Origin of the sequence: Paenibacillus sp. OAS669 (assembly GCF_014873645.1) — a bacterium.
GTDB lineage: Bacteria > Bacillota > Bacilli > Paenibacillales > NBRC-103111 > Paenibacillus_S > Paenibacillus_S vulneris.
In genome coordinates this window covers 1,237,633-1,293,810 of record NZ_JADBDR010000001.1, presented here as the reverse complement: position 1 = coordinate 1,293,810, position 56,178 = coordinate 1,237,633, and the positions used below count along the sequence as shown (strand labels likewise).

Sequence of the window (56,178 nt, the reverse complement as noted above, 5' to 3'; positions counted from 1 at the left end):
GGCGTACATGGCAACGGCTATAGTAACGAGGAGCAGGGCGAAGACCGGCGTTCTGGTAAGCACATTTTCCGCCAGAAAATTCACGAATTCCCGAATAATGATTAGGGCCGTGATAAAGTAATAGTAGCCCAATAGGAAGCCGGTTCCGGTCCCCGCCCAGGTGCCAAGGCGAAGGGAAAGCCAGTCTACGAACGACACGGACGAGGACGGGGTTTGTCTGCAAATCTGACCGGTCATATAGGCAACACCTATTCCAATAGCGGTGGCCAAGGCGATTGAGATCCACGCATCCTGGCCGGATGCTTGAACGACGATGCTCGGAACCGTCAATATGGCTGTAGGGATAATAGAGCTCATAACCAGCAGGATGGCTTGAAAGGATGATATTTTTTGAATCATGAGTCCTCCTCCCACTTCCTTTATGGTTTAGACGTTGGCTTGGGCGGCGCCGGTTTTTGATCGTTTCCTTCCCGGACAGCGTCTGCAGAGATGAATCCCGGCCGAGTGTTCATTTTCCACCATGGCATACGAATGAATACATCCTTTAAATTTCGCTTTACCAGCGGAGCAATAGGCATCAAGTACGGAACCCCGAAGGAGCGTATGCTTGCCGTGTGAATAAGCAGCACCATCAGGCCGGACATAATGCCGAACAATCCGAGGGTTGCCCCGAGGAGCATGAGCGAGAAGCGGATCAGCCGCGCGGCTATAGCCATGTTAATAGCCGGGATGACAAAGTTGGAAATAGCCGTAAAGGACACGACAATGACCATCGCGCCGGAGACGAGTCCGGCTTGTACGGCAGCCTGTCCCAGAACCAGCGCCCCTACGATCGATATGGCCGGGCCGATGACACGCGGCATTCGGACGCCTGCCTCGCGGAGCACTTCGAAGGTCAGCTCCATAAGCAGCGCCTCTACCAGTGCAGGGAACGGCACGCCCTCCCGTTGGGCGGCAAGGCCTATCAGCAGCGTGGTCGGCAGCATTTCCTGATGAAAGGTCGTGATTGCTATGTAGAGCGACGGAAGCAGCATGGAAATGAGAAACGAACCGAAGCGGATCAGTCTTAAGAACGAAGCGATATCGTATCTTTGGTAATAATCCTCGCTGGATTGAAAGAACTTAAAGAAGGTCACCGGGGCGAGCAGGACGAAGGGCGTCCCTTCAACAACAATGATGACTTGCCCTTCCAATATCCCTGCTGCGGCCGCATCGGGACGCTCGGTGTTCATAACCGTCGGAAACGTCGAGAAAGGGGAATCCTCTATAAATTCCTCAATATATCCGCTTTCCAGTATGCTGTCGGTATGGATGGCATCCAATCGACGGTGGACTTCCGCAACGACCCGGTGATCCGCCACACCCTTCAAATAAATGACGGCTACATTCGTCTGAGTCCTCGTTCCTATGACCTTTAGCTCGATACGAAGATCGGGCGACTTGATTTTGCGCCTTATCAGAGAGGTGTTGATCCGCAAATTTTCCGTGAAGCCTTCCTTCGGCCCGCGAATCACGGTCTGAGAGCTGGGCTCCTCTACGCCGCGCATATTGCCGCCCACGGTGTCTGCAGTCAGGGCCATGCTGCAGCCGTTCAATAAAATAATGGTCATGCCGTTGAATAGCGCCTGATAAAGTTCTTCCAGCTTATAGGCTTCCTTCACCCCTCCGACGGAAATGGCCTGCCGCTGGAGAAAGGAGTAGAACCCGTTGGTGTCGTCGGGAGTGGTTGTAAGCTCGGACAGCTTGGAAATTTCGGCAATCAGCTGATTGACGGTTGGCGTGTCCACCAGGCCGTCGACATAAATAAGAGCATACCGATGCTGATCCTGATTCGAGAGCTGGCGAATGATGATGTCGGAGCTTGCCCCGAGCCGGGAACGGATCGCCTGAAGATTAACCTCCAGCTGAGGGGAGAGCAAGGAGGCGTCCTGCCCCTGTTCGCTGCTTTGCTCATTTCCCGCTGCGTTTGGCTTGCGATGCCGCCAAAGGGACATCCACTTTTTGAGCATTCCCATAGGTACCTCTTTTATAAAAAGATGTATGCTTACTATTTCCCGAATTTCCAATTTGATGCATGCTTTTGGCAGACATGGCGAACCGAAGAACGCAAAAAAGCCTGATAAAGCACGGGCTTTATCAGGCAGGGAGTGTGATGTATAGTTGAAGCATCAGCTGCTGGCATCAACGGAGCTGCGTTTTCTTTTCCCCCAGGGAAGCTCCTTTTTCACGGCAGCTATTTCTATAAGCTGTGTGAGGGAGAGCAGCAGCAGCAAGCCGCTCAAGGAAACCAGCACGGCAAGAGGCAGCGTCCACAGGTGGTCCGGCTGGGCAAAATAGGGGACAAGCGCGATGGCCAGCACCGGCGGTGCATTGAGCTTGAACTTCTGGATCAAGATAATCGTCAGCAGCGTAGCCGCCAAAAAGGAAATCATGCCTGTGTGCGACAGGTAGAGGGCGGAGCTGACCAAAGATGCTGTACAGGCCCCGGCAATCATTTTGCCGAAATCCTTGAACGAGAAGGCCCGGGTAATAAACAAATAAGAGAAGGCGCCCAGCGTAGGATAAAAAATCATTTTGATGCTCGGGATTTGTTGGGAAAGCCAGTAAATCAGCATTAAATAAAAGCAAATAGCGATAATTTTCAGATTCAATGTAAGCAGCGTCCTTTTGTGAAAATATAGAGTAATGGCATCGGAATAAATTGTCTCGGACCATCTTACTATGCAGCGTAAATCTCGTCAATAGGGAAGTCCAATTGATGGCTATGGGAGACTTTCTGACCCGATTACCCTTGTTTGCGGTACCGTCCCGGCGGGACACCGACGATCCGCTTGAACATGCGAATAAAATTGGAATAGTCATTAAATCCTGACAGTTGGCAGGCGTCGGTCACATTATGTCCCTCATTCAGCAGCTTCTTGGCCTGTGCGATCCGCTTCAGCAAAATATACTCATGGATGGTGCTTCCGATACTACGGCGAAATAACCGGCTCAAATAATAGCGGTTCATGAAGAATTGCTGTTCGAGTGCCTCCAACGATAGATCGTGATCCAGATGATGATCGATATAATCAAGCACAGGAGCCAGCTTCTCCGGAACGATGGACGACGGGATCGGAGACAGATTGTGCATAAAGGCGCGGTTAAGCAGCACGAGCAGCTCTATCGTATAAGCGGAGAGCAGGATATCCGATCCGTCGGACGGGTCGCCGGACAAGGAATCGATCTTTTGATACAAAGCGACCAGCTCCTCCAATTGATGAGGGAGCAGCTGGATTTTATTTTGTTCTCCCAGGGGACGGTTCGTAAAGCAGTTCAGCAGATCCAGGGAAAACGATGAATTGAGCTGCCGAACGGTTTCGGGATCGAAATGAATGACAATATTCTCGTAGGGGGCATCCGACTGAAATGTCGCTTTATGCAGCTCCCGGTTGTTCATGACCAACAGATCGCCGTAGGCTAACGGATACACCTTTTTCTCGATAAAATAATGGACATCGCCGCGGATAAAGAAGTAAATTTCAAAGCGGTCGTGAAGATGGAAATCCATTTTCAGGGGGTGCTCCGTTCGCCTGTGAGCGTAATGAATTCCTTCTATTTGATGGGAAATACGCATGGATGTGCACCTCCGGACAAAAAGTCAAAAAAAGCAATAAATACGGCAATTCATGCAAGGAATTTGTTTTTATTATAGCTCATTATAAAATAGAAATGAAAGCGTGTTACCATTCGGCGCGCAACCTATAAGAAATCAGGTGAAAACGTGAAATCATTGGGAACAGCCATTATCGGGTGCGGTTCTATTTCGAGCGTCCATTTGAAGGCTATCGCAGGCCTCGAGCTGGCACAATTAAAGGCCGTTGTGGACGTCAACGAAAGCTTGGCGCAAAAAGCGGCGGCAGCATACGGATGCGATTATTACACCGACTACAAGGAAATGCTGAAGCGCGATGATATCCAAGTGGTTCATATTTGTACAGGCCACTATCTGCATGCTCCCATGACAGTCGACGCATTGAAGGCAGGCAAGCATGTACTGACGGAGAAGCCGATGGCGGAGAATAAGGCTTCCGCCCAAACGATGCTGGACGCCGCCAAAGAGCATACGGATGTTCAGTTGGGCGTTATTTTCCAAAATCGTTACAATCCATCGTCCAAGCGTATGAAGCAGGCGGTTCAGTCCGGGGAATTCGGCAAGCTGCTGTGCATGAAGGGCATCGTCACCTGGTCCCGCGGACCTGCTTATTACGAAACGGAATGGAAGGGCAAATGGGCTACCGAAGGCGGAGGCGTCCTGATCAACCAGGCGATTCATACGCTGGATCTGCTCCAATGGTTAGGCGGGGACATCGCCACCGTCAAGGGCAGCATCTCCAACGATTCGCTCGAGGGTGTCATTGAGGTGGAGGACTCCGCTCATGCGTTCATTCAATTCAAGAACGATGTAAAAGCCGTCTTTTATGCAACGAATGCATACGGCAAGAGCACGCCTATCGAAGTCGAGCTGATCTTCGAGAATGCCGTCCTGTCGCAGCGCGGAGATACGCTGTATCTGGATCAAAACGGCAAGCAGACCGTTCTCGCGGAGCCGCTTAAGAACGACCTGGGAGAAAAAGCTTATTGGGGCGTCAGCCATCAGTTCCAGATTCGCGATTTCTATGAGCATATATTTCAAGGCAAGCACTTCTGGCTTGACGGTCCCGAAGGGTACAAGGCGTTCCGCCTTGTCATGGATATTTATGAATCATCCCGCATCGGGCAAAAAATCATATACAGCTAGTGACATGAAGAACAGGCAAGGCCGTTCTTGGAGCTTATGACTCCGAGGACGGCCTTTTGTCTGTGTATGACAAATTGACCCGTCCATTCATGGAGACCATTCTCTATGGAGTCTCATATTCTAGTAATGCAAGACGGTGATAGAAAGGCAGAACGTTGATAGAAAGGAGAGAAGGAGAGAATTGATAGCCTACGTAACCGGCGTTGGCATTGTGCTGACGCTCATTTTCGTATTTTCACAATGGGGGATCCCGCTCTTTCTTCCCGTGCTGCTATTCCTAGAACCGGCAGGTACGCCGTCTTTGCAGACCCTTCTTTTCTATGGTTTCTTCATCTCATACGGCTGTGGGGGCTTGATAGGCTTGATTATGCTGTATCGCCCGAGAGGAGTTTGGATGCGAGCAGGATCGCCCACTGAGCTGCCGCAGACGGTCACAGCTGAGTGAGCGCGAATGGATCAGGAGAGGCGAAGCGACATGGAGCTGTCCAAGCGAATTCAGCAATCGGTGCTGCCCAAGCCGGTCCGAACCCCATATATTGCGATCAAGGGACTGCATCTTCCGTCAGAGCAAGTATCGGGGGATATGTACATGTGGATGCTGCAGCAGGAGCATGGAGCGCGGGTCGTCTTGATGGATGTCATGGGCCACGGTGTATCCGCCTCTCTGGTCGGCATGTACATGCACGCTTTCTTGCAGACGCTGCTTCCGAGCCTCGAAGACCCGAGGGCAATGATGAGCCGGCTGAATTCGCGATTGTGTGAGCTGGTTCATTCCGGAGAAAGGGAGGGGGACGCCCTCTACTGCACGGCTATTTGTCTGGGAGCGGATGCGCTGGGCAAACGGGTGGAGTATGTCAATGCAGGCCATCCGTACGGAATGATGCTGGAAGACGGGGAGCGGGTCTCGGAGCTGGTATCCGGGGGAATGCCTCTTGGCATCGATCCTGCCGCCGTCTTCGATAGAGGAGTATTTACTTATCGGGAGCAAGCCCGAATAGTCCTTTTTACCGACGGTTTGTTCGAGCTATTCGGATCTTCACCCAGTGTGACGGCGGATAGAATAGAGCAGCTTCTCCGGGACTGCAGCCGAGCGGACTCGGATTGTTTTATGGCACAGCTGGAGGCGGAGTTAAGCAATATAGCCTATAGGCCAGACGATATATGCGTCATAGTGATGGATCTTAAGGATGGACAATCTCAGAACGATCAATAGGGAGTGACAGGAATGGTTTTCATCACGATGGAAGGTACCCCATGCCAACGGTTCATAGATATGTCGGATGAAATGTCAGAAAGCTTTATGAAGTATACGGGTATAGCCCACTACCGCAGACTGTGCTGCGCTGTGCACGAGCTGGTCATTAATGCGGTCGAAGCTGCCGGACGGCAGCAAATGAACGGGGAGGATGCTTTGAGCTCGGACAACACGCTTTGGCTTAGGATGGAGGTGGAGGAAGGGGAAGTTATCGTTACGATTACGAATAAATCGGCAACTGGGGCGGCTGAGGCTATTCATGGCAAAAAGAGCTTATGCATGGAGGACCTGCTCCTGGAAGAAAGGGGCCGCGGGCTTCTGATCGCCAAGCGGTGGTCGGATCAGCTGACCTTTGACCAGAAAGAGGACGGTACGATGACGATTCAATTAAGGAAAAAAGGAGGTGATGCATATGAGCAGCATCATGTACGATCCCCAAGGAAACGGCAAGGGTATACCTATCCATTACCATAGCAGACCGGTCGGGGCCTATCTCTATATTTTGTTGACAGGTAAGCTGACCTACGGGTACGAAAGCAGGGCGAAGGAAGGGCTGCGCCGCGCAGTCAGGCCTGCCGAAGGGTATATGATCGACCTGTCCGGCTTGGCTTTAATCGATAGTACGGGCCTGGGCGTTCTTGTTCATTTTGTGCAAACCTACTGCAAGGACTGCAGAGGTGTGGCTGTTATTGTACAGGATGAGCTGATGAAGGAGCTGCTTGCAATAGCCAAGCTGGAGCTTCTGATGCCGATTTGTGAGAGTGTGCAGGAAGCCGTTCAGAGGCTGGACGAGATAGGGAAAGGTTTAGAGGAAGGGAGGGAGGAATAATGAACCGGCTGCAGTCGTTAACGGACAGAATGAGCAAGAAGGATTTGCTGTACGGATTTGTTATTGTCGATATGACGATCCTGCTGATTGCCGTTGGAGTTTGGAAGTTCCATACTTCACGCGAGGTGATAGACCAGATTTCCTTAGGTTCGGCATTCACAACGATCTTGCTGGCGGTTGTCGCCATGGTATATTCCTATATTCAAGCCTACGAGGCTTCCGCTCAAAACCGGATGGTTCAGGAGGCTCTCATCAAAATCAGCGAGAAGGTGGACGAGTTCGGCAAAATGAAAGAGGAGCTGATTACGCTGCGGCATGATACGAGGTCCTACAACGAACACATCCTGGAATCGCTCAACCGGTTTGTGAAGGAGGCGTCGGAGCATGTCGATTCCATCTTCGAGGTGCTTCGTGAAAAGGGGCTGGAGGTGCCCGAGGAGGTGGAGAAGGACATCGCTTCATCTTACCGTGACAAGTTCAACAGCGAGCTTTCGGCGATTCGTTCCCGGTTCATAGCAAATCAGGAGAAGCTGCTGACCAGGGAGCTGATAGCCCTCGTACAAAACCATCTCCAAAAGGGGTATGAGCTTACCATGCTGGAGCTGGTCGATTTATTGGTCTACGAGGGGGTCGAATTCGAAGGCAAGGAGCTGCTTGAAGCCTTGACCTCGCTGGAGCAGCTGGGGCTTCTGCAAATCGTCCCTTCCGAGCGCGGCCGCTCCGTCAAGATAATGTAAGCTTCGATCGGACAAAAAACTCCCGCGGCTTTCCCATTTACGGAAAATGGACTATCCGGGGGAGCTTCTCTCTTATTTAGCCTGCATTACTGCTGCTGCGGCTGTTCAAGCCGGCTGTAAAATTGCAGGACTTTATCTTCATATTCCTCGGGGTGAACCGCATGGCTTTTTACATGATCCGCACCGGGTGGCTTCCACAGCTCAAAACGGTCCGGATGCTTGGCCCACATCGTTTCGCTGTTTGGATACGGAACCGAATGATCATCGGGACTATGTATAAACAAAATAGGCCTTGGGTAAATTCGGTCCACCGCACTTAATCCGTCCACTTGGTCGGGGTCAATCCCGGTAAGCTGCGGCAAAATGCCCAGTATCAGCGGCGTAAACGGAATATTCGGCAAATGGGACCAGACCGGCAAATTCTCCTTCAGATAGCGGGTCAAATGATTGAACGGACTATCTGCAACCACACCGGCGACGCCGGGCTCGTCCGCTGCTGCGAGCAGCGCGGTGCTGGCTCCCATGGAAAATCCGTGCAAAGCTATAGGCTCCGGATGATTAGCCTTAATCCAATCTATAGCTCCAAGCAGGTCGTATTTCTCCAGATAGCCTACGGTTGTCAGTTCGCCTCCGGATTCACCGGAATTGCGAAAATCGAACATAAGTACGTTGTAACCCTGCTCTACAAGTGTCTTGGACAGCTTAAGCGCCTCGGCATCCGTCTGCAGGCGGTTCTTGCGATAGCCGTGCGCCATGATGATGTTCAGCTTGGCTGGGGAGGATTCGCTTGGCAGAAACCAGCCCTTAAGATCGACATCATGCGTCCTGCTCGGAAACTGCACCTGCTCGAACGCCATGCCGTACTGTTCCGAAGTTTCCTTCAGTGGCTGGCGGACAGGATGCGTGAGCTTCCACCCGACATAGATGGACAGACCGACACAGGCGATCAGAAGCAGAAGGAGGATGCCGGCTCCCCACATGGCTTTTCGTTTGAATCTGCCGCGAGGGCGAGGGGCTCTCGTTATAGCAGGAGTAGGTCGCATGAATTCCATTCCTTTCTTGTCTCGCGTTATTGCAGGTACATTATACGATAAGACGCGGGCAAACAACATCTATTTTTGTCAAAGCTCTATTTGTACCGATGATACAACCAGGACGCAGCTGCGGTTAGCAGGAACAAAGCGAGAGCCTCCAGCGGGGTCCGCAGGGTCCAGCACAGCGGAATGGCCAGCAGCAGAAGCATGGCAAGATGAAGGGTCCGGCGGACAGAACTTACGGATCGCTGGAGAAGCCCGTCCGGCAAAGGATAGATGCGATGCCATATATGCACCCGGTAATATCGCTTCAAATCGGCCAGCTGCAGCGCTCCGAACAGCGCAAAGGCGAGATAAGCCGCGATCGAGGCCCATTCGCTGCGCAGGGAAGCCAGAATGACGATTCCCACTACCGTAAGCCGGAAGGTAATGCCAAGCAGCTCGGAGCGAAGCCAGATCAGCGTATACATATACGTATACGAGGAAGAGGCCTGGAAAGGAATGAATGGCAGCCAGGATGTCGGTATGCGGGTATTTCTTGCTTTACCTTGCACCTGCGGTACGTCGATGAACCAGTTCAATATGCGGTACACTCCGGCGCGGTGCCGTTTCTCCCAATCGATCAGCAGCATCCAATGAACCACATATTTGCTTGGCACCCGAAGCAGAGCAAGGTAGACGATGGAGCCTGCTGCAAGGACCATGACGCCGTAGGGCAGCTTCCAGGCGAACATGCCGTATGCCGATATCGCCGTCCCTATCCAGCGCAGAACCGCGAACCATCTTCTTGTGCCTGCCTCCTGAAGCTGCAGCTCGGCCCATTTGCCGTAAAGGATGACCCATTTGAACAGCAGCCAGATCACGAGAATCAGGAAGAACCGGGTCCCGCCGGATGCCGTCATTTTGGCGTACAAAGGCCATACGAGCCCCCAGGCTGCAACGACGGCGGCGGATTGAAGCAGAAGCGCCTTCTGCATCGCGGCCTTTAAATAAGCATTCATTCCGCGCTCATGAGGAAGCAGGAACAAGATGTCGGCATCCTGCAGATAGGTGCGTATTTTGCCTCCTGCAAGCGGAAGCAGCATGACGGCTCCGCACAGCAGCTCCCACGGAAATGCCGGCGTCACCCATCCGAGAAACAACCGGTATGCAATAGAAAAGAGCAGGAATGCGGCGACGGCAGACATAATCAGGCTTTGTAAAGCGTAATGAAGATAGGGACGAATTTCTTTAAGAAACTCAGCCGAACGGCGTTGATACATGGCTTTCATATCCATCAGCGGTTTACGCCCCTTGTCACCAGGCTGCAGAATACATCGTCCAGCGGAGCGGACGGCATCCCCGCTGCCGTCTGCAGCGTCTCTACCGTCCCCGATACGATGAGCTTGCCTTGATGCATGACGAGAAATTCGTCGCAGTACCGTTCGATCGTCGCCAATATGTGTGAGCTGATCAAGATGGCTGCTCCGCTCTGCTTGACGGTAACCATCAAATCGAGCAGAGACCTCATGCTGAGCGGATCGAGCCCGAGGAACGGCTCGTCGATGATGTACAGCTCCGGCTCTACGAGGAAGGCGCACAGGATCATCACCTTTTGCCGCATGCCCTTGGATAAATGCGAGGCCAAGCGGCCGGTCAAAGCGTCCATTTGGAATTGCTCCAGGAGCGGCTTGATCCGCTTCTGGAAGGAGCCCTTGTCTACGCCGTAGGCGCGGGCCGTCAGCTCCAAATGCTCCTGAACGGTCAATTCTTCATATAAGAGCGGGCTTTCCGGAACATAGGCGAAGGTTTGGCGGTACTGCTCCTGCGATTCGGCCAGCGTTTTTCCTTTTAGACGAATTTCCCCTTGATGGGGCTGCATGAGTCCAAGAATGTGCTTGATCGTCGTGCTTTTGCCGGCGCCGTTCAAGCCGATGAGCCCGACCATTTCCCCGGGCCGCACCCGGAAATTCAGATCATGCAGCACAGGCTGCTGGCGGCTGTAGCCTCCGGTTACGTGATCTACTTCCAATATCGGTTGCATGCGAATCCCCCCTGAATAGGCTTGTATCTTATAAGACTAGCGGAAATGGAGACTTATTTCCAGTCGGTGAAGGATATGATCTGATGATTATGACGAGGAGGAATGTTCACACCCTAGCGAAATTATACTAAATAATGGAAGGGGGTGAAATGATGAAACTGAAAAGAATAGCAGCAGCTTTATTTGCTTTGACCATGTTTGCAACGTCGGCCGTGCCGGCCTTTGCCGACGGCCGCTGGCAATGTCCCGGATGCACCTGCAATCAATACAAATATTTTGTAGACATTGATCTTGTCAATTGGTCCGGCACAACGCCGATCGGAACCTTGGGTCCCTACGATGATTACACCTCAGCTAAAGCGGCGGCCGACAATTATCTCTACTATTATCCCGAATACAAGGCCGATATTTATGACGCGCAATATTGCTCCTAGCAGAATGGAGAGGGGAGAGCCCCTCTCCTTGCTTCTGTCAAGAACCTTATAGTCTGAAAAATCGCTTTGGTACTTCGGCAGGTATGCTCTTCCGGCTGCTTTCCGGCTAGTACCTGAGCCTGGCTTCTTCCTGCTTTATGGGGTTATTTTGCTATGATAATAAAGAACCCCCCAATGTCCCGAAGGAAATTGAGGGGTTGAAGAAGTCCAGCTTACGCTTCCGTTGCTCCTGCAAGCTTGCTGTCACTAGCGGTGAAGCCACCGCTCTCAGGCGTAACGGACGGTTCCGCGAGACCGAACTGCTTTTCGCTCTTCGCAATAACGACGGTCGCTACACTGTTCCCGATCAGATTGGTAATGGCACGCGCTTCGGACATGAAACGGTCGACACCGAGCAGCAGCGCCATGCCTTCGATAGGAATGACATTCCCCGGAACGGCGGACAAGGTTGCGGCGAGTGTGATGAAGCCGGACCCGGTAACGCCTGCCGCGCCTTTGGAGGTGAGCATCAGGATGCCCAGCACGGTCAAAATTTGAACCCAGGTCAGCTCGACGCCATAAGCTTGAGCGATGAACAAAGCCGCCATGGACAAGTAAATCGAGGTTCCGTCCAGATTAAAGGAATAACCGGTAGGAACGACAAGGCCGACAACGGACTTGGAGCAGCCGTATTTCTCGAGACGCTGCATTAAGCGGGGAAGAGCAGATTCGGATGACGAAGTGCCGAGTACGAGCAAAATCTCTTCTTTAATGAATTTCAGCAGGTTAAAGATGCTGAAGCCGTACAGCTTGCCAATGGCACCAAGGATGATAACAACGAACAGGAACATCGTAATGTAGACGGAGCCCATCATTTTGCCGAGCGAGAACAGGGACCCGATACCGAATTTGCCGATCGTGTAGGCCATGGCTCCACCTGCGGCAAATGGAGAGAACCGCATGATGATGCTGACGAGCCGGAAGAAAATATCGTTCACTTTCTCGAAGAAAACGGTTACCGGTTTGACTTTATCTCCCAATCCTGCCATGGCTAAGCCGAACAGAACGGAGAAGAACAGGACGGGCAGCATTTCCCCCTTGGCCAAGGCGCCGACAGCGCTGTCAGGAATGATGCTGAGGACGAAATCCATAAAGCCGTGAGGCGTTTCCGCCGCTTGCTTGGCGTATTTCGCGACATCCGCCGCATTTTTGCCGACGTTGCTAATATCCATGCCGGAGCCGGGCTTGATAATGTACATAACCGCAATCCCGATAGCCATCGCGAACGTCGTTACGAGTTCAAAGTAGATCAGGGCCTTACCGCCGATGCGGCCGATTTTCTTCATATCACCCATATTGGCGAAGCCGATGACGATGGTGAAGAAGACGATGGGAGCGATGATCATTTTGATCAGCTTGACGAATATATCGCCCAACACCTTGAGCTGAACCCCGAAGGCCGGGAACAGTTGACCGATCAAAATACCGATGACGATGGCAATCAGCACTTGGACGGTCAGGTTTTTGAAGTTGATTCTCATAAGTACCCCTCTTTCATGCGGGAGCCCGCCGTTATGATAATTAATGGGATGCGGCTTATTTCGGAGTTTTGGGCGCTTCACGAAACGTTGTAGCCGTTTACATTCCCTTTCGAAGTTTGTTTCTGTAGGCTTTATGTTATCGCTTACAACAGGAAATGTGAATCATTTGACCATATTGGTGCTTTTGGTCTTTTTGGTCTTAAGGAAGGTATAAAGGAACAGTAATTGACATACCCTATGGGGGTATATTATAATCAATTCGAGAGGAGTGATTAGAATGCAAACCATTACGTTGAAGGTGGAAGGAATGTCCTGCAACCACTGTGTAAACTCTATAGAAGGCGCATTAAAGGAGATTGGAGCTAACGGCAGCGTGAGCTTGCCGGACAAAACCGTGACCGTTTCCTTTGATGAGAAGAAGCTGAACGAAACGGCTATTCAAGAAGCGATTGAAGATCAAGGGTACGATGTGGTGAAATAACCTCGTATACAAGAACGCAGGCGGGAGCGGGTTGCTCTGGAGCCTGCGTTTTTTTTATGGACTATACCATTTATAGATTTCGGGGCACGCCACGAAAGAAGCAGCTGAGCCCGTTTCGAAGCCATGGTCTCCCTTTTGTGGGGTTTATTTGTGTTTCCATAGATAGGCAGATTACATAAGAAGGCTTCCTAGTAAAATTGGGCTTGCGCCACATCTTTACAAACCACAGCCAATGAGATATTTTTATAGTATCATCTCATTATTCAAAACCACGTTTCATCTGATGAAACTAAATGGAGAGGCGGGATTGGGTATGGATATCAAGGAGCAGGTGAAGGCGCAATTCGGAGCGAATGCGGCCAAGTATGTGAGCAGTCCGCGTCATGCATCAGGTCATGATTTGACTATGCTCGGGGATTGGGTCAAGGAGGAGCAGGCTCAATCCGCACTGGACATCGCTACAGGTGGAGGGCATTGCGCGCTCGCATTGGCCGGGGCGGTTCGGGAAGTGACGACGCTTGATATGACGCCGGAGATGCTGCGGGAAGCAGAGGCGTTCATCCGCAGCAAAGGCGCGGTTAACGTAACCTATGTACAGGGTGATGCGGAGCATCTGCCTTTTGAGGATGAGTCGTTCGATCTGGTGGCGTGCCGTATTGCCGCTCACCATTTTCCCGATGCAGACCGGTTTGTTAAGGAGGCCGCTCGCGTGCTGAAACCGCGCGGATGCTTTATTCTGATGGATAATGTGGCTCTGGAGCCGGATTTGCTCGACACGCTGTATAACGACGTGGAAAAGCGGAGAGATCCTAGTCATTTTCGCGCCTGGAAAAAGACGGACTGGGTTAAGCGGACGGAAATGGCCGGGCTGCGGCTAGAGCAATTGCAGCAATCGGATAAGCCTTTTGCTTTCGAGTCGTGGTGCGCCCGCATGAACGTCCCAAAGGACGTACAGGATCAGCTCGAGTCAGATATGCTGGGCTGGCCGGCGGAGGTAAGAAAGCAGCTGGGAGTGCGGAGTGAGGACGGCAGGCTTAAGGAGTTCGTTGGGAGCTATATGATGTTCAAAGCAAGGAAGGTCTGATTCATCCCGGGCAGTCCATAGGGGCGGCCTTACGGCAACCGAGAACCGCCTCTATCGGGAGGCCAGCACATATTTATTGACCGGGCGGCCGACCCCGTATTGCAGATCAAGACGGACCTTTCCGGTCTTCTCCAGGTACTCTAGGTATCTTCGGGCGGTCACCCGCGCAATGCCGACTCCTTCTGCGACTTCCTCCGCCGAGAGCGGGCTGGGCTGCTGCACGAGAAATTGGACGATTTGCTTCATCGTGACGGCCTGCAGCCCTTTGGGCAGCTCGGCTGCCGACAGCCAGGCATCTGCGACCGGGGCATGCTTGCCAGCCGACGCTGCTTCCGAAGCAGCCGGAGGACGGTCATTGCCCCGTTGAAGCATGCGGTCCAGCTCGCTTTGCGAAATCGTGCCGCTATGCTCTAGCGCCAGCTTCATCCTGCGGTAATGCTCCAGCGCTTGCCGGACCCGTTCAAATTTAAACGGTTTCATGATATAGTCTACGGCGCCGTATTGAAGCATCCGCTGAATCGTTTTTTGGTCATTGGCCGCACTGATGACCATCACATCCACAGCGAGCTGCTCCTGCCGGATTTGCGTCAGCGTCTTGATGCCGTCCTGCTGGGGCATGTAGATGTCCATAATCACAAGATCCGGCTTCAGCTCCCGGATGCGCTCCATGCCTTCCGTGCCGGTGCCAGCAACCCCTGCTACGGCGAAGCCCTCGACCTGCTCCACGAACTGCCGGTTCACCTCCTGTACCATAAGGTCATCTTCTACTAACAGCACCTGAAATATCTTTGTCATAGGGTTCTCCCGCCTTCCTCCATTCATCATCATTTGGTTTCTTACGAATCGGAGCTTTCCGATGGGGCTCCTGTGTCTTCACTGTGCGGCTTCATCGGGAATGAAATAAGAAAGCTGGTCCCCTCACCCGGAACCGAATCGACATGGATCGTGCCTTCGCCTTTTTGCACAATGCCGGCGATAAGATACAGACCGATGCCGCGGCCGCTTACTCCCTTCGTGGTGAATCCCTGCTTGAAGATCTGGTCGCGGATATGAGGATCGATGCCGACGCCGTTATCCTCCACCAGAATCGAGAGCACCTCGTCGTCCTGTTCAATGCTGACGAAGATTCGCTTCTCCGTACGCGATACGGACTGCAGGGCGTCAAATGCATTCTCGAGCAAATTTCCTAACAATATGACGAAATCATGATGATCCAGCAGTCTCGGAAAATGCTCAAGACGGCTCTGCCGGTCGATTTCGACCTGAATGCCGAGCTCACTGCCCCGGCTGATCTTGCCGAGCAGCAGCCCGGTAACGCTGTCATTCTTGAGCTTCTGGCTCAGGAAACGGGTCAGCTCTTCCTTTTCTTCGGAAATTTCGAATAAATAGGCCAGTGCCTTCTCTTTATTACCCAGCTGAATCAGCCCGCCGATAGTGTGCAGCTTATTCATATATTCATGACTCTGCACCCGCAGCGCATCGACGAACGCCTTGACCCCGGTCAGCTCCTCGGCAATCCGCGTAACCTCGGTACGATCCTGGAAGATCGCTACCGCACCGACGGTCTGATCGTTCACTGTTATAGGAACACGGTTGCTCATGATGAGTGTAGTGCCGAACAACAGCTCCTGATTGTATACAGGATGATTCATTTCGAGAATTTCCGGCAGCCTGGTGTCCGGCAGTACGTCACGGATCGGCTTGCCGATAACGTCTCCCTCAATCTTCATGATCTGCTTCGCTTTATCATTAAATATCGTAATCCGCTCATCCTTGTCAATGGCGATGATCCCTTCGTGCATGGCATGGAACGTCGCCGTGCGTTCAACGAGAATGCGGGCGATTTCATGGGGCTCGAGCTCGAACATCTGCTTCTTGATGTGCTGTGCGAGCTTCCATGACCACCATATGCCCGGCAGCAGCGACAGCAGCACAATGACGTAAGCCTGCCCGCTCAGATTGAGCAGCACCTGTCCGATGGTCGGCATGATCTGCCCGACCAGCACGACGCCGACCTGTACATGGTCGGCATTCATTACCGGCACGAAAGCGCGCAGCGCCGTGCCGAGCTCACCCTTTGCCTTGGACACGTACGTGTGCTCGGCAAAGGCGGATCCTTCATCGGCACTGAGCGAGGGCGTGCCGATTTTGGATTGAACCGGGTGCGAGAGCCTCACCCGGTTCATGTCCATCACGACGATGTAGGTCACGTCGTTGATGATGCGAATGCGCTCCGCGGCCTCCTGAATGGCCGCGGGATTATCGCCGGCCGTCACCTCGGGCAGCTGCGCTACCGTTCGCGCCGTAACCAGGAGCCGGCGGCTGGTCTCCGTCTCGTTCAGGCTGATGATGGTCCCCACGAGAATCGTTCCCCCGATCATCAGCGAAAAGAGCACGATACACGAGGACAGAATGGCGATTTTGCCGTTGATTTTCAGACGATGCAGCATGAGGAATGGCGAGGCTCCTTCCGGCAATGTATACCTACCATCATACAATACGAAGGAGGATTGAGAAACCCGTGTCCTTTAGGATCGGATAGGTGAACAGGTCATTCAAGAGTGGCAGAAGGGCATCCCATTACTTGCTGCCTTGGCTGCCTCCGGAGCTGCCGCCTGATTTTCCTCCCGACTTCCCTCCAGATTTTCCTTCGCCTTCTTCTCCGGATTTTCCGCCCTTCTCCTTTTCTTTCTCCTTCGAGGTACCGGATTGCTGCCGCGATTTCTGCAGCTTTTTGAGCTGCTCTTTGTCCGCCTTTCTGATTTTTTCCGCTTCCTCATACTCATGCTGCTTGATTTGCTTATACATGTTCATCTGCTCGCGCAGCGCGGAATCGACCGGCTTTTGCTGCTGGGTGCTCTGTGCCTTTTGCTGTCCTTTTCCTCCCGAGCTGCTTTTGCTCTTGCCTCCGCAGGCTGATAGCTGGAACATTACCAGGAAGCAGAGCAGAACACAAAGACAACTTTTTATGGCATAAAAACGGGATGGTTTCAACGGTTACAGCCCCTTTCATTTGATGAAATTAGGTTGTCCCTAAACTTGGCAGTTCATTTATTTGCTGATTTTTTTGATTTTTTGTATACAAATGAATACAATTATAGTGTGAAGAAACAATCATTCTTACCGGGAGGGGTAACATCGTTATGGCGGAAACATACCGCAAGTCCAAAATCGAACATTATCTTGATCGGTTGCTCGTGCGCAAGCAAGCGCTGATAAGGCAGTTGGAGCTCCATGAGCTTGAACAGTCAAAGGAATTTATCCGCGGTCAGCTTGCAGCAACAGACATGATTATTTGGGAGCTTGCGGTTGAGTTCGATTTAACCGACCAACTAATCGAAGGGGGAAGAGGAAATGTCAGCGAACGTTGTGCAAAAAAGTCAATCGGAGCCCACACTTCCGCATCACTCCAGGGCCACTCGGCTCCAACTAATTAGAAGAGCTTTTTTCATGCTCCTGGGGGCAGCCTTAGTTTCTGTAGGACTAGAAATATTTTTAGTGCCGAATAATATTATTGACGGCGGTGTCGTAGGGATATCGATTATTTTGTCCCATCTTACGGGAATTCCGCTTGGTGTCTTTTTACTGCTGGTTAACATGCCGTTTTTGTTTCTAGGCTATAAGCAAATCGGAAAAACCTTCGCAATTTCCACTTTGATCAGCGTATTCTTCATGTCCGTCGGGACATGGCTGCTTCATCCTGTGCCACCGCTTACTATTGATCCGCTGCTTGCGGCAGTGTTCGGCGGCATTATCGTCGGGATAGGCGTAGGGATGGTAATCCGTTCCGGCGGCTCTCTCGATGGCACGGAAATCGTCGCAATTCTCCTCAACAAGAAAACTCCATTTTCCGTAGGCGAGGTCGTCATGTTCTTCAACCTGTTTATTCTCGGCAGCGCAGGCTTCGTGTTCGGCTGGGATCATGCCATGTACTCTTTGATCGCTTATTATATTGCTTATAAAATGATCGACATCACCATTGAAGGCTTTGACGAATCCAAATCGGTTTGGATCATCAGCGATAATTACAAGGCTATCGGGGATGCGCTGCTCAGCCGTCTGGGCCGGGGCGTAACCTATTTAAACGGGGAAGGCGGATTTTCCGGCGGGGAAAAGAAGGTCATCTTCTGCATTATTACCCGGCTGGAGGAAGCCAAGCTGAAATCGATCGTAGAGGACCATGACCAGAACGCGTTCTTAGCCATCGGCAATATCCATGACGTCAAGGGCGGACGGTTTAAGAAAAAGGATATTCACTAGCGAAGCAGCGGTCTATCGTATCTAAAACGGGAAGCAAGGAGTCGCACCATGAGATCCTATTGGAGTATCGCGCTGATGGTTGCCGCGGGAATGGCTGCGGCGGTGCTGATAGGGTTTTACCCTATGCTGTCGCAAGCGCCGGCTGCCTATGATGATGAGCAGGAAGGGTTCGATACGCAGCTTGTGATCAAGTTCAGCCATGTCGTCGCGGAGAATACCCCCAAGGGGCTGGCTGCTCAGGAATTTGCAAGACTGGTGAAGGAGAAGACAAACGATCGTGTCAAGGTAGAGGTTTATCCGAACGGGGTGCTTTATTCGGAGGTGGATGAGATCGATGCGCTGCAGCAGGGCAGCGTACAGATGATCGCTCCGTCCTTCCCGAACCTGTCGGAATTGCTGCCATCGTGGATGGCTCTCGATTTGCCCTTCGCTTTTCCAACCAATGAAGCGGTGCAGGAAGCCTTTCAGGGGGAGATCGGATCGACGCTGTTCGGACAGCTGGAGCGTGTTAACATGGTGGGCATGGCGTTTTGGGGCAACGGATTCAAGCAGCTTACAAGTAATATCGGGCCGATCGTTCATCCGTCGGACCTGAGAGGTCAGCATTTTCGGACGATGCGCAGCAAGCTGTTGGACGCAGAATTTCGTTTGTTTGATATGCGGACGACAGAGATGCCGTTTAATCAAGTGTACCGTAATCTCGAGAACGGCACTGTGGATGGTGGCGAAAATTCGATCTCCAATATTTACACGAAAAAGTTTTACCAGGTTCAAAAGTATTTGACGATCAGCAATCATGGCTATCTCGGCTATGCCGTCCTGATGAACCGGACATTCTGGAAGAAGCTCCCCGCCGACATACAGCAGCAGATTCAGGAGGCGATGGAGGAGACGACGGAATGGGCCAACCAGAACGCCATTCTAATGAATCAAAAGCAGCTTGAGGAGATCAGGAACGAATCCCGGATACAGATATACACGTTGAGCCTGGAGGAGCGCAAAGAGTGGATGGACGCATGGGAGCCGATCTATACCCAGTATGAATCTTATATCGGGACAGAGCTCATCAAGAAGATCAGGAAGCTCCAGCAAAAATACAGCGAATATGCTCCGGCGCCGGTAGCTTCATAGGTTCAGCCCTTGTGCTGGATGCTCGAAAAAAGTCAGACCGCTCTGCCGGCTGGCTTTTTTGGAGTTTCTGCAAAGTGTCTGAAACAGCATCAAAGACAAGGCATCGAGGAAAAAAGATAGAGGCTCTAGATCAATGGGAGCCTCTTTTTGCCGCGGTATAACTGAATAAAGATTTTAAGTGCGGTGGCTGATTTACAATTATTTTACATAGAAAGCGTTATGTCGATGAAACAAATGATCTATACACGGCGTCTAACATACCGTCAATTACAATGTATGGAATGAGGTGACTGGGGTGCGACGATTTGTTTTTATGGCTAGCCTTTTGGCACTACTGTTTGGAACGTTTTTGCTTGAGGTTCAAGTTCAAGCGAGGGTGGGGGAGGTAAAGGTGAGCATACCGGTGTTTCCAGTAACGTTGGACGGGGTGCCCATCGTTCAGGAACACAACACTTACCCCTTGATTACATTCAAGGACATTACTTACTTCCCATTAACCTGGAGTGCAACGCGGGCTCTAGGGCTTGCTTACTCATGGGACGATCAGAACGGGCTATCTATCGTACCTGGCTACGAACAAGGAATACCAGGAAAAATAAAATGGAGCCAAGACAACTCGGCTACCAACCGTCCAGGTACACAATATACAGCATCGTTAGTTTCCTTTCCCGTTTCCGTGTATGGGCAGATGATAGATAATGCATCGGAACCGTTTCCTTTGCTGCAGTTTCGCGATATTACTTATTTCCCGATGACCTGGCATTTTGCACACGATCTGTTCCATATGAACCTGGAGTGGAAGGAGCCTGACGGTTTGACGATAACGAAGGAGCAGAACCGCATATTCGACAGAATCGAGTATGACGATGAAAATTACCTATACATCCGGAATTATATGTATAAGCACGACGCGCCCGGATATTTAAAAATCGCCAAATCGTTGAAGGAACCACCGCAATGGATTCGTGCAGAAACGGTAGGTAAATTGTTTGAGAAGCAGACGCAGTCGCTGTGGGGATTTGATGGTGAGGCCGAACTGAAGCAAAAGGAGGATGTTCTTTATTTTCAGGATGCACGGCTTACATCAATCAAAAAGTATTTGGATGAAAATAAAGAATTGTTTGAGGCATATCCGAATGCCGTCAATAATGGTGTTTCTTACCACGGGATGACGCACAAATTAAGCGGAAAATTGACATTGCTGTGGCTTGAAATTAGCGTCGATATACCGGTCAAGGACCGATTTCATGGTTCAAATGGTTATTCGATGTGCTATCTGATCCATGATGGAACCGCTACTGAGCTACCATTTTCAATGATACAGCGGTCATGGGACAACGCGGATGGAAGCCATTGGGTAGTCGGCAACCGATGGAATCTATTGCTAATCACGCCTGGAGGGGAGATACGGACGGTGAATGACCTTTTTCAGGGTTCTGAGATCGAAGTACCTCATTTCGGCTATCCACGGACGGAAGAAGGGACACTAATTATCAAGGTACACTCACCTGTATCAAGCACTTTCTCTTTGAACACGAAGCTTAACTTCAGCAAGCTCTACGGTAGTGAAATTGAAGGGCAAGCCTCGTACTCATCGTACGTCGAAGGGTATCGGAACGACCTTTACCAGGTGAGCGTTAACAAAGTGACGAATGTAACGAAAAATGAAAGCCGAACCTATTGGGATTATGAGCTTTATGAGGCTTCCGATACTGAAAAATAAAAGTAAGTTAACAGAATTACAGACGCCTGCTTCAAAAGGACCGCTTTATGTCGAGGTAGTGAGAACGAGAGTGGAATATCAATAGAGACAGCGACAAATCTTTTTTGAGAATAGTGGAATTTGGGGACTTAAAAGAAGGGGGATTACTTTGCAGAAGCTTAATCTCATTGGTTTGATACTTATTACTGCTATAATGCTTTGTGCATGCGCAAAGGATGGATCCAACCAACAGGAATCTGCTACAACAAAACAAGGTGAAAATACAGCTTTGCTGCACGTAGAGCCAATCGATTTATTTGCCGGGGATGCAAGGAAGTTTCAACCTTTTCTTGGGACGATGTCGGGTGCGGTGAAATTAAAGTACAGCGGAAACAAAGATGATATTGCTGCAAAAATCGAACTTTGGGAAAACGGAACGAAAACGAAGACATACAGTTCCATTGGCATCTCAATGCAGGATTCAGAGGATAAGACAAATAACTATGAAGGTGAATTTATCGCATCAATTAAGACCGTTTCGATTGAAGGCGGTATACCCCTGTATGAGATCACAACAGCCTTTGCGAATAAAAACGGTACGGCATCAGGGACTACATACATCGATCGGGATATTAAAAATACGGGAAGCAGTACTATCCAGTTAAATGAAAGTCTGGATGTCTCTGAAAATGATGAGGTTGCAGTATGGGGGATGCAGTCCACAGATAAGAATGGGTGGGCAAGCATTGATTTAACTCCGGAGGGATTGAAAAACGCCAAATGGGCTTTGATATTCAAGTTATCTTTAAAGTGACTAAACGTAATTTGTTACGCTATCGTTAAACGATAGCCCAATTAACCGCCTTTTTACAAAGGCGGTATTCTTATGCTAAAAATCAACATTAGAGTTTAACACAGCCTTTCTAAAATAACAAAGCGCTAAGAGGAGTGTAAGAATGCTTAATTTTAAAAAAAATTTTATCGATCACGACGCTGAGTCTGTCTATATTATTAGTGTGAATCTAAATCCTGCAAAACCAACTAATTTTTGGGGATATGCCAATATCCAATGGGGGATTAATAATCAAGTAGTTGATGGATACCCGGATGGAACGTTTAAACCAAATCAAATTGTAGAACAAGTTGAATTTTGAGGTATGCTTATCCGAACTTTCCAACCGAGCGATTTTATACAAGAATTTGATCCTAATGATTGGTCAACCTCATATAAATAATATGCCAGTAAAATGGGATGGCATGTTGTAGCACCGTCATCGTTAGGAGGGCATACAAGTTACGTTTATCTAAACAGGGGAATGGTTGTAGCTTATTTCAAATGTTACTGGAAAAAACTATAACATGGATGATTCGATCCAATATTTGCTTGATATAGGCTTAGCTAAAGAATATGGACAAGAGCTGTATGATATCGATCCTTTCTTTTATGTATGGACAAATGCTTTTCAAACCGGAGAAAGCTTTATTGAACGTGTGCTACGAATTACTAAGAACAGATTCTGTAGCCGTGAACTTTGCAGATAAATCTCAATCGATATTTTGCATTCTGGATGGGTTAATTCATCGAGTTCACGACAAAGAACAAAGAGTATTTTATTATAATAGTCACTCCAGTTACTCTTGGCTTTGTTTTGTCATTTATTAGTAGTGCTAGAAAATAGCTTAGTAGGTAGCGGCTATGTCTGCCCAGCTTGCTGAACTAACGGTGAACTTCAATAAAATAGCGACAGTCTAGGACTTTATTTTCTCGTCCTTGGGCTGGCGCTGTTTCAATTTCCAGGCTCAGTCTAAAACATAACATAAGCTTTGCTTATTGATTTGATAAGCAGGTTTTGGTTGTAAATAACGAACTTCTGCGATATAGTACAACTAATTCGATATGAAATAACGCAATAATAGATAGAACAGGGAGAGAAGAGATGCGCAGGTTGGAAGGGAAACGGATAGCGATCACCGGGCCGAGAAAGGCCGCGGAAATGAGCGTGATCGTCGAGAAGATGGGAGGCGTTCCGCTGGTACGTCCGGCGCAAGGCACAGTAGCGCTCGAGCAGGAGAAGGTCGGAGCCCAGTTAAAGAAATTGCTGGAGGAAGGCAGCGACTGGGTTATTTTTACCACCGGAGCCGGTACGGAGCTGTTGTACCAAACGGCCGAAAGCATCGGTGTGGCTGATGCATTCTTGGACTGTCTGCGTCAAACGAATATCGCCGCCCGCGGCTATAAAACGGTAAAATACTTAAAAACGCTCGGCCTGACACCCAAGGTTCGGGATGACGACGGAACGACGAGAGGAATCGTCCGGGCGCTTCAGCCGTATCCCATGCAAGGGCAGCGCGTAGCGCTTCAGCTGTACGGCGATCATGCTCCGCAGCTGGTCCATTGGCTCGGGGAGCAGGGAGCCGTATATTATGAAATCCTGCCTTATTTGCACGTTCCCCCTGAACTGGGTGTGGTGGATACGCTTCTCACCGAGATCGTAAGAGGAGAGGTGGATGCGGTGACCTTCACAAGCACCCCGCAAGTTCGCTTCCTGATGCGCTACGCTCGGGAAGAGGGGCTGGAGGAGTCGATCCTTGAGGCCTTCCGGGAGAATACGGTAGCCGTAGCCGTCGGGAAGGTAACGGCGGAAGCGCTTCGTGATGAGGGGATCGAGCGGGTCGTGGCGCCGGAGGAAGAGAGAATGGGCAGCATGATGGTCGCGCTGGCGCAGTATTACGAGCAGGAATAGTATTGCATCGCATGGTTTGGTCAAAACTAAAGGGTATGGTATACTTTTCCTACAAAGTGACCATGCCTTTTTTGCCTTGACTCCGCCATGTGCGGCCATTCTTTTTTTCTTTTGGAGGCCTAATGAATACCATTCCTGTAGTGCAGCTTCGAGATGTAACCAAACGAATCGGCTCGAAGACGATTGTCGACCATTTATCGTTTGATGTCCTTCCGGGAGAAGTGTTCGGCTTTCTCGGGCCTAACGGGGCAGGCAAAACAACGACCATTCGGATGATGGTCGGACTGATGTCCCTGTCTGTCGGGGAGGTGCTGATCAAAGGCCTCAGCATCAAAAGCCGTTTTGAAGAGGCGATGATGCATATTGGCGCTATTGTAGAAAATCCGGAATTTTATAAGTTTATGACCGGCTACCAGAACCTGCAGCATTTTGCCCGGATGATTCCGGGAATTACGGAAGAGCGGCTGCAGGAAGTGATTTCGCTGGTTAAGCTGGAGCACCGAATTCATGACAAGGTGAAAACCTATTCGCTCGGGATGCGGCAGCGTTTGGGCGTAGCCCAAGCCATTCTGCACCGTCCCTCCGTATTGATTTTGGATGAGCCGACGAACGGCCTCGATCCTGAAGGCATAAGGGAGCTGCGGGATTATTTGCGCCAGCTGTCGCAGAAGGAAGGCATCGCCATTATCGTATCGAGCCACCTGCTGTCGGAGATGGAGCTGATGTGCGACCGGGTCGCTATCATTCAGAACGGAAGGCTGCTGGATGTCCGGTCCTTCAAGGAGGCACCATCGGGGCCCGGCATGCTGGAAGTGGTGCTGGAGGTTGACCGTCCGGAGGAGGCGGCAAGAGCGGCATCCGATCTGTTAGGAGAAGGGCACGTACAACCGTATGCAGCCTCACCGTCTGAGAACGGCGGTGCCGAAGAAGGAGCTTCTGCCAAGACGGACGGGAGCTTGACGGTACAGCTCGGCAGCCGGGAGGAGATTGCCAAGCTCAATGAGCGTCTGGTCTCCGCAGGGATTCGCGTGTACGGAATCCGTACCCAGAACAAATCTCTGGAGGAACAGTTCCTGGAGGTAACAAGGGGGAATCAGATTGTCTAATTTTTTGAATCTCGTCCAAAACGAGCAAATGAAAATATACAGCCGGCTTCGCACGTGGATCATGCTCGGAATCATTCTGATTTCCGTCGTATCGATGGCGCTTATGCTCAAATATGTCATTGAGAGCGGAATAGATCATGCATTCTCTTTCCTGGTGATGTCCACGGGCTTAAGCTGGCTGGTGTTCCTGTTTTCGATTATTATCGCGGGAGATATTGTCGCTTCCGAATTTACATGGGGGACCATTAAGCTCTTGCTTATCCGTCCGGCGACGAGAAGCAAAATTTTGGCTGCCAAGTACGTATCCGTAGTGCTTGCATTAACCGCCTTTACGCTGTTTTTGCTCATCATCTCCTATTTTGTCGGCCTGCTGTTTTTCGGCTTGGGCGGAGCCGCATCCGATGCGGAGTCCTTCCCGCGCATTATGCAGGCCTACGGCATCAAGTGGATTGACCAGCTCATGTACGTGACGCTGGCATTCATGATTTCGGCCGCCTTCCGCAGCAGCTCGCTTGCTATCGGGTTATCCATCTGCTTAATGCCTACGGCCGATACGATCGTGATGGTGCTCGCCCAGTTCAAATATACCTGGGTCAAATACATCCTATTCGCGAATACGAACTTATCGCCTTATCTGCTGGGGGGCAAGCCTCCGGTTGCCGGTATGACGCTGGGGTTTTCCGTTACCATGCTTATTCTTTACTGGCTATTGTTCTATGCCGTGTCCTGGCTCCTGTTTACCAAAAGGGACGTGGCGGGTTAGCTCGACTCCATAATATCGTTTAAAGCAGCTAGGCAACAGCGCTCTTGAAGCGTAAACGCCCTGGCTGTTTTTTCTTTTCCCCTTAAACCGATTTCCTCAGCGGCCATCCTACCCATCTGATCCCTATCTTTACCGTTTATTAACACGGGCCTAATATTCCGATAACGATCCGGAGGTAAGCTTGAACTACAGGGAATGAGAACAAGGCGTAACGGATTCCAAAGGGAATCGTCAGGAAGCGAGATTCTCATCTTGGACAATCATTTCAAATTTTCATAAAACAAACGATTGGGTGGAGACTCTGAGAAAACCCAAAAGGAAACCGGCGCAGCGTTTTCGTACGAAAACAGCTTGTTTACTTTTGATTTCCCAGGGTCTTATTTGCTTATCCCAACGGTGAACGGTTTTTTGGCAAAAGGGGGAAGAGGCTTGGAACATGTACAACCAACCCGGGTACTGGGTACGGCGGCAAGCAAACATAAGCATCGGAGCAGGGCGCTTAAGGCGATCATCCGCCATTGGCAGCTCTATTTGCTTATCGCGCCGGTGCTGGTCTATTTCATCGTATTTCACTATTTTCCTATGTACGGAGTACAGATCGCTTTCAAGGATTTTATAGCTACCAAAGGGATCGGAGGCAGTCCTTGGGTCGGATTTAAGCATTTTCTCCGATTTTTCGACAGCTACTTCTTCTGGCGGCTGCTGAAAAATACGCTCGGCATTAGCTTATACGAGCTGGCCGTCGGGTTTCCGGTGCCGATCGTGCTTGCTTTGCTGATTAATGAGGTGCGGCACAGCGGGTTTAAAAGATGGGTGCAGACGGTTACCTATGCGCCGCACTTCCTGTCTACCGTCGTGCTTGTCGGTCTCGTCATCATGTTCCTGTCTCCGACCAGCGGTATCGTCAATACGATGATCCAAGCCTTCGGCGGCGAGCCGATATCCTTCATGACCAAGCCCGAATGGTTCAAAACGGTCTATGTCTTATCCGGTGTGTGGCAGCAAATGGGCTGGAGCTCGATCATCTATTTGGCGGCTCTCGCCGGCATTGATCCCGGGCTCCATGAAGCCGCCAAGGTCGACGGGGCAACGCGGCTGCAGCGCATTTGGCACATTAATCTGCCCGGCATTATGCCGACGGTCGTCATTCTGCTGATCCTGAACATCGGCAGCTTGATGGGGGTCGGATTCGAGAAGGTGTTCCTGATGCAAAATTCGCTCAATAACGAAAGCTCGGATGTGATTTCTACCTATGTATACCGTAGCGGGCTGCTTGGCTCGCAATACAGCTTCGCTGCGGCGGTGGGACTGTTCAACTCCGTTGTCAACTTTATCCTGCTGCTGACCGTGAACCGGATCGCTAAGGCAGTGAATCAGGCCAGCTTATGGTGAAAGGGAGGAGCCTCATGGCAACTAACAGTCTGGGAGACAAGTGGTTCGAAGCGTTCGTTTACGCATTGTTAGCCGCAGTCACCGTTGTGGTGTTGTATCCGCTTGTATTTGTGCTCAGCGCCTCGATCAGTAATCCCGAGACCGTATTGAACGGGGAGATGTGGCTGTGGCCGAAGGACCTGAGCTTCGTCGGTTATCAGAAGGTGCTGGAAAACCAGGATTTGCTTCGAAGCTATTTGAATACGATCATTTACACGGCTGCAGGCACCTCTATCAATCTCGTCATGACGATTATGGCGGCCTATCCGCTCTCGCAAAGAAGCTTTTACGGACGCAACGTCATCACGGCGATGCTTGTCTTTACGATGTTTTTCAGCGGCGGTTTAATCCCCTCCTATATGCTGGTCAAGCAGCTCGGAATGCTGAATTCCATGTGGGGGCTGATCATTCCGGGGGCCGTCTCCGTTTGGAACATCATCATTATGCGCACCTTTTTCCAGAGTAGCATTCCTGGAGAAATTCTGGAGGCCGCGTCTATTGACGGATGCTCGGACTGGAAGACGCTGTGGCGGATCGTGCTGCCCTTGTCGATGCCCATTATGGCGGTTATGGTGCTCTTTTATGCGGTCGGGCACTGGAATGCGTACTTTAATGCCATGATCTATTTGACGGATCGCAGCTTGTATCCGCTGCAGCTGCTTCTCAGGGAAATTCTCGTTCAAGGTGAAATGGAGCACATGGTCAATGTAGGGGACAGCTCGCACGCCAAAACGATCATGGATCAGGAGGCAGTCAAATATGCCGTTGTCGTCGTGGCGAATTTGCCGATCCTGCTGCTGTACCCGTTTCTGCAAAAATATTTTGTAAAAGGCATTATGATCGGTGCGCTTAAAGGGTGACTACATATCAACCAAGGCTTTTAAGGGACAGGTTCCCTTTTGGCATATAGAGAAAAGATTAACGGGGAGGAACTATACGGATGAAATGGACGAAACTAACGGCGCTGACAGTGGCGTCGGCTGTGGCCGTAAGCCTTACGGCGGGCTGCAGCAATACGAAGGATGCAGGCAAGCAGGCAGAGAGCAAGGAGTCAGCAGCCCCCAACGTGAACAAGACCGGTTTGCCTATCGTCAACCAGCCGATCGAGCTGACCTTCTTCACGGGACTTGCCGATACGAATGGCAGCAACAGCTTTGAAGAGAGGCTCGTGTGGAAGGAGTACGCCAAGATGTCGAATGTGAAGGTCAACTTCCAGTTCGTTCCCTTCAGCAGCCTGACGGAGAAGCGGAACCTGTCGCTGGCCAACGGCGATTACCCCGATGCGTTCTATTCGGCACGCGTTCCCGCGTCGGATCTGATGAAATACGGCAGCCAAGGCGTATTCGTCAAGCTGAACGATTACATCAACGACTATGCGCCGAACCTGAAGAAGCTGATGGATAAATATCCGGACTTGCGCAAAGCATTGACGATGCCGGACGGCAATATTTACTCGTTCCCTTCTTTTTACAGCCCGGAATTTTTGCCGATGCTGATCGGTACGCCGTTGTGGGTCAAGAAGGACTGGCTCGATAAATTGAACATGAAGGAGCCTCAGACGACGGAGGAGCTGTACGCGTACCTGAAAGCTGTGAAATCGACGGATCTGAACGGGAACGGTCAACCGGACGAAATTCCATACAGCGGTACCGGCATCGGTCCGTTGATTGATCAAGTCAAGGGAGCATGGGGCGTAGGCAATCGAGGATTGGGGCATAAATTCGTCGATGTGGATCCGAAGACGAATGAGCTTCGCTTTTTCCGCTTGACCCAGAACTACAAGGAAGTGCTGCAATATGTCAACAAGCTGTATATGGAAGGCTTGATCGACAAGGATATTTTCACGCAGAACGGTAATGCGCTTTATGCCAAGGGAGCCAAGAACGTGCTCGGCTCGACGATCAACCCGAATCCGAAAACCCAGTTCAACGGGGATGGCTATTTTGGACTCGGCGCGCTGAAAGGACCTCATGGGGACCAGATGTACACGCACATCAAAGTTCCGATGGTGTGGCCGGGTGCTTTTGTCATAACGGATAAGAACAAAAATATCGAGGCTACCATCCGGTGGATGGACCACTTCTTCAGCGACGAAGGTGCACAGTTTTATTTCATGGGCGTCGAAGGGACAAGCTATACCAAAACGGCCGACGGCAAGCTCGAATACATCGATGAAATCAAGAAAAATCCGAACGGCTTGACGATGGATCAGGCGTTAACGAAGTATGTAACGTGGATGGGCGGAAGCTATCCGGGCTACGTGCAGGAGAAATATTTCAAGGGCTCGGAGACGCTGCCGGAATCGATAGAGGCCGGGAAGAAAGCTCAGCCTTATGCAATCAAGGATCTATGGTACAACTTCAACTTCACCGATGCGGAGAACGAGTACATGAGCACCAAAGGCTCGGATATTCAGACGTATATCGGCGAGATGGAATCCAAATTGATTACCGGCGCCGCCTCCTTCGACGAGTGGGATAAATATGTGGCAACGGTCAATGGCATGGGTGTCGACCAATATTTGAAAACGTACAAGGCCGCTTACGATCGTTATAATAAAAGCAAATAAGGCAATATGATTCAGAAGACCCTCCACGCTCAAAGCGGCTGGAGGGTTTCACGTTTTTTTACGCTGCAAAACCGATTGTTGTTCAACGCCATTTTTCTTGTTTTTTTTCGTACCGTATAGTGTAAGATCATTCTTAACGACGGAGATTCTGTTTGTGTGACTCTTCTGTTGAATGGCCAATGGCTTCTTAATAGAATGGACGGAATCGGCAAAATGCCTGGAGGGATGGCATGATTTTGGACAAAGTAATCTGGGTGGCAGTGTTAACGCTGATCATCCATGCGGTTGAAACGTTGTCTTACAGCATTCGGCTGGCTGGCGTTCGGACAGGCAAGTTGGCCGTCGCCTTGTCGCTGACGGGAATGATCGTGCTGCTCTCGCGCACGTCCAATCTTATCCAGGGCCCCATGATGGGAGGCGTCATCGATCAGGCCAAGCGCGATCCCGGCGTTTCCCTGGAAGCTCAAATGCACATCATGATTGCCGGTGCGTCGCTTGGCACTCTGCTGGCCATCCTGTTATTCCCTACAGCGGTCCGTATAGCGGTGAAGCTGATCGCCCGGCTTGAAGTGACCGGGTCCTTGCCCCGCCTGGTGCTGGATTCCGTATCCTTTCGCAGCTTGAAATACGCAGGCCGCCAGTTCAAGCTCCCGACCTGGGAGATGATTTCCCGCCTTCGTGTCGGAGGGGTGCCGAAGCGTCTTCTGCTGCTGAACATGTTCGTCACCGGCTTTTATACCGTCGGGGTATTGTCAGCGCTGTACTCTTCGTTTCTTAGCCCCGGGCACAGTACGGCTGCCTCCATGTCGTCGGGCCTCGTGAACGGCGTCGCAACGATCCTGATGACCCTGCTGGTCGACCCGCAGGTCGCTCTGCTGACCGATCGGGCAATGACCGGAAAGGCCAGCATGGCCTCCATCAGCAAAATGTACGGGTGGCTGATGTTTTCGCGGTTTTGCGGCACATGGCTTGCCCAATTGCTGCTGGTTCCCTGTACGATGCTCATTCAGTGGATGGTTCCATTCTTTTCATAAATAGGTCGAAAGTACCGGTTGATGCGCTGATCCAAGACGCTTGGAGAGGCGTATTTTTTATGGGAATTGGGGGAAAATGAGCAGACAATATTGAGGAAATATATAGATTTCAATGGAAAAAAGGAATACGGGCTTTCATGTCGAATGTATCGAATGTTAGTCATTTTATACTAGAGGAGAAACGCCTATCCTATGATTGAATTTCAAAATGTTTCCAAGGTTTATCCCAATGGTACCGTAGGTTTAAAAAATATTAACCTCACCATCCAACCGGGTGATTTTGTCGTTATCGTAGGTCTGTCCGGTGCAGGAAAATCGACGCTGCTGCGCTCGATGAACCGGCTGCATGAAATTACCGACGGTCAAATTTTGATAGACGGCAAGTCCATCACGGCTGCCCGTGGGGCTGAGCTTCGCCGCATGCGCCGCGATATCGGTATGATTTTCCAAAGCTTTAACCTGGTCAAACGGGTATCCGTTTTGCGTAATGTTCTCTCCGGCCGGGTGGGCTATCACTCTACATTTAGAACCATTCTTGGTCTGTTTCCCAAAGAGGATATTGAGCTTTCCCTCAAAGCGCTGGAGCGCGTTAACATTCGCGAGAAAGCATACGCCCGCGCAGACGAGCTTTCCGGCGGCCAGCAGCAGCGTGTATCGATTGCCCGTGCTTTGGCACAGGAGGCCAAAATTATTTTGGCTGACGAGCCGGTAGCTTCCCTGGACCCGTTGACGACCCGGCAGGTTATGGATGACTTGAAACGGATCAATCAGGAGCTTGGCATCACTACGATTGTCAACCTTCACTTCATTGACCTGGCGAGAGAGTATGCAACTCGAATTATCGGCTTGCGGGCAGGGGAAGTCGTGTTTGACGGACCGGTTTCGGAAGCTACCGACGAGAAATTCTCGGAAATCTACGGCCGCGCGATCAAGAAAGACGAGCTGCTGGGGGTGGAAGGCTAATGACCGCATCCGAGCAACGCGGGAAGCAGCTTCAAAAGCCTTCGTCTTTAAAGCCTGCCCTTTCCGTCATCTTCATTCTGCTGCTTTTGTTCGGCAGCGCAATTCGAACGGACGCTTCTATCGTAGAGCTTATTCAAGGTATTCCCGAGATGGGAAAGCTGTTCCAGGAGATGTATCCTCCCAATTGGAGCTACCTGAGTACGGTCATTGACCCGATGATAGAAACGATTCGAATGGCTATTATCGGAACGGTGGTAGGTTCCTTGCTTTCTATTCCCGTCGCATTTTTGGCAGCACGCAATGTAACGCAAATTCCTGTGCTGAGCGCCCTGGCCCGGTTCATTCTGAACCTGGTGCGGACCATTCCAGACCTTATGTATGCAGGCGTCTTTGCTGCTATCGTAGGCTATGGGATGCTGGCAGGAACGATCGCTCTTGCGTTTTTCTCCTTCGGTTTAGTGTCCAAGCTGACTTACGAATCGATTGAATCCATTGACCCCGGCCCTCTGGAGGCTATGACGGCTGTCGGCGCCAATAAGCTGCAATGGATCAACTTTGGGGTTGTCCCGCAGGTCACGGCTCAGTTTGCCGCCTACGTGCTTTACACGTTCGAAGTGAATGTGCGTGCCGCTGCGATCTTGGGCTTTGTCGGAGCCGGCGGTATCGGATTGATTCTGCAAAGAACATTGGACCGTCTCCGTTATGATCAGGCAGCAACGATCATTTTGTTCACGCTCGTGGTCGTGCTTGTGATTGATTATATTAGTACTAAGTTACGGGAGAAGCTGCTATGATGAATACGGATAAAAAGAACATCGGCGAACGGGTTCGTTATTGGTCGATTTGGATCGTTGTCATTATTATTTTGGTGTGGGCCTTTAAGGGCATCGAGTTTACGGGCATTAAAGAAACAGCGGGTCAAGTATCGAAGGCGATCTTCAAAGGCATTTTCCATCCGGATTGGGGCTTTGTCTATTTACCTGAAGGGGAGGACCTGCTTCGCGGATTGCTGGATACGGTAGCTATCGCCATCCTGGGTACGTTCATTTCGGCCGTCCTCTGTATTCCTTTCGCATTCTGGGCCGCTACGGCCAAGGGCAAATCGCGCTGGGCGGTAGGCAGCGGGAAGTTTATGCTAAGCTTGATCCGTACCTTCCCTGAGGTGGTTATGGCGATCATCTTCATTAAAGCGGTAGGTCCCGGATCTTACGCCGGTGCGCTCGCGCTAGGGGTTCACTCCATCGGGATGCTCGGTAAGCTGTATTCGGAGGCTATCGAGAATTTGGATCGGGGTCCGCAGGAGGCTCTTATCGCTTGCGGCGCCAACAAGCTTCAAACGCTGTGGTTTGCGGTCATTCCGCAGGTGCTTCCCGACTTTTTCTCCTTCGCATTGTATCGGTTCGAAATTAATATCCGTTCCGCTGCCATCCTGGGGGTTATCGGTGCCGGTGGTATCGGTACGCCGCTTATCTTCGCATTGGAAGCCCGCAGCTGGTCTCGGGTCGGCATTATCCTGCTTGGCGTTATTGTTATGGTAACGGTGATCGATATTATTTCCGGTTATATTCGTAAGAAACTGGTGTAATAAGCATCAGCAGGAAACCAAATAAGGCAAAAAAAGAAGTGGTCAGGAATTCCTGGCCACTTCTTTGTACTTGTATTACTTACCGCCCATTTGCTTGTTAGCATCACGAACGACGTTGAATTTGGAGTCGTCGGAAGTTGTGTAACCGCGGTGGGAGTAAACATCATAAATGATTTGTTGACCTTGAGGGTCTTTACCGATAGCGATGAACGCATCCGCGATTTTTTTGCGCCATTCCGGATCCATATCGTTACGAACACTGATTGTATCGTTAGGGATTGGAGCGGTGAAGAACAACACGCGTGTTTTGGAGAATACGTCTGGAACGTCCTTCATTACCGTTGTACGGGCATCTTGGAAAATGGCGGCTGCGTCCACTTCGTTGTTCAGAACAGCCAGAACGCCTTTGTCATGACCTTTAACGGTGATCCCTTTTACGTCTTTATCAGGGTCGAGCTTGTTTTTCTTAAGCTCAAGACCCGGGTAGATGTAGCCGGCGGAGGAAGTAACGTCCTGCCAAGCGACTTTTTTATCTTTCAAATCAGCGATAGTTTTGATGGGGGAATCGTTTTTCACGATAATCATAGATTTGTACGAATCTACAAGCTTCGTTTTGTCTTCTTGACCTGTAGCGTCGTCAACGCCATAACGTTGTGCTTGAAGCAGCAAGTCAGCCGCTTTCTTCTCATCGTGGGCTAATACATAGCCGGTTGGAGGAAGGAAGCCGATATCGACTTTCTTGGAAGCCATAGCTTCGATAATCGTGTTGTAGTTAGTGGAGATAGAAACCTTAACAGGAATACCAAGTCTGTCTCCCAGCAGTTTCTCAAGCGGCTTCGCTTTAGCTTCCAAAGTTTCTGCGCTTTGGGAAGGAACGAATTGAACCGTCAGCTCCTTAGGAACATAACCCTTTGTTGCTGTTTCCGTTTTTCCTTTGTCTGTTGGCGCAGGTGCAGCCGGAGTTTGATCTTTCTTAGCACAGCCCGCTGCAATACCTGCAGATAGCAGAAGCGATAAGCTGATTGCCGCTACTTTTTTAAGCATTTTTTTTGACCTCCCGTTAAATATGGAATGGAATCCATGATCTACTATAGCATAATATGTCCATTTCTACAGTAAAAAAAATGTTAAGAAAGTACCTTGGCAGCCAAAAAATTTGTTAAAATAGGTCGTAATGAAATGAACCGGTACGAATGGTTGGTTTGAAAGCACTTCCATTTTTTTGCCGCGAGACCCGCCGTAGACTATTGGAATTTTGAAGCCTGGCAAGGTTCATCCTAATTTGGAGAAAACAGAAAAAAGATAACGGAGATGATTCTTTTCCCATGACAAACGAACAAACCTGCACGATAACGATTTTGGAAACGAGCGATGTGCACGGGGCTTTGCTGCCTATCCAATACGCCAATAACCAGCCTACTTCCTTCGGGTTAGCCAAGCTTGCTTCCTTAATAAATAAGGAGCGGCGGAGCGGGGGACATGTCCTCTACATAGATAATGGAGATTTGATCCAAGGGACCCCCCTTGCTTATCACCATGCCAAGCTGAACGCGGAAGCCCCGAATCCGATGATCAGCTGTATGAATGCTATCGGCTGCGACGCGGCTGTTATGGGAAACCACGAGTTCAACTATGGACTGGAGCTTCTTCAAAAGGCCGTGCGGGAATCGAGCTTTCCGTGGTTAAGCGCCAATATTGTCGATGCCAAGACAGGGGAGCCGTTCTTCGGCAAGCCGTATAGGCTGATCGAGCTTCCGGAAGGGATTCGCGTTGCGGTCCTTGGGCTTACGACCCACTACATTCCTAACTGGGAGAAGCCGGAGCATATCGCAGCCCTGCACTTTGAAGATGCGTTCGAGGCATGTGGTAAATGGGTGGCAAAAATACGGAAGGAAGAACAGCCGGATGTGATGATCGTCTCCTATCACGGGGGTTTCGAACGGAATTTGGTGTCGGGCGAGCCGACCGAGCCTTTGACCGGGGAAAATGAAGGCTATGCCATGTGCCAAAATGTCCAGGGAATCGATGTGCTGCTGACCGGGCATCAGCACCGTACGATAGCGTACTGCAAGATCAATGGTGTCACCGTAATTCAGCCGGGCAGCCAAGGGACGTATCTCGGAAAAGTGCAGCTTCAATTGACCAAGCGGGATGGAAAATGGAGCATAGCGCAGTCGTCCTCCGAGCTGTTGTCGCCTGAAGGAGTGGAGCCGGACAGCACTCTGCTCGACATCGTCGCTCCGCATGAAGCGCTGACCCAGGAGTGGCTGGACCGCCCTATCGGCAAGCTGCTTGGGGATATGAGAGTAACAGATCACATGGGAGTACGGATCAAGGAGCATCCGCTGATCGAGTTTATTAACAAAGTGCAGATGGAATTATCCGGCGCCCCGATCTCCAATACGGCATTGTTCGATAATATAGCTCCGGGGTTCCCGCCGGATATTACGATGCGCGACATCGTGTCGAATTATATTTATCCTAATACGCTCCAGGTCATTAGAATCAGCGGACAGGATATCAAGGACGCGCTGGAACGCTCGGCCTCCTATTTTGAAACGTATGACGGCGAGTCAGTGAAGGTCAACCCTTCGTTCAGCGAGCCTAAACCGCAGCATTACAATTACGACATGTGGGAAGGCATTGAATATAAGCTCAACATTTCCCGTCCGGAAGGGGAACGCGTCGTCATGCTGCAGTATCAAGGCAAGCCGCTGGATATGCACGCCCAGTATGATGTCGTTATGAACAATTACCGCGCGGGCGGCGGCGGCAATTATACAATGTTCCAAGGCAAGCCTGTCGTACGCGACATTCCGACAGATATGGCGGAGCTGCTAGCCACCTACATTATGGAGAGAGGAACGATTGAGGCTTCCTTGAACTCCAATTGGGAGGTTATTTGGGACTGAGTGGTCCACTCCCCTGCAATTTGTATAACGAGAAGCGCGAAAAAAAGGAGGTCGGACGAATGGTGATTCGCAAGCTGACGCCAGCCGATGCCGAGCGGTACAGGGACATCAGACTCAGGTCGCTTAAGGAGCATCCGGATGCATTTTTGACTACTTATGAGGTAGAAATTACGAAGCCGCTGGAAACCATTCGTCATAACCTTCAGCCTACCGCCGATAAGTTTACATTGGGGGCTTTCTCGGACGAAGGGGAACTGGCCGGCGTAGTGACATTGGTCCGTGAGAGCAATCCGAAGCTCAGGCATAAAGCGAATCTATACGCCATGTATGTAGCTCCGGAATACCGTAAACAAAGGCTGGGTCAGGCACTTGTATCGGCACTGCTGATGGAGGCTAAGACTTGTGCGGGCTTGGAAAGAGTCCATTTGACGGTTATCTCCAGCAACCAAGCGGCCAAACGGCTCTATGAATCGCTGGGCTTCGTATGCTACGCGACGGAAAAACAAGCGTTAAAGATCGACGGAGCTTACTGGGATGAGGATTTCCTATCGATTCGAGTATAGATTGGAAGACTTCTTAGGAAGTCCAAGTCTGTTGAAAAACCTGTGAAACTTGAAAAATAGCATCGGTAACCCGGTAGGGTATCCCCCTCCGGCCGCTGTTGTTCCCGGAAAATTTTAATTATATCACTTTACAGTGGTTATTTTCCGCGAACAAAGGCGGACGCTATCGCTCCTACGAGGGACACCCCACCTATCACCATTCGCATTTTTCCTGTAAGATGGTTTTTTCAAAAACGTGAAGACTTCTTAGGAAGTCTTTTTTTGATTTGGTACTTTACTAGATTAATGTATTAATGTATTATCGAATTGTAGTGATAAAGTAAACGATAAGGAGATCGTGTACCATGAACCCAACCATTCAAGTGAAAGCGCGCAAGGCATTGAATCATATGAAGCCGTACTCTCCCGGCAAGCCGATATGGGAAGTACAGCAAGAGCTCGGCATCGATAAGGTCATCAAGCTGGCATCCAATGAAAACCCGCTTGGGGCTTCCCCCAAGGCGGTAGAGGCGATAATTGCCTATTTGCCGGAAATTCATCGTTATCCGGACGCAAGCACCAAAGGGCTGAACGAGGCTATCGCTGCCCAGCTGCAGCTGACTCCCGACCAGCTTATCGTAACGAATGGAGCCGACGAGCTGATCAAGCTGGTGGCGGAGGCTTTTTTGGAGGAGGGGGATGAGGTCGTCGTACCGCATCCGTCATTCAGCGAATACGAGTTTGGGGCTCACCTGATGGGAGCTGTCCCTGTTCCGGTTCCGCTTGACGAAAGCTATCAATATCATGTGGAGGATCTGCTGTCCGCCGTTACGGAACGAACCAAGATGGTATTCTTATGCTCGCCGAATAATCCGACCGGTACATACTTATCCCGTGAAGATCTTCGGCGATTGCTCAACGCATTGCCTAAGGATGTGCTTGTCATGTACGACTCCGCGTACAGTCACTTTGCTTCGGCCGAAGACTATACGGACGGCCTTGAGTTTGTACGGGAAGGAAATCCGGTCATCGTGCTCCAGACCTTTTCCAAAATCTATGGATTGGCAGGCATCCGTGTTGGTTTTGGGGCAGCGCCTGCTCCTATCATAGCAAGCATTTTGCAGGTTAAAGAGCCTTTCAATGTCAACGCTTTGGCTCAAGAGGCAGCGAAGGCAGCCATTGCAGATACGGAGCATGTCGAGGCGTCCCGTCGCGTGAATGCCCTCGGCCGGGAACAGCTGTACGAGGCTTTTCGCGTGTTGGGATTGTCTTATACCGAAAGTATGACGAACTTTATTCTTGTGAAGCTTGGCCCTGACGCGAAGGAGCTGTATGGGCGTCTTATGGAGCTTGGGGTGATCGTACGCTACGGCGGCACATGGGGGATGCCGGAGCATATTCGCGTAACTGTAGGGACCCAAGAAGAAAATGATTTCTTCATCCGTCAGCTGACTTCCTTATTGGGGGAATAGCGGATCGCTGCGGTCCGGCCTGCATTGCTGCGATGCGGCAATGAAGCGAAAGTTGCTGCCTCCGGAGTATTCAAGAATTGCCCCCAATATAGTATGATTTAAGCAGGAAGCCATTTTTAGGCAATTATGCTGATGATCTTTGAGGGGGAATTGTGGAATGAGTATGCTGTTATGGCCAAACGGAACACCGAACGCGTTAGGGGAAGAACCGGAGGATAAACCGACTCTGGTCCCTTATCTTGTAGAGGGAGAAGAACCGACAGCCGCAGTCGTCGTTTGTCCGGGGGGAGGCTATGCCCGTAGAGCCCAGCACGAAGGGGAGCCTGTAGCGCTGTGGTTGAATTCTTTAGGGATCTCCGCCTTCGTCGTTCATTACCGCGTCGCTCCTTACCGTCATCCGAATCCGCTTATGGATGCGCAGAGAGCGATCCGTACGGTGAGAAGCAACGCCAAGCAATGGAATATCGATCCGAATCGGGTAGGGATTCTGGGATTTTCGGCCGGAGGGCACGTGGCGGCATCTGCCGGTACCCAATATGATGCCGGACGTCCGGATGCAGAGGACCCGATTGAACGCGAAAGCAGCCGCCCGGACCTGTTAGTGCTTTGTTATGCGGTGATCAGCTTCGGCACCTATGCTCATAAAGGCTCGCTGAACAATTTGCTGGGAGAGTCTCCGGACCCGTCTTTGGTGGAGCTTATGTCCCATGAATTGCAGGTGACGGAGGATACGCCGCCGACATTTTTGTGGCATACGGCCGATGATGCCTCGGTACCGGTAGAGAACAGCCTGCTGTTCGCATCGTCCCTCAGCCGCAATCGCGTGCCGTTCGAGCTTCATGTCTTTGAAAGCGGCCGCCACGGCTTGGGTCTGGCAGCAGAACAGCCCGGGGTCAAGGCATGGACGGATGTATGCGCATCGTGGCTGAAGCAGCGCGGATTCTAGATGAACGAAAGCGATTGGAAGAGCGGGGGCGAACGGAAAGCCGCTGGGGAGCAGGCTAATCCGGCTCAATCGCTGCCATATGAGCTGTACCCGCTTGGGGAACAGGCGGTTGTCATTCGTTGGGACGGGGAAATCAGCGAAGCGATGCTGGATGTCGTCAGCGCAGCCGTTCGCTGTCTGGAGCATGACCCTGGCCCGGCTGTCGTTGAATTCGTCAGAGCCTACAGGACGGTGACCGTCTATTATGATCCTGTAGCGTTATATATCGATAAGCAAGCTTATCGGGAGGAAACAGCTTCTTCACACAGCAGTGTGGAGGGCGGAGAATTGAAGCCGGATGTGTCGCTTGCCGGAAAAGAGCCTTCTCCTTATGAGCTCATGTGCAGCTGGATAAGAGGGCGGCTGAAGCTGCTAGATGTAACGATAAGCGAAATGGAGAACGAAGGACGCCAAGCTCTTCGTGTGGTTCCCGTCTGCTTCGGAGGTGCATTCGGGCCGGATTTGCCGGCGCTATCGGCCCAAGCTGGCATTACGGAGAAAGAGACGATAGAACGGTACTGTTCTGTATTGTACACCGTCTATATGGTCGGTTTCACCAACGGCTTTCCCTATATGGGCGGACTCCCTGAGTCTCTAGCCATGCCGAGGCGAGCCCATCCGAGGCAGCTTGTGCCGGAAGGAACGGTGGGCATCGCCGGGATGCAGACCGGCATTTATCCGGTGGCATCCCCCGGCGGCTGGCAGCTGATCGGACGAACACCTCTTCGTCTGTTCGACCCTTGGAGAGCGCAGCCTTCCCTGTTTCAGGCTGGCGACCGGGTTCGTTTCAGGGCCATATCGGAAGCGCAGTTTGCCGCTCTGGAAGGCGCTCCGTCCGACGGTGACAGCTGGGAGAGATTTGTGGAGCAGGAGGATGCGCGATGACGATCGAGGTGCTGCATCCTGGCATGCTGACGACGGTACAGGATGAAGGGCGCTTCGGCCTGCGCGGCGTGGGCGTCGTGACAAGCGGGGCCATGGACCGGTTCGCCCTTCAGGCGGCGAACCTGCTTGTCGGCAACGAGCGCGGTGCAGCTACGCTCGAAATGACCCTCACGGGCGCGACGCTCGTATTTCACGACGACGCGCTCGTGGCTCTGTGCGGCGCGGACATGGACGCCCGCGCCGATGAGGGGCCGCCGCTGCCCGGCTGGCGGCCTGTGCTCGTGCGCAGGGGCACCGTGCTGCGCTTCGGCCGCGCGCTCCGCGGGGCGCGCGCGTGCCTGGCCGTGGCGGGCGGCATCGCCGTTCCCGCCGTGCTCGGCAGCCGTAGCACGCACGTGCCGTCGCGGCTCGGCGGCTTCGCCGGGCGTGCGCTGCAGCCGGGAGACCGGCTGCAGGCTGGCACGCCTTCGGCGGCCGCCCTCGCGCTCGTGGCCCGCTTGGCCGCGGCTGCGCCAGAGGCGCCGATCGCCCCCGCTGCGTGGGCGATCGCGCCGAGCGCGCGTCCGCCGTATGCGGAGCAACCGGCGGTGCGCGTGACCCGCGGGCGTGAGGCGGAAGCGATGACAGGCGGCAGCCTGCATAGCTTCTTCACCACGCCCTACAGCATAACCCCTCAGTCGGACCGCATGGGCTACCGCCTGGCGGGCGCGCGGCTCGAGGAAGCCGAGCCGCGTGAAATGATCTCGGAAGCCGTGACGATGGGCACGGTTCAAGTACCGCCTGGCGGCCAGCCGATTGTGCTAATGGCCGATGCCCAGACGACGGGCGGCTATCCGCGCATCGCCCAGGTCGCCGCCGCCGATCTGCCGCTGCTGGCCCAGCTGAAGCCGGGAGAAACCGTTCGCTTCCGGGAAATCACCCTGCAGGAAGCGCAATCTCTCTACATCCGGCAGCAGCTTGATTTGCGCCGGCTGGAGCAGCTTGTCCGACTGAAGGCAGGGGCGTCGATGCCGTAGGATGCTATTTTTTATCATAAGGCCATAAGGAGAAATTCATTATAACCATTCTTTCGCTTGAGACAGCCTGGCAAATATGAGTAAATAGTATTGTAGCAGGCCAGCTAACACTCAAGGAAAGGAGTGATCAGTGCAATGAACACACAACCGGAGGTGGTCTCTGCGTAAGCAGAGGCTCCATAACCAGGGGAGGCCTTCAAGCCTCCCTCTATTTTTCCAAAATAGCGAATAGACATGAAGACCTTGAATAAGGTATAATCAATTAGGAAGTAAATGGAATCATGAAAATATACGAAAGGAGTGGCGTTCGATGTTCGACTTCACAACAACTATTAAAAAAGGGTTTTGGCTGAATTGAATAAGCATTTTCCCATCACCGTCACCTGACGTCATTGACATGAACCATGACATATAATATGGCTCCCAGGCACGATACGGCAGATCGTGTTTTTTTGTTTTCATGTATTGACCCTGACGTTTACAACAACTCGGCGCAACCTCGTACAGCAGGTTGTGTGGAGTAAAGCTCTATGAGGGCTTTTATGAAGTAAGTTGTGCAGAACCTTTCTTTTGCAGCGACTTAAAGAAGAAAGCTTGGCAGAGTAAAACTCTTAGGAGGTGTAAAGATGAAAATGCTTATCTCTTTCACGGCGGCGCTAGCGACTAATGCACGGAAGGAGGATTTCATCGATGGGGTACAAAAACGGAAAAGATATTCTTCCCCCTAGTCTGCTGAAACAACTGCAGGACTATATTCAGGGCGAGATTATCTATATCCCGAAAAAAGAACAGACGCGTGCAGGCTGGGGAGAAAACAACGGAACACGTCTTACGATCCAGCGGCGTAACCATGAAATATACCGCCTCTATGAGAACGGTTCAACCGTTCTGGAGCTGATTCAAAAATTCCATCTGTCCGAGGACAGCATACGCAAAATTATCGTTAAAACCCGCGTTGCGGTTGCCCGCCAGCACTAGCTGCGGAGGGAACGCCAATCGGGTTCCATATATATACGAAAAAAAGCCCCTTAGGATTTCCTAAGGCTTTTTTTCATTCTTGAGGTAATGCACGGCAGTTTATCTGCCTGGAGAGCAAAACTGCAGGGTGAATTTGAACTAAGGAGACGAATACGATGCGTCCTTTATGGATTGATCTCAATTGCGATATGGGTGAAAGCTTTGGCGCCTATCGCATAGGAATGGATGAAAGGCTGATGCCCTATATTACATCGGCCAATATTGCTTGCGGATTTCATGCAGGCGATGCGGCCGTGATGCGAAGAACGGTCCGGGCATGCAAGGCGAATAAAGTCGCGATCGGAGCGCATCCCGGTCTTCCGGACCTGAACGGCTTCGGGCGCCGGGAGATGCGTATTACACCGGACGAAGCCTATGAGATGGTCATCTATCAGATTGGCGCCTTAATGGGGTTTGTCCGATCCGAGGATGCGGTCCTGCGGCATGTGAAGCCGCACGGGGCCCTATATAATATGGCAGCGGCCGATTCTGCGTTGGCCGAGGCGATTGCCGAAGCCGTGTACCGGGTCGATCCGGGGCTGATTTTGTTCGGATTGGCGGGAAGCGAGCTTACCAAAGCCGGTATTCGCCGTGGGCTGCTGGTTGCGGAGGAAGCGTTCACGGACCGAACCTACCGTGCGGATGGAACATTAACCCCGCGTTCCGAGGCTAATGCCGTCCTGCAGGATTCGGTTGAAGCGGCGGAGCAAGCGCTCCTTATCGTAAGGGATGGATTGGCATGGACCGGCGACGGCGGTACTATCAGCATAGCAGCCGACACGGTATGCATTCATGGGGACAGCCCGCATGCGCTTGAATTTGCCATAGCAATAAAGCAGCGATTGGAGCAGGAGGGCGTTGTCGTCAGCGCGCCTAACCTCAAACCATTTTCAAACCGCTGATCAGAATGATGGCAGCCATAATCGTCCGCAGCGGTTTGCCCGGCAGCTTTGCCGACAGGCCGCTTCCCAGAAGGACGCCGGGTACGGAACCTGCGAGGAGATTGAAGGCCAGATGATAATCGATATTGCCGAACCCTGCATGCATAATGCCGGCTGCGGAGACCAGCAAAAAGGCATGTGCGATATCGGTTCCCACCAATTCGGCCGCACCCATGCGGAAGAAGAACATCATGGCCAGGGCGAATAACGATCCCGAGCCGATCGAGGTCATCCCGACGATGAAGCCCAATGCGACACCGATGCCGATCGTCATCCATTTCTTTTCCTCGTCGGATTTCTCCTGCCATCGATTCGTGCTGAAGCGGCTGATCCACTGTTTGGCGATGCTCAGAATCGCGACCACGATCAGAACGATGCCGAGCGTATGCTTGATAACCGTCTCTTGAATCTCGTGCAGCGGCGGATACAGCTCCAGCAGCAGAATTGCGGCAATGGCGCTTGGAATGCTGCCGAAGGCCAAATACTTGGTTACCTTGAAGTTGATCGTCTTTTGCCGGTAATGCTGAATACTGCCGAACAGCTTCGTAATCGAGTTGTAGAACAAATCCGTAGCGACAGCAACGGTTGGTTGAATCCCCAATAATACAAGAAGAGGGGTTAGTAATGCAGCTCCCCCTACACCCGTCAAGCCGACCAAAAGGCCGACGAACAGCCCCATTAATGCAATGCTCCAGTCCATGATTTCCACCCCATGCATTTGAATGCTTTGAAAGTTATAGCTTTATTATAATTCCTAGTAATATTATCGGCAATATGTGTTTTTAAGAAAATGGCATTTTTTTCTTCGATAAGCTAACTTACTATATGAGGGCGAATATCTCTAGGTGAACGATGACATGCAAAAAAACGCCGGCTTTGCAGATGAAAACGGCGTTGGGCGAGGAATTGAAGTTATTCTTCCGGCTGCCCGGATGCTTTGCGCAGTTCATTGGCCAGACGGTGGAATTCGGCTTGCGCTTCTTCGGAATCGGTGCAGCTGTAGGCGGCAGAAAGGAACAAAATGATTTTGTTAGCGTCTTCTTTACTGAGCATCGGATCATCCCCTTCTTCCCAGGCTGTATTTTATGAATATAATACAAAGTATGCTGCCGCTCGCGAACGGCGACGGCTAACGCTCGAAGGGGTATGAAAGTATGAGAGCCCCGCCCAAGTCACAGAAAAGCCGCGCTAGAGGAGGGAAACGAATATGATCTGGATATTTGTTTACGGGACCCTGCTGCAGGGAGAGACCAATCACGAAGTGGCTAAGCCCTATGTGGAACAGCTTGAAAAAGGATGTGTCAGGGGGGCGCTCTACAATTATGGACCTTACCCTGGGCTAGTGCTTGCTGGAGAAGGCTCGGTTGAAGGGGAGTGGCTGCTTGTCTCGGAGGAGGGGCTCGTTCAGCTGGATGGGCTGGAGGATTATCATGGACCGGGGCAGCTTAACGAGAGAGAGTGTGGGTTCACGATGCGCTGCGGCCGGAACGCGAAGGATGGGTGTATGTTTGGAATGACAGCCGGGGGTGTCCACCGATTCCGGACGGTTCATGGCGCACCCGCCGTAAGGAAGCATAACGGCTTACATTCTTCTGGAATGCAGGCTGCGGCTCCAGTCATCCGATTCGGATTTGCTGATGATTTCGGTCATTCTAACGACGACGCCCTTGGCTTCATCTTCTCCATGGACTTCTATTAGCTGTTCGTACGTTAAATCGTTATGGATCAGCTTGCGTTTGACCATCGTATCGGTATACCATGCCTCCGTGATGGCAAAAAGGCCCTCTTTGGTGAGCCACACCTCATGATAGCAGCGTTCTTCCTCGTTGTGGGGCTTCATGGTCATGTAGTATGCTGAAATAGGAATTCTTGGATCGGATATGCGTTGGTTAAAGACAGAGCCGGAAGAAACCGGTTGGCCGAAGGAGACGTATTTAGTCAGCTTTTTTATTAACAAATCAACGTGTTCCAATGACTAGCTCTCCTTTCAATAGTTCTAAATGACTAATATTGCTAAAGAAATGATAAAATCCGATTGCTGCTTTATTGTAGCATAGTTCTAATGGAGTAGAAAACTAATTTTTCCAACTGAAGATGTAGAAGTTTGTATTTTTGCACCGAAATGAGGTTGGAAAATGATATAATGATAAGCAAATTGCTGAGGAAATTGAGGGGAAACCTGCATGTCCGATTACCGTATTTTATTAGCGGATGATGAATTAGCGCTTCGTTTTTTATTGACTGAGACTTTGACGGATGAGGGATATGACATTACGGAAGCAGAGGATGGAAAACAAGCGCTGTCCCATATACAAAGCACGCGTTATGATCTTATTATTCTCGATTATATGATGCCGGAGCTGACGGGTGTAGAAGTTTGTGAATGGCTGCGTACCCACGACAATCCCAATCAAGCCGCTCCGGTAATCCTGTTGACAGCCAAAGCGCTGGAAAAAGACCGGGAACGGGCAAAACAGGCCGGGGTCAGCACTTATATCGTAAAACCGTTCAGTCCCCTTCAGTTGATTGAGGTGGTGCAGCAGCTAATAGAAGGCGGACCGTAACGTGCTACATATCATCTATTTTGAAATGACTGGAAGTGAAAGGTTTGCGTCAACTATCGCCTGAGGAACGCTTGCAAAAGGAAGCAAGACTGATGAAAGAAGGGCGTAAGCGGTATGTGAGTGAGCTCCGCAAACAGCTGAAGGAGCTGCATGACGTTAGTGAGGTTCATGAATCCGGGCGCACGCTTGCGGCAGCCAAGCGGATCTATAGATTGGTTCATACCATGAAAGGCAGTTCGTCTGTTTTCGGTTTTATGCGCATCGGTCTTGTAGCCGAGAAGCTGGTTCGCTTATGGGAATGGACTCAAAGGACGGACGACGGCTGGGATCATGCCCAAATCGCGGCAGAGTTCCAGCTCTGCGTACAGGCCGGGGCCAAGTGGAAGCAGCAGCTGCTGATGGAATTTGATCTTTACTGTCAGGAGATGGATTTGGACGAGCAGCAGGAGCAGTTCGGAAAAATAACGCTGGCGCCATCGGGAGGAAGACTGCTGATCATTGATGATGACGATGCTCTTCGTTCTTATCTGGTGAGGCGTCTTAAGCTCGAGGGCTATGAAGTGGACCATGCATCGGACGTAGGGACCGCCCAGAAGCTGCTGCGAGAGCATAATTACGATTTGATTACATTGGATTTGATGATGTATCCGCAGTCCGGTTACGAATTGTTTGAATTCGTGAAGGAGGATCCTACGCTGAAATGGGTCCCGCTTGTGGTGCTTTCCGGACGGGACGATATTCACGATAAAGTACGCTGCTTTTATTTGGGTGCCGATGACTTTGTCACGAAGCCTTTTCAATATGAGGAGTTGAGCGCACGCATCTACAGCCTTCTGAAACGAACGAAAAATTTCGAGCAGATGGCTTTTCGCGACCCGCTGACCGGGATTTATAACCGGCGCTTTTTCGATCATCAAATTCAAGTGGAGCTTCAGCGCATCAGCCGTTATCCGGCGCCGATCTCGCTTGTTTTTATCGATATCGACAGGTTCAAAAGCATTAACGATACGCATGGCCACCATGTAGGGGATTTGGTGCTGCAAGGCTTGGCTCATATTCTGCAAAAAAATCTACGCTCCACCGATCTGATCGCGCGCTTTGGCGGGGAGGAGTTTGTCGTGGTCCTTCCGGGAAGCACGGCTCAGGATGCGCAAAAAACGATAGAGTCCATCCTGCAGCAGATTCGTACGGAGCCTGTGGCTCAGAACGATGGACAGACCTTCCATATCACGTTCTCGGCAGGCGTGTCCGCATGGTCCGAAGGGATGACGATTGAAGAATGGATTCAGCGATCCGATGATGCGATGTATGCCGCCAAACAAGGCGGGAGAGACCGCGTGATGATTTATGTCGATGAGATGGGGGATCCGTGCAGCTCGCCATCGGAAGGAACCGAGGAGCGCCGCCCGACGGTCTTGATTGCTGATGATGACCGCATTCTAAGGTCCATTTTGGTTTCGAAGCTGCAGCATCTTCCGGTGACCTTCCTGGAAGCGTCGGATGGGGAAGAGGCTTACGGCATTCTTACACGCCAGTCCGTTGATGTATGTGTGCTGGATGGCGTGATGCCTCGTTTGGGAGGTTTCGAACTGCTGGAGCGATTCGGGCAGGAAGGCTCGATGCCTCCGAATTTGTCCATCCTTATGCTCTCGGGGAGAAGCCGGGAGGATGAGCCGGCGAAAGGGCTGCCTGCCGGAGTCGATATTTTCATGCATAAGCCGTTCTCCATGGTAGAGCTTGAGATGAAGGTGAAGCAGCTGTTGAAGCTGCCGTAAGGCAGAACCGCGTTCTAATTTCTAGAGCCGATATAAAAGGAACACCCCCATGCTTCCAGAGGGAAGAAGGGGGTGTATTTGTTTTACAGATCATCCCAGTTCATGTTGGATGATTTGCTGTAGTTCGTTACTTTTTGCTCGAAGAAGTCGGTTTTGATGCCGTTCATATTACTGAACGTTTCGACCCATTTCATCGGATGCTCCACAACTTCCGGGAACAAAATTTCGAGACCGAGGTTTCTTAAACGCTCATTGGACAAGTACTTGATATATTGATCGATGATTTCGTTGCTGAGACCGCTGATGTTATTGTTGGTAATGTATTGGCCCCATTCGATTTCATGGTTCACGGCGGTTTTCATCATTTGACGAAGCTCTTCGATCAGCTCGTCGGTAAAAATATCCGGATTTTCCTTGCGGATTTCCCGGAAAATATTTTGGAACAACGCCAGATGTGTCAGCTCGTCACGCTGAATGTATTTGATTTCGGATACGGTGCCGAGCATTTTGCCCTGACGTCCGAGCGCGTAGAAGAAGCTGAAGCCGCTGTAGAAGTAGATGCCTTCCAGAATATAGTTCGCCATAATGGTTTTCATCAGATTCTTCGTGGAAGGATCTTCGACAAAGTTTTCATACAGGTCGGTGATGAACCGGTTCCGGCGCAGCAAATGCTTGTCTTCACGCCATTGGTTATAGATATCGTCACGTGCCTCGGCTGAAACTACGCTGTCGAGAATGTACGAGTAGCTTTGGCTGTGAACGGCTTCCTGGAACGTCTGTACCGTCAGGCACAGATTCACCTCGGGCGCCGTAATATACTCGTTAATGTTAGGCAGATTTGCCGTTTGCAGCGAATCCAGGAAGATCAGGAAGCTGATGATTTTGTCATAGCTTTGACGCTCATGAGGCGACAAAAATTTGTAGTCCTTGGCGTCCTGCGCCAAAGGAATTTCTTCCGGAATCCAGAAGTTGTTCATCATTGTGCGATACATTTTCGTCGCCCAATCGTACTTCACGTTGTTCAGCTCAATCAGGTTCGTCGTATTGCCGCCGATCATGCGGCGTTTTCCCCAGTCACGGTCTCCGTGCTCGTTAAACAGTTTTTTCTTCTGTAATTGGTCCAAAGAAGAGCTACCCCCTAAATCCCCCTGCAAGGGGGACCCCATGGGGCTCTGCCCCCTGGACCCCATGGGGCTCTGCCCCCTGGACCCCCTCGGCTGTGGGAGTTACTTTTTGTTGGTTTGGATCGCGTTCGTACCCCATCCCCCGGCTCTGGCTGCGCCATTTGCCGGGGGATGGGGTACACGCTTTACGTTGGTGCGATGGTGCATTTTGGTGTTAGGTTGGTGCAATTGGGCGCTTACGTAAGTGCCTGTTCATTCGCTGACGCTTATGAACGGGGCACCTACACGCTTAACGTTTTGAGGGTTGGGGCAGGGAAGGAAAGGCGGGCAGTTCGCTATCGCTGCTGCAAAAACCTAAACCCCCAAAAACCTCTGAACCCGAAAACCGAAAAACATTAAGGGCAAGGCAGTGCGCTCCGCTGCTGCCGGACCCGAGAAGAGTAAGGCAAGGCAGTGCGCTCCGCTGCTGCCGGACCCGATAAGAGCAAGGGCAAGGCAGTACGCTTCGCTGCTGCCGGACCCGGTAAGAGCAAGGGCGAGGCAGTACGCTTTGCTGCTGCCGGACCCTAATTGATGCCTTGCTTACTATGGCTGCAATATGATTTCATTATGCAGAACAGCTTACGCAATCTTCCACTTCAAGGCTTTTATTCCGTACGTAGTATACAGTTTTCAAGCCATTTTCCCAAGCGGCCATGTACAGCTCAAGGAATTCCTTGGCAGAAAGCTCAGGAGTGATGTACAGGTTGAACGATTGAGCCTGGTCAATATGACGCTGGCGTACGCCAGCGGCCTTGATGCTCCAATGCTGGTCGATACGATGGGCTTCCTTGTAGAACCACATCGTTTCGGCGTTCAGGTTCGGAGCGGTTTGCGGGATGACCGCATTTTTCTTTTCTTCTACGAAGAACTTGTTGAAGATCGGGTCGATACCTGCGGTAGAACCGGCGATCAACGAGGTAGAAGCGGTAGGAGCGATAGCGAACATCCAGGCGTTACGTACGCCGTGCTTGGCTACCTGCTCTTTCAATTCGAGCCATTCCGGGCTGTTATAGCCGCGGTCATCGAAATAAGCGCCGGTTTGCCATTCGCTGCCCTCGAATACTTTGTAGGCGCCTTTTTCTTTGGCAATTTCCATCGAAGCTTTGATTGCGTAAAAGTTCATCCACTCATACACTTCATTGGCTTTAGCGATATGCTCATCGGATTCCCATTGAATCTTCAGCTGAGCCAGCATTTGATGATAACCGCTGGAGCCGAGGCCAACAGCGCGGTATTTTTTATTCGTAATTTCCGCTTGCGGGATCGGATAATGATTCAAATCGATGACATTGTCCATCATGCGCATTTGCGTTGTAACGACGCGTTCGATATCTTCCTTCGTATACACGCGTCCCAGGTTCAGGGAAGACAGGTTGCACACGACAAAATCGCCGCTCTTCACTTGATTCGTAATAATGCCGTCTTCATGGAAGCTTTGAACCAGCTCGGTCGGGCTCATGTTCTGGCAAATCTCGGTGCACAGATTGGAGCAATAAATCATACCAGCGTGCTTGTTAGGGTTAGCACGGTTGACGGTATCGCGGAAGAACAGGAACGGAGTTCCCGTCTCGAACGAGCTCGTCATAATGCGCTTCATGATATCGATAGCCGGAATTTCTTCTTTGGAAATTTTATCGTCGTTCACGCAATCCCAGTAGCGGCGCTCCCATTCCTCACCCCAGCTGTCCTCGATCGAGTAGCCTTTCGCTTTACGAACCTCATGAGGGTCGAACAAGTACCAGGTGCCTCTTTCCTTCACAGTTTTCATGAACAAATCCGGGATACAAACGCCAGGGAAAATATCGTGAGCCTTCATACGATCGTCCCCGTTGTTTGTTTTCAGGTTGAGGAAATCGAGAATATCCTTGTGCCATACGTCCAGGTAGATAGCTACCGCACCGGAGCGGACGCCTAATTGGTCTACGGCGATAGCCGTGTTGTTGTAGTTTTTGATCCACGGCACGACGCCGCCTGCAACGTTCTTATAACCGCGAATGTTGGAGCCGCGGCTGCGAACCTTGCCGACATAGATTCCCATGCCGCCGCCATGTTTGGAAACCTGCGCGAAACTTTGGTCCACGTTGTAAATGCCCCACAGATTATCCGGTACCGTATCGATAAAGCAGCTGGACAGCTGATGCAGCGGCTTGCGAGCATTGGCGAGTGTCGGTGTAGCGACGGTCATTTCCAGGTTGCTCAGCACATCGTAGAACTGCTTGGCCCATTTGAGCTTGTCCGTTTCCTTCATAGCCAGATGCATGGCGACACCCATGAACAGCTCCTGCGGCAGCTCCAGCACTTCTTTGTCCATGCCGCGAATCAGGTAGCGGTCAGCCAATGTTTTGAGACCGATATAGTTTAAGAGATAATCGCGCTCCGGTTTGATGTAAGCGCCCAGCTCTTGAATATCTTCCTTTGTATAATGCTCGAGTATGTATTTTCCATACAATCCCATATCAGTTAAGTAAGTGATGAGGGAGTACAAGTCGCCATAGCCAAAATGGCCGTATTTACGATTCAAACGGGCTTCCTTGTACAAATCGTAGGTGAGAAGCTTCGCAGCGACGTACTGCCAGTTCGGCTGCTCGACGCTTGTTTTTTCCACGGCTACCTGGATAAGCAAACGCTGAATTTCTTTCGTTGAAATCCCGTTGCGGAACAAAGGCAGCAATGCGGTTTCCAGCTCGAGCTGATCGCATTCCGGATATGTTTCGCAAGCGAAATCGATAACCTTCTTCATTTTGGAGAAAACAAGCTCTTCTTTCGTTCCGTCTCTCTTTACGATAATCATCTAAAACCTACTCCTTTTTTTGAGCGAAGATGGGAAAAATGCGCATTGAAAAAGCATGCAGCCCTGCTTAAAGCGGGCGCATGCCAGCAGCTAAGGTGGCCATGCATCGATGTGGCGCGGGTTCCTTAAGGCCCATGGCTGAATCTATGAAACCGCGTGAAAGCGAAATGTGTCGTTTGTGAGAGATATTCCCACAATATATAGTTGTCTTTGAAGACATAAATAGAATTTACCTCAATATATGGTGGGTGTCAAATGAATATTTTTCGACAAGTTTCATGCCTTCCGAGGCCATTTGATAGGCTGTAAACAGCCGAATTCCTTTTGATAAGGGCGATTCCGAGTCTTCATCGGATGTAGCTTCTGTATAAAAAGATAGATTTTCAAGAAGAAAAATAGGAGCTTAGACCTACTAGCTTCTTCTGCCAAAAAGCTGATGCCAATCCAATATAAGCAAGATCATAATGAGGAGCCATTTCGGATCATAAAAGGTTCAATAATGATGTTCACGAAAGGAAGGAATTCCAGGAACGACAGCGAATATATGTTCGTATAACTGAAAAGGTGGGAGGATCAAGGATGTCGTTATCTTTCAAAAAAGAGCTGGCCCAAGCTTATGATGCGGATGCCGTACGCCGTTCACAATCATCCATGTCAGACTGGAAGGCAGAGGAGAGGGATTTGTTCATAGAGCGTCTGCGTAAAAATGGAGGAGGGAGCGTGCTTGAGATAGGGGCCGGGACCGGCAGAGACAGCTTTTATTTCCAGCAGTGCGGGCTGTAGATGACCTGCATCGATTTATCCGGAGAAATGGTCCGTCATTGCAAGGAGAAGGGGCTGAATGCGTCCGTGATGGACTTTTATCAGCTGGAGTTTCCTGACTACTCGTTTGACGCCGTTTATGCGCTGAACTGCCTGCTGCATGTGCCCAAACAAGAGCTGGGTCAGGTGCTTGCGGAAATTCGCAGAGTGCTCAAACCCAATGGCCTCTTTTATATGGGGGTATACGGAGGGCGCGATTCGGAGGGGATTTGGGAGAATGACGTGTGTGAGCCGAAGCGGTTCTTTTCTTTCTATACTGATTCGGCCATTCAGGAGGCTGTGAAACCGTACTTCAAGCTTGATTCTTATCGCATAGTCCCTCTTCAGCAGGACGAGCTGCATTTTCAATCCCTCATCTTAATACCATAAAAAGAAGCCCTGCAGCTTTTGCTGCAGGACTGGCTATTGAAAAACCTGGTTTTGCGCGAACGATGCTGCAAACGGAGGCGGGGTATGCCTTGGAGGAACGATAGCGCCCGCCTTTGAAATCCGTGAAAATACCGCTAAATATGATGAGCTTTCACGGGTTTCAACAGCGGCTGGAGGGGCATACCCCACCGGAGGATGATAGCACTAGTTCAAACTTCACGGTTTTTTCAACACTCTCCCCGAGGCACTCGCTGCGGGACTTCTTCTCCCCCTCAACCGAATTGCGCCTGATGCAGCTTGGCATAGGCTCCTCCTACAGCCAGCAGCTCTTCGTGCCGGCCCTGCTCCGCAATCCCGTCCTCATTGACTACGATAATCCGGTCGGCATGCCGGATGGTCGCGAGCCTGTGGGCGATAACGAGAGTCGTGCGGTTCGCCGACAGCTCGGTAAGCGCCTGCTGGATCACGGCCTCGGTCTCGGTGTCGAGTGCAGAGGTCGCTTCGTCCAGGATCAGGATCGGCGGGTTCTTAAGGAACATCCGCGCAATGGCCAGACGCTGCTTTTGCCCGCCGGACAGCTTCACGCCTCTTTCCCCGATAGGGGTATCGAGCCCGAGCGGGAACGAGGCGATGACCGACTCCAGATGCGCGCTACGGGCGGCAGCCAGGATCTCTTCTTCGGTCGCGCCAAGCTTGCCGTAAGCAATATTGTCACGCAGCGTTCCCGAGAACAGGAAGACATCCTGCTGAACGATGCCGATCTGCGAACGCAGGGATCGCTGCGTCATCTGGCGGATATCGATGCCGTCGATGGAGATGCTGCCGCTCTCAATTTCATAGAAGCGGGGAAGGAGGCTGCACAAGGTCGTTTTTCCGGCTCCGGAGGGGCCGACAAAAGCGACGGTTTCACCCGACCGAATGCGCAGGTTGATGTCCCGCAGCACATGCGCATGATTTTCGTAGCCGAAGGTCACGCCCTTGAACTCAATGTCCCCGTTCAAATGCTTGACATTCACGGCATTCGGCGCATCGGCCACGTCCGGCTCCACATCCATAATTTCCAGGAACCTTTTGAACCCGGCCATACCTTTCGGGTACTGCTCCAGCAGCGCGGTTATTTTTTCAATCGGCTTGAAGAAGATATTTACGAATAGAAGGAAGCCGACCAGCTCTCCGTAAGACATGCCCCGATAAATGACCAGCCAGGCTCCGCATAGAAGCACAAGCAGCGTAATCAGCCTCATGAGCAAATACATCCCCGATGCGCTGTATGCGATAATCCAATAGGATTGCAGCTTGGCGAAGCGGTACTTTTTGTTGTTCTCCGAAAATTTCTTGATCTCATGCTGTTCATTCGTAAACGACTGCACGACGCGAATGCCGGCGACACTGTCCTCGACCTGGGCGTTCACGTCGGCAATGTTCGTATACATCTGATTGGCTGCCTTGACGAGCCTTCCGTTGCAGAGCACGATCAGCCATATCAATAAAGGAAGAGCTATGAAGGTAATGCAGGCCAGCTGCCAGTTCAAGTAAAGCATAATCGAGAAGGCGCCGATAAAGGTCATAACGGCAATGAACAAATCCTCAGGCCCGTGATGGGCTACTTCCCCGATCTCAAACAGGTCGTTCGTCATTCTGGACATCAAATGTCCGGTCTTATGGTTATCGAAAAAGCGAAACGATAATTTTTGCACATGCTGAAACAGCTTTTGACGCATATCAAATTCGATTTGAATCCCAAGCTTATGTCCCCAATAGGTGACGACAAACTGAAGGCCGCTGCTCAGCAAATACATGGCAAGCAAGCCGGCTCCCGCCCACAGTATCCAGGGCCAGTTGCGATCAGGCAGCAGACTGTCGACGATCCACTTGACTGCCAGCGGAAAGCTGAGCTCAAGAAGGGCCACGAACAGAGAGGCCGTAAAATCGACGGCGAACAGCTTCCAATGAGGCCGATAGAAGGCCATGAAACGGCGTATCACAAAAGATTCCTTCCTTTCTCCGCAATGTATTTACGTATTTTAATAGGGAAGAGGCTTGGTGACAAGAGAAGAGATGATCTTAATTATTTTTTCCACCGGCAAGAGTATGACATTACGGTGAAAAGTTTGGTTAGCCTCGTCCGAGTATGCTACATTAGAACATAAGAAGGCGGCTACGGAACGTCGCGGTGCCGCGAAATTTTAAAGGTTAGGGGAGAACGAGATTGAGTGAGAAGGATGCGCTTGTTCGATTCGGCATCTCCATGCCGCAATCCTTAATTGAGCAGTTCGATGCGCTGCTGGAGGAACAGGGATATGATAATCGGTCCGAGGCGATTAGGGATTTGGTGCGCAAAGCGCTGCTCGCGCCCTCCCAGATCAAGCCCGATCAGATGGCGGCAGGAACGATCGTTATGGTGTACGACCACCATGTCAGCGATTTGCCGATCGTACTGACCGAGCTGCAGCATGAGTACCATCATGAGATCAACTCTACGATGCATATTCATTTGAACCATCAGCAATGCCTGGAAGTGATTGTGGTTCGCGGCGTCGTGAGCAAGCTGCGGGAGCTGCAGCAGCGCATTCAGGTGCTCAAAGGCGTGTTTTATGCAGAGCTGTCCGTAACCCATATGGATAGCCGTGGGGCCGACCGCTCCCATCATCATGATCATGCACACCCCCATTCCCATGGAGAATAAGTGCGATAGGCTTTTGAAGAGATAAATATGCGTAAGTGGTAAGGGATTCTTAGACGGGAGGTATACCAATGGGGAAAAAATATTACACTCTGGCTGAAGCCAACGCGATACTGCCGATTGTACAACAGGAGCTGGAGAAGCTGCAGGATATCAAACGGCGGTTTCGCGTGAAATATGAACAGCTGCATCAGCTAAAAATCTACCACCGTCAACAAGGCGTGATGGTCGAGGAAGATCCGTATTTTACATTGGAATGTGAAATGGAATTTATGCAGCTGGAAGGCAATGCTGTGCTTCAAAGCTTTGAACTAAAGGGCGTTCAGCTGAAGGATGTCGATACCGGACTTGTCGATTTTCCGGCATGGATCAACGGCGAGGAAGTGCTGCTGTGCTGGAGACAGGGAGAGCCGCGCGTCGAGCACTATCACGGGCTGTATGATGGTTTTGCGGGTAGAAAGAAGATTACGGGCGAGTAGCCTGTTCATAGGATCAAGGAGGACTTTCTCACAATGATCACCATAAAGACGGCCGGCATGCGTCGGCGGAGAATAATAAGCAGACAAGTTGGGTGGCTGGTGCCGCTTATTTGCTGTCTATGCTTTTTCTTTTATCTGGTTGTACTGCCGAATCCGGTTTCGGCGCATGCCAGCCTTGTGGAGTCGGTACCGGCAGCCAATGCGGAGCTGAATGAGCCGCCGGGCAGCATTACTCTCACTTTTAATGAAAGATTGGAAGACGGCATCTATTATGTGCGGGTGTATGATAGCAGC

Annotated in this window: 59 protein-coding genes and 1 pseudogene (2 of these 60 cut by a window edge); 42 read left to right on the top strand and 18 right to left on the bottom strand. The window is 51.1% G+C overall.

The features are described from left to right. The 4 genes from GGC63_RS05325 to GGC63_RS05310 form a co-directional block, all read right to left on the bottom strand. Positions 1-399 carry the 5' end (the start) of a GerAB/ArcD/ProY family transporter gene (locus tag GGC63_RS05325; RefSeq protein WP_192701353.1) on the bottom strand. Its footprint begins 711 nt before the window's first position, so 399 of the gene's 1,110 nt are visible here — the first part of the coding sequence; the start codon lies at positions 397-399; the stop codon falls past the left edge of the window. 20 nt (positions 400-419) lie between these two features. Further along, complete coding sequence (locus tag GGC63_RS05320; protein ID WP_192701443.1) at positions 420-2,009, bottom strand: spore germination protein; 1,590 nt, start codon at positions 2,007-2,009, stop codon at positions 420-422. A gap of 159 nt (positions 2,010-2,168) precedes the next feature. Then, entirely contained in the window at positions 2,169-2,651 is a 483-nt protein-coding gene (locus GGC63_RS05315) for a hypothetical protein (protein WP_192701352.1), read from the bottom strand. 134 nt (positions 2,652-2,785) lie between these two features. Beyond that, positions 2,786-3,616: a helix-turn-helix domain-containing protein gene (locus tag GGC63_RS05310; protein ID WP_192701351.1), complete on the bottom strand. Its 831-nt coding sequence runs from the start codon at positions 3,614-3,616 to the stop codon at positions 2,786-2,788. Positions 3,617-3,763: 147 nt separating this feature from the next. On the opposite strand from GGC63_RS05310, the gene GGC63_RS05305 reads away from it, so the two are divergent. The 6 genes from GGC63_RS05305 to GGC63_RS05280 all read left to right on the top strand — a co-directional run bounded on the left by GGC63_RS05305 (position 3,764) and on the right by GGC63_RS05280 (position 7,601). Further along, entirely contained in the window at positions 3,764-4,780 is a 1,017-nt protein-coding gene (locus GGC63_RS05305) for a Gfo/Idh/MocA family protein (RefSeq protein WP_192701350.1), read from the top strand. Positions 4,781-4,961: 181 nt separating this feature from the next. Then, positions 4,962-5,225: a hypothetical protein gene (locus GGC63_RS05300; RefSeq protein WP_192701349.1), complete on the top strand. Its 264-nt coding sequence runs from the start codon at positions 4,962-4,964 to the stop codon at positions 5,223-5,225. A 30-nt stretch (positions 5,226-5,255) separates the two neighbouring features. Beyond that, positions 5,256-5,993 carry a PP2C family protein-serine/threonine phosphatase gene (locus GGC63_RS05295; protein WP_192701348.1) on the top strand — a complete coding sequence of 246 codons (738 nt, stop codon included), beginning with the start codon at positions 5,256-5,258 and terminating at the stop codon, positions 5,991-5,993. A 12-nt stretch (positions 5,994-6,005) separates the two neighbouring features. Beyond that, on the top strand, positions 6,006-6,509 hold the full coding sequence (locus GGC63_RS05290; protein ID WP_192701347.1) for an ATP-binding protein: 504 nt from the start codon (positions 6,006-6,008) through the stop codon (positions 6,507-6,509). Continuing rightward, positions 6,448-6,864 carry an STAS domain-containing protein gene (locus GGC63_RS05285; RefSeq protein WP_192701346.1) on the top strand — a complete coding sequence of 139 codons (417 nt, stop codon included), beginning with the start codon at positions 6,448-6,450 and terminating at the stop codon, positions 6,862-6,864. Before GGC63_RS05290 ends, GGC63_RS05285 begins: the two co-directional genes overlap by 62 nt. Next, positions 6,864-7,601: a hypothetical protein gene (locus tag GGC63_RS05280; protein WP_192701345.1), complete on the top strand. Its 738-nt coding sequence runs from the start codon at positions 6,864-6,866 to the stop codon at positions 7,599-7,601. The genes GGC63_RS05285 and GGC63_RS05280 overlap by 1 nt, the downstream gene beginning before the upstream one ends. Before the next feature lie 86 nt (positions 7,602-7,687). Here the strand turns inward: GGC63_RS05280 and GGC63_RS05275 are convergent, their stop codons facing one another. The 3 genes from GGC63_RS05275 to GGC63_RS05265 all read right to left on the bottom strand — a co-directional run bounded on the left by GGC63_RS05275 (position 7,688) and on the right by GGC63_RS05265 (position 10,658). Then, the gene (locus GGC63_RS05275) at positions 7,688-8,644 is read right to left on the bottom strand and encodes an alpha/beta hydrolase (RefSeq protein WP_225947906.1); all 957 of its coding nucleotides are present in this window, start codon (positions 8,642-8,644) and stop codon (positions 7,688-7,690) included. 86 nt (positions 8,645-8,730) lie between these two features. Next, the gene (locus GGC63_RS05270) at positions 8,731-9,912 is read right to left on the bottom strand and encodes an ABC transporter permease (protein ID WP_192701344.1); all 1,182 of its coding nucleotides are present in this window, start codon (positions 9,910-9,912) and stop codon (positions 8,731-8,733) included. After that, complete coding sequence (locus tag GGC63_RS05265) at positions 9,912-10,658, bottom strand: ABC transporter ATP-binding protein (RefSeq protein ID WP_192701343.1); 747 nt, start codon at positions 10,656-10,658, stop codon at positions 9,912-9,914. Before GGC63_RS05265 ends, GGC63_RS05270 begins: the two co-directional genes overlap by 1 nt. Before the next feature lie 149 nt (positions 10,659-10,807). Here GGC63_RS05265 and GGC63_RS05260 point away from each other — a divergent pair, with 149 nt between their 5' ends. After that, positions 10,808-11,092 carry a hypothetical protein gene (locus tag GGC63_RS05260; RefSeq protein WP_144028074.1) on the top strand — a complete coding sequence of 95 codons (285 nt, stop codon included), beginning with the start codon at positions 10,808-10,810 and terminating at the stop codon, positions 11,090-11,092. A gap of 212 nt (positions 11,093-11,304) precedes the next feature. Here the strand turns inward: GGC63_RS05260 and GGC63_RS05255 are convergent, their stop codons facing one another. After that, positions 11,305-12,612, bottom strand: a complete 1,308-nt coding sequence (locus tag GGC63_RS05255; protein WP_192701342.1) for a dicarboxylate/amino acid:cation symporter — start codon at positions 12,610-12,612, stop codon at positions 11,305-11,307. Between the two features lie 277 nt (positions 12,613-12,889). Here GGC63_RS05255 and GGC63_RS05250 point away from each other — a divergent pair, with 277 nt between their 5' ends. Continuing rightward, positions 12,890-13,093, top strand: a complete 204-nt coding sequence (locus GGC63_RS05250) for a copper ion binding protein (RefSeq protein ID WP_192701341.1) — start codon at positions 12,890-12,892, stop codon at positions 13,091-13,093. 313 nt (positions 13,094-13,406) lie between these two features. Further along, positions 13,407-14,177, top strand: a complete 771-nt coding sequence (locus GGC63_RS05245; protein ID WP_225947905.1) for a class I SAM-dependent methyltransferase — start codon at positions 13,407-13,409, stop codon at positions 14,175-14,177. Positions 14,178-14,228: 51 nt separating this feature from the next. On the opposite strand, the gene GGC63_RS05240 is transcribed toward GGC63_RS05245, so the two are convergent. The 3 genes from GGC63_RS05240 to GGC63_RS05230 all read right to left on the bottom strand — a co-directional run bounded on the left by GGC63_RS05240 (position 14,229) and on the right by GGC63_RS05230 (position 17,171). Next, positions 14,229-14,963, bottom strand: coding sequence for a response regulator (locus tag GGC63_RS05240; protein WP_318780986.1), 735 nt, complete (start codon positions 14,961-14,963; stop codon positions 14,229-14,231). Between the two features lie 50 nt (positions 14,964-15,013). Further along, a complete protein-coding gene (locus GGC63_RS05235) occupies positions 15,014-16,627 on the bottom strand; it encodes a sensor histidine kinase (protein ID WP_192701338.1) in 1,614 nt (537 codons plus the stop codon). A gap of 130 nt (positions 16,628-16,757) precedes the next feature. Continuing rightward, entirely contained in the window at positions 16,758-17,171 is a 414-nt protein-coding gene (locus tag GGC63_RS05230) for a hypothetical protein (RefSeq protein ID WP_192701337.1), read from the bottom strand. Between the two features lie 149 nt (positions 17,172-17,320). Here GGC63_RS05230 and GGC63_RS05225 point away from each other — a divergent pair, with 149 nt between their 5' ends. From GGC63_RS05225 to phnE (GGC63_RS05150), 16 genes are all read left to right on the top strand, one after another. Beyond that, positions 17,321-17,614: a hypothetical protein gene (locus GGC63_RS05225; protein WP_144028076.1), complete on the top strand. Its 294-nt coding sequence runs from the start codon at positions 17,321-17,323 to the stop codon at positions 17,612-17,614. A gap of 13 nt (positions 17,615-17,627) precedes the next feature. Continuing rightward, positions 17,628-18,437: a YitT family protein gene (locus GGC63_RS05220; protein WP_377739822.1), complete on the top strand. Its 810-nt coding sequence runs from the start codon at positions 17,628-17,630 to the stop codon at positions 18,435-18,437. A gap of 48 nt (positions 18,438-18,485) precedes the next feature. Beyond that, complete coding sequence (locus GGC63_RS05215) at positions 18,486-19,568, top strand: DctP family TRAP transporter solute-binding subunit (protein WP_192701336.1); 1,083 nt, start codon at positions 18,486-18,488, stop codon at positions 19,566-19,568. Between the two features lie 391 nt (positions 19,569-19,959). Next, a complete protein-coding gene (locus tag GGC63_RS05210; RefSeq protein WP_192701335.1) occupies positions 19,960-21,291 on the top strand; it encodes a hypothetical protein in 1,332 nt (443 codons plus the stop codon). Positions 21,292-21,439: 148 nt separating this feature from the next. Further along, entirely contained in the window at positions 21,440-22,084 is a 645-nt protein-coding gene (locus GGC63_RS05205) for a hypothetical protein (RefSeq protein ID WP_192701334.1), read from the top strand. Positions 22,085-22,226: 142 nt separating this feature from the next. After that, positions 22,227-22,424, top strand: coding sequence for an S-layer homology domain-containing protein (locus GGC63_RS05200; protein WP_192701333.1), 198 nt, complete (start codon positions 22,227-22,229; stop codon positions 22,422-22,424). 783 nt (positions 22,425-23,207) lie between these two features. Next, on the top strand, positions 23,208-24,014 hold the full coding sequence (locus GGC63_RS05195) for a uroporphyrinogen-III synthase (RefSeq protein WP_192701332.1): 807 nt from the start codon (positions 23,208-23,210) through the stop codon (positions 24,012-24,014). 122 nt (positions 24,015-24,136) lie between these two features. Beyond that, positions 24,137-25,120, top strand: coding sequence for an ABC transporter ATP-binding protein (locus GGC63_RS05190; protein WP_192701331.1), 984 nt, complete (start codon positions 24,137-24,139; stop codon positions 25,118-25,120). Then, on the top strand, positions 25,113-25,883 hold the full coding sequence (locus GGC63_RS05185) for an ABC transporter permease (protein ID WP_192701330.1): 771 nt from the start codon (positions 25,113-25,115) through the stop codon (positions 25,881-25,883). The genes GGC63_RS05190 and GGC63_RS05185 overlap by 8 nt, the downstream gene beginning before the upstream one ends. 456 nt (positions 25,884-26,339) lie before the next feature. Further along, on the top strand, positions 26,340-27,275 hold the full coding sequence (locus tag GGC63_RS05180) for an ABC transporter permease (RefSeq protein ID WP_192701441.1): 936 nt from the start codon (positions 26,340-26,342) through the stop codon (positions 27,273-27,275). 14 nt (positions 27,276-27,289) lie between these two features. Further along, the gene (locus GGC63_RS05175) at positions 27,290-28,174 is read left to right on the top strand and encodes a carbohydrate ABC transporter permease (RefSeq protein WP_192701329.1); all 885 of its coding nucleotides are present in this window, start codon (positions 27,290-27,292) and stop codon (positions 28,172-28,174) included. 80 nt (positions 28,175-28,254) lie between these two features. Further along, positions 28,255-29,883 (top strand): extracellular solute-binding protein, encoded by a 1,629-nt coding sequence (locus GGC63_RS05170; protein WP_192701328.1) that lies wholly within the window; start codon positions 28,255-28,257, stop codon positions 29,881-29,883. Positions 29,884-30,113: 230 nt separating this feature from the next. Next, the gene (locus GGC63_RS05165) at positions 30,114-30,917 is read left to right on the top strand and encodes a lipid II flippase Amj family protein (RefSeq protein WP_192701327.1); all 804 of its coding nucleotides are present in this window, start codon (positions 30,114-30,116) and stop codon (positions 30,915-30,917) included. Positions 30,918-31,109: 192 nt separating this feature from the next. After that, positions 31,110-31,880: a phosphonate ABC transporter ATP-binding protein gene (gene phnC / locus GGC63_RS05160; RefSeq protein ID WP_192701326.1), complete on the top strand. Its 771-nt coding sequence runs from the start codon at positions 31,110-31,112 to the stop codon at positions 31,878-31,880. Then, positions 31,880-32,674: a phosphonate ABC transporter, permease protein PhnE gene (gene phnE, locus GGC63_RS05155; protein ID WP_192701325.1), complete on the top strand. Its 795-nt coding sequence runs from the start codon at positions 31,880-31,882 to the stop codon at positions 32,672-32,674. The genes phnC and phnE (GGC63_RS05155) overlap by 1 nt, the downstream gene beginning before the upstream one ends. After that, on the top strand, positions 32,674-33,465 hold the full coding sequence (phnE, locus tag GGC63_RS05150) for a phosphonate ABC transporter, permease protein PhnE (RefSeq protein WP_412973851.1): 792 nt from the start codon (positions 32,674-32,676) through the stop codon (positions 33,463-33,465). Before phnE (GGC63_RS05155) ends, phnE (GGC63_RS05150) begins: the two co-directional genes overlap by 1 nt. Positions 33,466-33,540: 75 nt before the next feature. On the opposite strand, the gene GGC63_RS05145 is transcribed toward phnE (GGC63_RS05150), so the two are convergent. Then, entirely contained in the window at positions 33,541-34,509 is a 969-nt protein-coding gene (locus tag GGC63_RS05145; protein ID WP_079914412.1) for a phosphate/phosphite/phosphonate ABC transporter substrate-binding protein, read from the bottom strand. Positions 34,510-34,790: 281 nt separating this feature from the next. On the opposite strand from GGC63_RS05145, the gene GGC63_RS05140 reads away from it, so the two are divergent. The 8 genes from GGC63_RS05140 to GGC63_RS05105 all read left to right on the top strand — a co-directional run bounded on the left by GGC63_RS05140 (position 34,791) and on the right by GGC63_RS05105 (position 43,196). Beyond that, entirely contained in the window at positions 34,791-36,377 is a 1,587-nt protein-coding gene (locus GGC63_RS05140) for a bifunctional metallophosphatase/5'-nucleotidase (RefSeq protein ID WP_192701323.1), read from the top strand. Positions 36,378-36,436: 59 nt separating this feature from the next. Then, positions 36,437-36,940 carry a GNAT family N-acetyltransferase gene (locus GGC63_RS05135; RefSeq protein WP_192701322.1) on the top strand — a complete coding sequence of 168 codons (504 nt, stop codon included), beginning with the start codon at positions 36,437-36,439 and terminating at the stop codon, positions 36,938-36,940. Between the two features lie 344 nt (positions 36,941-37,284). Further along, entirely contained in the window at positions 37,285-38,391 is a 1,107-nt protein-coding gene (gene hisC, locus GGC63_RS05130; protein ID WP_079914415.1) for a histidinol-phosphate transaminase, read from the top strand. 157 nt (positions 38,392-38,548) lie between these two features. Beyond that, positions 38,549-39,337: an alpha/beta hydrolase gene (locus tag GGC63_RS05125; RefSeq protein ID WP_192701321.1), complete on the top strand. Its 789-nt coding sequence runs from the start codon at positions 38,549-38,551 to the stop codon at positions 39,335-39,337. Then, positions 39,338-40,261, top strand: a complete 924-nt coding sequence (pxpB, locus tag GGC63_RS05120) for a 5-oxoprolinase subunit PxpB (RefSeq protein ID WP_192701320.1) — start codon at positions 39,338-39,340, stop codon at positions 40,259-40,261. It begins immediately after the preceding gene. After that, positions 40,258-41,277, top strand: a complete 1,020-nt coding sequence (locus tag GGC63_RS05115) for a biotin-dependent carboxyltransferase family protein (RefSeq protein ID WP_192701319.1) — start codon at positions 40,258-40,260, stop codon at positions 41,275-41,277. Before pxpB ends, GGC63_RS05115 begins: the two co-directional genes overlap by 4 nt. Before the next feature lie 690 nt (positions 41,278-41,967). Then, the gene (locus GGC63_RS05110) at positions 41,968-42,255 is read left to right on the top strand and encodes a CD3324 family protein (RefSeq protein ID WP_079914419.1); all 288 of its coding nucleotides are present in this window, start codon (positions 41,968-41,970) and stop codon (positions 42,253-42,255) included. A 155-nt stretch (positions 42,256-42,410) separates the two neighbouring features. Then, positions 42,411-43,196 (top strand): LamB/YcsF family protein, encoded by a 786-nt coding sequence (locus GGC63_RS05105; RefSeq protein WP_192701318.1) that lies wholly within the window; start codon positions 42,411-42,413, stop codon positions 43,194-43,196. Here the strand turns inward: GGC63_RS05105 and GGC63_RS05100 are convergent. Continuing rightward, positions 43,174-43,935 carry a sulfite exporter TauE/SafE family protein gene (locus tag GGC63_RS05100; protein ID WP_079914421.1) on the bottom strand — a complete coding sequence of 254 codons (762 nt, stop codon included), beginning with the start codon at positions 43,933-43,935 and terminating at the stop codon, positions 43,174-43,176. The genes GGC63_RS05105 and GGC63_RS05100 overlap by 23 nt on opposite strands. A gap of 212 nt (positions 43,936-44,147) precedes the next feature. Then, the gene (locus GGC63_RS05095) at positions 44,148-44,288 is read right to left on the bottom strand and encodes an N-acetylmuramoyl-L-alanine amidase (RefSeq protein WP_079914422.1); all 141 of its coding nucleotides are present in this window, start codon (positions 44,286-44,288) and stop codon (positions 44,148-44,150) included. 154 nt (positions 44,289-44,442) lie between these two features. Here GGC63_RS05095 and GGC63_RS05090 point away from each other — a divergent pair. Continuing rightward, a pseudogene (locus GGC63_RS05090) lies at positions 44,443-44,813 on the top strand (gamma-glutamylcyclotransferase). Positions 44,814-44,817: 4 nt separating this feature from the next. Here the strand turns inward: GGC63_RS05090 and GGC63_RS05085 are convergent. Continuing rightward, positions 44,818-45,207: a hypothetical protein gene (locus GGC63_RS05085; protein WP_192701317.1), complete on the bottom strand. Its 390-nt coding sequence runs from the start codon at positions 45,205-45,207 to the stop codon at positions 44,818-44,820. Positions 45,208-45,418: 211 nt separating this feature from the next. Here GGC63_RS05085 and GGC63_RS05080 point away from each other — a divergent pair, with 211 nt between their 5' ends. Together GGC63_RS05080 and GGC63_RS05075 are read left to right on the top strand one after the other, a co-directional pair. After that, the gene (locus tag GGC63_RS05080; protein WP_079914425.1) at positions 45,419-45,799 is read left to right on the top strand and encodes a response regulator; all 381 of its coding nucleotides are present in this window, start codon (positions 45,419-45,421) and stop codon (positions 45,797-45,799) included. Between the two features lie 44 nt (positions 45,800-45,843). Beyond that, positions 45,844-47,574 (top strand): diguanylate cyclase, encoded by a 1,731-nt coding sequence (locus tag GGC63_RS05075; RefSeq protein ID WP_225947904.1) that lies wholly within the window; start codon positions 45,844-45,846, stop codon positions 47,572-47,574. Positions 47,575-47,657: 83 nt separating this feature from the next. On the opposite strand, the gene GGC63_RS05070 is transcribed toward GGC63_RS05075, so the two are convergent. Continuing rightward, on the bottom strand, positions 47,658-48,740 hold the full coding sequence (locus GGC63_RS05070) for a ribonucleotide-diphosphate reductase subunit beta (RefSeq protein ID WP_192701316.1): 1,083 nt from the start codon (positions 48,738-48,740) through the stop codon (positions 47,658-47,660). Positions 48,741-49,107: 367 nt separating this feature from the next. On the opposite strand from GGC63_RS05070, the gene GGC63_RS05065 reads away from it, so the two are divergent. Then, entirely contained in the window at positions 49,108-49,272 is a 165-nt protein-coding gene (locus tag GGC63_RS05065; RefSeq protein ID WP_192701315.1) for a hypothetical protein, read from the top strand. 33 nt (positions 49,273-49,305) lie between these two features. Here GGC63_RS05065 and GGC63_RS05060 read toward each other — a convergent pair whose 3' ends face one another. Next, positions 49,306-51,531 carry a ribonucleoside-diphosphate reductase subunit alpha gene (locus GGC63_RS05060; RefSeq protein ID WP_192701314.1) on the bottom strand — a complete coding sequence of 742 codons (2,226 nt, stop codon included), beginning with the start codon at positions 51,529-51,531 and terminating at the stop codon, positions 49,306-49,308. Between the two features lie 579 nt (positions 51,532-52,110). Here GGC63_RS05060 and GGC63_RS34350 point away from each other — a divergent pair. Next, positions 52,111-52,314 (top strand): hypothetical protein, encoded by a 204-nt coding sequence (locus GGC63_RS34350; protein WP_225947903.1) that lies wholly within the window; start codon positions 52,111-52,113, stop codon positions 52,312-52,314. Beyond that, positions 52,315-52,722 (top strand): class I SAM-dependent methyltransferase, encoded by a 408-nt coding sequence (locus tag GGC63_RS05055; RefSeq protein WP_225947902.1) that lies wholly within the window; start codon positions 52,315-52,317, stop codon positions 52,720-52,722. Between the two features lie 272 nt (positions 52,723-52,994). Here the strand turns inward: GGC63_RS05055 and GGC63_RS05050 are convergent, their stop codons facing one another. Next, positions 52,995-54,707, bottom strand: coding sequence for an ABC transporter ATP-binding protein (locus tag GGC63_RS05050; RefSeq protein WP_192701313.1), 1,713 nt, complete (start codon positions 54,705-54,707; stop codon positions 52,995-52,997). Positions 54,708-54,931: 224 nt separating this feature from the next. On the opposite strand from GGC63_RS05050, the gene nikR reads away from it, so the two are divergent. The 3 genes from nikR to GGC63_RS05035 all read left to right on the top strand — a co-directional run. After that, on the top strand, positions 54,932-55,408 hold the full coding sequence (gene nikR / locus GGC63_RS05045) for a nickel-responsive transcriptional regulator NikR (RefSeq protein ID WP_079914432.1): 477 nt from the start codon (positions 54,932-54,934) through the stop codon (positions 55,406-55,408). Positions 55,409-55,476: 68 nt separating this feature from the next. Further along, complete coding sequence (locus tag GGC63_RS05040) at positions 55,477-55,884, top strand: DUF2203 domain-containing protein (RefSeq protein WP_079914433.1); 408 nt, start codon at positions 55,477-55,479, stop codon at positions 55,882-55,884. A gap of 33 nt (positions 55,885-55,917) precedes the next feature. Continuing rightward, on the top strand, positions 55,918-56,178 hold the 5' portion of the coding sequence (locus GGC63_RS05035; RefSeq protein ID WP_192701312.1) for a copper resistance CopC/CopD family protein. Its footprint extends 1,416 nt past the window's final position; only the first 261 of its 1,677 coding nucleotides appear in the window; it begins with the start codon at positions 55,918-55,920; its stop codon lies beyond the right edge, outside the window.

Excerpts from the sequence above, each read along its gene's own strand:
- GGC63_RS05320 (WP_192701443.1), bottom strand. The coding sequence starts at position 2,009 with ATGCTCAAAAAGTGGATGTCCCTTTGGCGGCATCGCAAGCCAAACGCA.
- GGC63_RS05310 (WP_192701351.1), bottom strand. The coding sequence starts at position 3,616 with ATGCGTATTTCCCATCAAATAGAAGGAATTCATTACGCTCACAGGCGA.
- GGC63_RS05295 (WP_192701348.1), top strand. The coding sequence starts at position 5,256 with ATGGAGCTGTCCAAGCGAATTCAGCAATCGGTGCTGCCCAAGCCGGTC.
- GGC63_RS05290 (WP_192701347.1), top strand. The coding sequence starts at position 6,006 with ATGGTTTTCATCACGATGGAAGGTACCCCATGCCAACGGTTCATAGAT.
- GGC63_RS05285 (WP_192701346.1), top strand. The coding sequence starts at position 6,448 with ATGAGCAGCATCATGTACGATCCCCAAGGAAACGGCAAGGGTATACCT.
- GGC63_RS05280 (WP_192701345.1), top strand. The coding sequence starts at position 6,864 with ATGAACCGGCTGCAGTCGTTAACGGACAGAATGAGCAAGAAGGATTTG.
- GGC63_RS05275 (WP_225947906.1), bottom strand. The coding sequence starts at position 8,644 with ATGCGACCTACTCCTGCTATAACGAGAGCCCCTCGCCCTCGCGGCAGA.
- GGC63_RS05270 (WP_192701344.1), bottom strand. The coding sequence starts at position 9,912 with ATGGATATGAAAGCCATGTATCAACGCCGTTCGGCTGAGTTTCTTAAA.
- GGC63_RS05265 (WP_192701343.1), bottom strand. The coding sequence starts at position 10,658 with ATGCAACCGATATTGGAAGTAGATCACGTAACCGGAGGCTACAGCCGC.
- GGC63_RS05260 (WP_144028074.1), top strand. The coding sequence starts at position 10,808 with ATGATGAAACTGAAAAGAATAGCAGCAGCTTTATTTGCTTTGACCATG.
- GGC63_RS05255 (WP_192701342.1), bottom strand. The coding sequence starts at position 12,612 with ATGAGAATCAACTTCAAAAACCTGACCGTCCAAGTGCTGATTGCCATC.
- GGC63_RS05250 (WP_192701341.1), top strand. The coding sequence starts at position 12,890 with ATGCAAACCATTACGTTGAAGGTGGAAGGAATGTCCTGCAACCACTGT.
- GGC63_RS05245 (WP_225947905.1), top strand. The coding sequence starts at position 13,407 with ATGGATATCAAGGAGCAGGTGAAGGCGCAATTCGGAGCGAATGCGGCC.
- GGC63_RS05235 (WP_192701338.1), bottom strand. The coding sequence starts at position 16,627 with ATGCTGCATCGTCTGAAAATCAACGGCAAAATCGCCATTCTGTCCTCG.
- GGC63_RS05225 (WP_144028076.1), top strand. The coding sequence starts at position 17,321 with ATGGCGGAAACATACCGCAAGTCCAAAATCGAACATTATCTTGATCGG.
- GGC63_RS05220 (WP_377739822.1), top strand. The coding sequence starts at position 17,628 with ATGCTCCTGGGGGCAGCCTTAGTTTCTGTAGGACTAGAAATATTTTTA.
- GGC63_RS05215 (WP_192701336.1), top strand. The coding sequence starts at position 18,486 with ATGAGATCCTATTGGAGTATCGCGCTGATGGTTGCCGCGGGAATGGCT.
- GGC63_RS05200 (WP_192701333.1), top strand. The coding sequence starts at position 22,227 with ATGCTTAATTTTAAAAAAAATTTTATCGATCACGACGCTGAGTCTGTC.
- GGC63_RS05195 (WP_192701332.1), top strand. The coding sequence starts at position 23,208 with ATGCGCAGGTTGGAAGGGAAACGGATAGCGATCACCGGGCCGAGAAAG.
- GGC63_RS05190 (WP_192701331.1), top strand. The coding sequence starts at position 24,137 with ATGAATACCATTCCTGTAGTGCAGCTTCGAGATGTAACCAAACGAATC.
- GGC63_RS05175 (WP_192701329.1), top strand. The coding sequence starts at position 27,290 with ATGGCAACTAACAGTCTGGGAGACAAGTGGTTCGAAGCGTTCGTTTAC.
- GGC63_RS05170 (WP_192701328.1), top strand. The coding sequence starts at position 28,255 with ATGAAATGGACGAAACTAACGGCGCTGACAGTGGCGTCGGCTGTGGCC.
- GGC63_RS05165 (WP_192701327.1), top strand. The coding sequence starts at position 30,114 with ATGATTTTGGACAAAGTAATCTGGGTGGCAGTGTTAACGCTGATCATC.
- phnC (WP_192701326.1), top strand. The coding sequence starts at position 31,110 with ATGATTGAATTTCAAAATGTTTCCAAGGTTTATCCCAATGGTACCGTA.
- phnE (WP_192701325.1), top strand. The coding sequence starts at position 31,880 with ATGACCGCATCCGAGCAACGCGGGAAGCAGCTTCAAAAGCCTTCGTCT.
- phnE (WP_412973851.1), top strand. The coding sequence starts at position 32,674 with ATGAATACGGATAAAAAGAACATCGGCGAACGGGTTCGTTATTGGTCG.
- GGC63_RS05145 (WP_079914412.1), bottom strand. The coding sequence starts at position 34,509 with ATGCTTAAAAAAGTAGCGGCAATCAGCTTATCGCTTCTGCTATCTGCA.
- GGC63_RS05140 (WP_192701323.1), top strand. The coding sequence starts at position 34,791 with ATGACAAACGAACAAACCTGCACGATAACGATTTTGGAAACGAGCGAT.
- GGC63_RS05135 (WP_192701322.1), top strand. The coding sequence starts at position 36,437 with ATGGTGATTCGCAAGCTGACGCCAGCCGATGCCGAGCGGTACAGGGAC.
- hisC (WP_079914415.1), top strand. The coding sequence starts at position 37,285 with ATGAACCCAACCATTCAAGTGAAAGCGCGCAAGGCATTGAATCATATG.
- GGC63_RS05125 (WP_192701321.1), top strand. The coding sequence starts at position 38,549 with ATGAGTATGCTGTTATGGCCAAACGGAACACCGAACGCGTTAGGGGAA.
- pxpB (WP_192701320.1), top strand. The coding sequence starts at position 39,338 with ATGAACGAAAGCGATTGGAAGAGCGGGGGCGAACGGAAAGCCGCTGGG.
- GGC63_RS05115 (WP_192701319.1), top strand. The coding sequence starts at position 40,258 with ATGACGATCGAGGTGCTGCATCCTGGCATGCTGACGACGGTACAGGAT.
- GGC63_RS05110 (WP_079914419.1), top strand. The coding sequence starts at position 41,968 with ATGGGGTACAAAAACGGAAAAGATATTCTTCCCCCTAGTCTGCTGAAA.
- GGC63_RS05105 (WP_192701318.1), top strand. The coding sequence starts at position 42,411 with ATGCGTCCTTTATGGATTGATCTCAATTGCGATATGGGTGAAAGCTTT.
- GGC63_RS05100 (WP_079914421.1), bottom strand. The coding sequence starts at position 43,935 with ATGGACTGGAGCATTGCATTAATGGGGCTGTTCGTCGGCCTTTTGGTC.
- GGC63_RS05095 (WP_079914422.1), bottom strand. The coding sequence starts at position 44,288 with ATGCTCAGTAAAGAAGACGCTAACAAAATCATTTTGTTCCTTTCTGCC.
- GGC63_RS05080 (WP_079914425.1), top strand. The coding sequence starts at position 45,419 with ATGTCCGATTACCGTATTTTATTAGCGGATGATGAATTAGCGCTTCGT.
- GGC63_RS05070 (WP_192701316.1), bottom strand. The coding sequence starts at position 48,740 with ATGGGGTCCCCCTTGCAGGGGGATTTAGGGGGTAGCTCTTCTTTGGAC.
- GGC63_RS05060 (WP_192701314.1), bottom strand. The coding sequence starts at position 51,531 with ATGATTATCGTAAAGAGAGACGGAACGAAAGAAGAGCTTGTTTTCTCC.
- GGC63_RS34350 (WP_225947903.1), top strand. The coding sequence starts at position 52,111 with ATGTCGTTATCTTTCAAAAAAGAGCTGGCCCAAGCTTATGATGCGGAT.
- GGC63_RS05055 (WP_225947902.1), top strand. The coding sequence starts at position 52,315 with ATGACCTGCATCGATTTATCCGGAGAAATGGTCCGTCATTGCAAGGAG.
- GGC63_RS05040 (WP_079914433.1), top strand. The coding sequence starts at position 55,477 with ATGGGGAAAAAATATTACACTCTGGCTGAAGCCAACGCGATACTGCCG.